The 57671-nt window shown below is 38.1% G+C and carries 55 protein-coding genes, 4 tRNA genes and 1 pseudogene (1 of these 60 cut by a window edge); 45 read left to right on the plus strand and 15 right to left on the minus strand.

Annotation, left to right across the window (positions count from 1 at the left end):
- Positions 1–284: 284 nt before the first annotated feature.
- The 21 genes from tpiA (at position 285) to M2R48_RS01565 (ending at position 18471) form a co-directional block, all read left to right on the plus strand.
- Positions 285–1079, plus strand: coding sequence for a triose-phosphate isomerase (gene tpiA / locus M2R48_RS01465; RefSeq protein WP_262084867.1), 795 nt, complete (start codon positions 285–287; stop codon positions 1077–1079).
- 9 nt (positions 1080–1088) lie between these two features.
- Positions 1089–1430 carry a preprotein translocase subunit SecG gene (gene secG / locus M2R48_RS01470; protein ID WP_034613616.1) on the plus strand — a complete coding sequence of 114 codons (342 nt, stop codon included), beginning with the start codon at positions 1089–1091 and terminating at the stop codon, positions 1428–1430.
- Between the two features lie 53 nt (positions 1431–1483).
- Positions 1484–1568, plus strand: a tRNA-Leu gene (locus tag M2R48_RS01475).
- A gap of 45 nt (positions 1569–1613) precedes the next feature.
- A tRNA-Met gene (locus M2R48_RS01480) sits at positions 1614–1690 on the plus strand.
- A gap of 76 nt (positions 1691–1766) precedes the next feature.
- A tRNA-Met gene (locus tag M2R48_RS01485) sits at positions 1767–1843 on the plus strand.
- Positions 1844–1943: 100 nt separating this feature from the next.
- Positions 1944–2020: transfer RNA gene (locus tag M2R48_RS01490), tRNA-Met, on the plus strand.
- Positions 2021–2222: 202 nt separating this feature from the next.
- Positions 2223–2747: a ribosome maturation factor RimP gene (gene rimP, locus M2R48_RS01495; RefSeq protein WP_004818614.1), complete on the plus strand. Its 525-nt coding sequence runs from the start codon at positions 2223–2225 to the stop codon at positions 2745–2747.
- A 34-nt stretch (positions 2748–2781) separates the two neighbouring features.
- Positions 2782–4266, plus strand: coding sequence for a transcription termination factor NusA (gene nusA / locus M2R48_RS01500; protein WP_004718337.1), 1485 nt, complete (start codon positions 2782–2784; stop codon positions 4264–4266).
- A gap of 10 nt (positions 4267–4276) precedes the next feature.
- Positions 4277–6985, plus strand: a complete 2709-nt coding sequence (gene infB / locus M2R48_RS01505) for a translation initiation factor IF-2 (protein ID WP_004718332.1) — start codon at positions 4277–4279, stop codon at positions 6983–6985.
- Positions 6985–7380 carry a ribosome-binding factor A gene (locus M2R48_RS01510; protein ID WP_004718330.1) on the plus strand — a complete coding sequence of 132 codons (396 nt, stop codon included), beginning with the start codon at positions 6985–6987 and terminating at the stop codon, positions 7378–7380. Before infB ends, M2R48_RS01510 begins: the two co-directional genes overlap by 1 nt.
- A gap of 106 nt (positions 7381–7486) precedes the next feature.
- Complete coding sequence (locus M2R48_RS01515; RefSeq protein WP_262084868.1) at positions 7487–8311, plus strand: tetratricopeptide repeat protein; 825 nt, start codon at positions 7487–7489, stop codon at positions 8309–8311.
- 100 nt (positions 8312–8411) lie between these two features.
- The gene (locus M2R48_RS01520; protein ID WP_004718326.1) at positions 8412–9002 is read left to right on the plus strand and encodes a LemA family protein; all 591 of its coding nucleotides are present in this window, start codon (positions 8412–8414) and stop codon (positions 9000–9002) included.
- Between the two features lie 81 nt (positions 9003–9083).
- Positions 9084–10202, plus strand: coding sequence for a TPM domain-containing protein (locus tag M2R48_RS01525; protein ID WP_262084869.1), 1119 nt, complete (start codon positions 9084–9086; stop codon positions 10200–10202).
- Positions 10196–10762 carry a TPM domain-containing protein gene (locus M2R48_RS01530; protein ID WP_262084870.1) on the plus strand — a complete coding sequence of 189 codons (567 nt, stop codon included), beginning with the start codon at positions 10196–10198 and terminating at the stop codon, positions 10760–10762. The genes M2R48_RS01525 and M2R48_RS01530 overlap by 7 nt, the downstream gene beginning before the upstream one ends.
- Positions 10763–10963: 201 nt before the next feature.
- Entirely contained in the window at positions 10964–11449 is a 486-nt protein-coding gene (locus M2R48_RS01535) for a pilin (protein ID WP_262084871.1), read from the plus strand.
- A 144-nt stretch (positions 11450–11593) separates the two neighbouring features.
- A complete protein-coding gene (locus tag M2R48_RS01540; RefSeq protein ID WP_262084872.1) occupies positions 11594–13249 on the plus strand; it encodes a phosphoethanolamine transferase in 1656 nt (551 codons plus the stop codon).
- A complete protein-coding gene (locus tag M2R48_RS01545) occupies positions 13246–13860 on the plus strand; it encodes a fused MFS/spermidine synthase (protein WP_262084873.1) in 615 nt (204 codons plus the stop codon). Before M2R48_RS01540 ends, M2R48_RS01545 begins: the two co-directional genes overlap by 4 nt.
- The gene (locus M2R48_RS01550) at positions 13850–15358 is read left to right on the plus strand and encodes a spermidine synthase (protein ID WP_262084874.1); all 1509 of its coding nucleotides are present in this window, start codon (positions 13850–13852) and stop codon (positions 15356–15358) included. Before M2R48_RS01545 ends, M2R48_RS01550 begins: the two co-directional genes overlap by 11 nt.
- Positions 15359–15545: 187 nt before the next feature.
- Positions 15546–15974, plus strand: a complete 429-nt coding sequence (locus M2R48_RS01555) for a pilin (protein WP_262084875.1) — start codon at positions 15546–15548, stop codon at positions 15972–15974.
- Positions 15975–16023: 49 nt separating this feature from the next.
- Positions 16024–16761, plus strand: coding sequence for a TfpX/TfpZ family type IV pilin accessory protein (tfpZ, locus tag M2R48_RS01560; RefSeq protein WP_262084876.1), 738 nt, complete (start codon positions 16024–16026; stop codon positions 16759–16761).
- Between the two features lie 60 nt (positions 16762–16821).
- Entirely contained in the window at positions 16822–18471 is a 1650-nt protein-coding gene (locus M2R48_RS01565; RefSeq protein WP_262084877.1) for an O-antigen ligase family protein, read from the plus strand.
- Positions 18472–18983: 512 nt separating this feature from the next.
- On the opposite strand, the gene bfr is transcribed toward M2R48_RS01565, so the two are convergent.
- From bfr to gmk, 6 genes are all read right to left on the minus strand, one after another.
- A complete protein-coding gene (gene bfr / locus M2R48_RS01570) occupies positions 18984–19448 on the minus strand; it encodes a bacterioferritin (RefSeq protein ID WP_262084878.1) in 465 nt (154 codons plus the stop codon).
- Positions 19449–19766: 318 nt separating this feature from the next.
- The gene (locus M2R48_RS01575) at positions 19767–19961 is read right to left on the minus strand and encodes a bacterioferritin-associated ferredoxin (RefSeq protein WP_004718308.1); all 195 of its coding nucleotides are present in this window, start codon (positions 19959–19961) and stop codon (positions 19767–19769) included.
- A gap of 187 nt (positions 19962–20148) precedes the next feature.
- Positions 20149–20532 (minus strand): RidA family protein, encoded by a 384-nt coding sequence (locus tag M2R48_RS01580; protein ID WP_004718306.1) that lies wholly within the window; start codon positions 20530–20532, stop codon positions 20149–20151.
- A 93-nt stretch (positions 20533–20625) separates the two neighbouring features.
- Positions 20626–22737 (minus strand): RelA/SpoT family protein, encoded by a 2112-nt coding sequence (locus tag M2R48_RS01585; RefSeq protein ID WP_004718304.1) that lies wholly within the window; start codon positions 22735–22737, stop codon positions 20626–20628.
- Between the two features lie 212 nt (positions 22738–22949).
- Entirely contained in the window at positions 22950–23231 is a 282-nt protein-coding gene (gene rpoZ, locus M2R48_RS01590) for a DNA-directed RNA polymerase subunit omega (protein WP_004718302.1), read from the minus strand.
- A 121-nt stretch (positions 23232–23352) separates the two neighbouring features.
- Positions 23353–23973: a guanylate kinase gene (gmk, locus tag M2R48_RS01595; protein WP_034617459.1), complete on the minus strand. Its 621-nt coding sequence runs from the start codon at positions 23971–23973 to the stop codon at positions 23353–23355.
- Between the two features lie 134 nt (positions 23974–24107).
- Here gmk and ispH point away from each other — a divergent pair, with 134 nt between their 5' ends.
- The 12 genes from ispH to rplS all read left to right on the plus strand — a co-directional run bounded on the left by ispH (position 24108) and on the right by rplS (position 34897).
- The gene (gene ispH / locus M2R48_RS01600; protein ID WP_096732771.1) at positions 24108–25058 is read left to right on the plus strand and encodes a 4-hydroxy-3-methylbut-2-enyl diphosphate reductase; all 951 of its coding nucleotides are present in this window, start codon (positions 24108–24110) and stop codon (positions 25056–25058) included.
- Between the two features lie 140 nt (positions 25059–25198).
- Entirely contained in the window at positions 25199–25687 is a 489-nt protein-coding gene (locus M2R48_RS01605; RefSeq protein ID WP_262084879.1) for a prepilin-type N-terminal cleavage/methylation domain-containing protein, read from the plus strand.
- The gene (gene pilV, locus M2R48_RS01610) at positions 25681–26178 is read left to right on the plus strand and encodes a type IV pilus modification protein PilV (protein WP_262084880.1); all 498 of its coding nucleotides are present in this window, start codon (positions 25681–25683) and stop codon (positions 26176–26178) included. Before M2R48_RS01605 ends, pilV begins: the two co-directional genes overlap by 7 nt.
- A gap of 1 nt (position 26179) precedes the next feature.
- Positions 26180–27220, plus strand: coding sequence for a PilW family protein (locus tag M2R48_RS01615; protein WP_262084881.1), 1041 nt, complete (start codon positions 26180–26182; stop codon positions 27218–27220).
- On the plus strand, positions 27217–27990 hold the full coding sequence (locus M2R48_RS01620; RefSeq protein ID WP_262084882.1) for a pilus assembly PilX N-terminal domain-containing protein: 774 nt from the start codon (positions 27217–27219) through the stop codon (positions 27988–27990). Before M2R48_RS01615 ends, M2R48_RS01620 begins: the two co-directional genes overlap by 4 nt.
- 15 nt (positions 27991–28005) lie before the next feature.
- Complete coding sequence (locus M2R48_RS01625) at positions 28006–31554, plus strand: pilus assembly protein (protein ID WP_410004172.1); 3549 nt, start codon at positions 28006–28008, stop codon at positions 31552–31554.
- An 11-nt stretch (positions 31555–31565) separates the two neighbouring features.
- The gene (locus tag M2R48_RS01630) at positions 31566–32030 is read left to right on the plus strand and encodes a type IV pilin protein (protein WP_262084884.1); all 465 of its coding nucleotides are present in this window, start codon (positions 31566–31568) and stop codon (positions 32028–32030) included.
- Positions 32024–32491 (plus strand): type IV pilin protein, encoded by a 468-nt coding sequence (locus M2R48_RS01635; RefSeq protein WP_262084885.1) that lies wholly within the window; start codon positions 32024–32026, stop codon positions 32489–32491. Before M2R48_RS01630 ends, M2R48_RS01635 begins: the two co-directional genes overlap by 7 nt.
- A 145-nt stretch (positions 32492–32636) precedes the next feature.
- The gene (rpsP, locus tag M2R48_RS01640; RefSeq protein WP_004718284.1) at positions 32637–32894 is read left to right on the plus strand and encodes a 30S ribosomal protein S16; all 258 of its coding nucleotides are present in this window, start codon (positions 32637–32639) and stop codon (positions 32892–32894) included.
- Between the two features lie 27 nt (positions 32895–32921).
- Entirely contained in the window at positions 32922–33470 is a 549-nt protein-coding gene (gene rimM / locus M2R48_RS01645; RefSeq protein WP_004718282.1) for a ribosome maturation factor RimM, read from the plus strand.
- Between the two features lie 42 nt (positions 33471–33512).
- Positions 33513–34253, plus strand: a complete 741-nt coding sequence (gene trmD, locus M2R48_RS01650; protein WP_004818651.1) for a tRNA (guanosine(37)-N1)-methyltransferase TrmD — start codon at positions 33513–33515, stop codon at positions 34251–34253.
- A 272-nt stretch (positions 34254–34525) separates the two neighbouring features.
- The gene (gene rplS, locus M2R48_RS01655) at positions 34526–34897 is read left to right on the plus strand and encodes a 50S ribosomal protein L19 (RefSeq protein WP_004718278.1); all 372 of its coding nucleotides are present in this window, start codon (positions 34526–34528) and stop codon (positions 34895–34897) included.
- A 57-nt stretch (positions 34898–34954) separates the two neighbouring features.
- Here the strand turns inward: rplS and M2R48_RS01660 are convergent, their stop codons facing one another.
- The 3 genes from M2R48_RS01660 to M2R48_RS01670 form a co-directional block, all read right to left on the minus strand.
- A complete protein-coding gene (locus M2R48_RS01660) occupies positions 34955–35923 on the minus strand; it encodes a lipase family alpha/beta hydrolase (RefSeq protein ID WP_262084886.1) in 969 nt (322 codons plus the stop codon).
- A 262-nt stretch (positions 35924–36185) separates the two neighbouring features.
- Positions 36186–37160: an esterase/lipase family protein gene (locus tag M2R48_RS01665; RefSeq protein WP_262084887.1), complete on the minus strand. Its 975-nt coding sequence runs from the start codon at positions 37158–37160 to the stop codon at positions 36186–36188.
- A 389-nt stretch (positions 37161–37549) separates the two neighbouring features.
- Positions 37550–38584 (minus strand): lipase secretion chaperone, encoded by a 1035-nt coding sequence (locus M2R48_RS01670; RefSeq protein ID WP_262084888.1) that lies wholly within the window; start codon positions 38582–38584, stop codon positions 37550–37552.
- Between the two features lie 138 nt (positions 38585–38722).
- On the opposite strand from M2R48_RS01670, the gene truB reads away from it, so the two are divergent.
- From truB to M2R48_RS01685, 3 genes are all read left to right on the plus strand, one after another.
- Positions 38723–39628: a tRNA pseudouridine(55) synthase TruB gene (gene truB, locus M2R48_RS01675; protein WP_262084889.1), complete on the plus strand. Its 906-nt coding sequence runs from the start codon at positions 38723–38725 to the stop codon at positions 39626–39628.
- Positions 39629–39754: 126 nt separating this feature from the next.
- Complete coding sequence (locus tag M2R48_RS01680) at positions 39755–40522, plus strand: sulfite exporter TauE/SafE family protein (protein WP_004718268.1); 768 nt, start codon at positions 39755–39757, stop codon at positions 40520–40522.
- A gap of 154 nt (positions 40523–40676) precedes the next feature.
- Positions 40677–41138: a hemerythrin domain-containing protein gene (locus M2R48_RS01685; protein WP_004818663.1), complete on the plus strand. Its 462-nt coding sequence runs from the start codon at positions 40677–40679 to the stop codon at positions 41136–41138.
- Positions 41139–41374: 236 nt separating this feature from the next.
- Here M2R48_RS01685 and M2R48_RS01690 read toward each other — a convergent pair whose 3' ends face one another.
- On the minus strand, positions 41375–42244 hold the full coding sequence (locus M2R48_RS01690) for an EamA family transporter (protein ID WP_056516700.1): 870 nt from the start codon (positions 42242–42244) through the stop codon (positions 41375–41377).
- A 169-nt stretch (positions 42245–42413) separates the two neighbouring features.
- On the opposite strand from M2R48_RS01690, the gene M2R48_RS01695 reads away from it, so the two are divergent.
- The 3 genes from M2R48_RS01695 (at position 42414) to M2R48_RS01705 (ending at position 47020) form a co-directional block, all read left to right on the plus strand.
- Complete coding sequence (locus tag M2R48_RS01695; RefSeq protein WP_262084890.1) at positions 42414–43850, plus strand: tetratricopeptide repeat protein; 1437 nt, start codon at positions 42414–42416, stop codon at positions 43848–43850.
- Between the two features lie 14 nt (positions 43851–43864).
- Positions 43865–44584 (plus strand): metallophosphoesterase, encoded by a 720-nt coding sequence (locus M2R48_RS01700; protein WP_262084891.1) that lies wholly within the window; start codon positions 43865–43867, stop codon positions 44582–44584.
- Positions 44585–44983: 399 nt separating this feature from the next.
- Entirely contained in the window at positions 44984–47020 is a 2037-nt protein-coding gene (locus M2R48_RS01705) for a PKD domain-containing protein (RefSeq protein ID WP_262084892.1), read from the plus strand.
- Between the two features lie 40 nt (positions 47021–47060).
- Here the strand turns inward: M2R48_RS01705 and M2R48_RS01710 are convergent, their stop codons facing one another.
- Both M2R48_RS01710 and serA read right to left on the minus strand, forming a co-directional pair.
- A complete protein-coding gene (locus tag M2R48_RS01710; RefSeq protein WP_262084893.1) occupies positions 47061–47933 on the minus strand; it encodes an EamA family transporter in 873 nt (290 codons plus the stop codon).
- Positions 47934–48207: 274 nt separating this feature from the next.
- Entirely contained in the window at positions 48208–49440 is a 1233-nt protein-coding gene (gene serA / locus M2R48_RS01715; protein WP_004718250.1) for a phosphoglycerate dehydrogenase, read from the minus strand.
- A 371-nt stretch (positions 49441–49811) separates the two neighbouring features.
- On the opposite strand from serA, the gene M2R48_RS01720 reads away from it, so the two are divergent.
- The 5 genes and pseudogenes from M2R48_RS01720 (at position 49812) to M2R48_RS01740 (ending at position 54674) form a co-directional block, all read left to right on the plus strand.
- Positions 49812–51221: an FAD-binding oxidoreductase gene (locus M2R48_RS01720; RefSeq protein ID WP_034618040.1), complete on the plus strand. Its 1410-nt coding sequence runs from the start codon at positions 49812–49814 to the stop codon at positions 51219–51221.
- A 152-nt stretch (positions 51222–51373) separates the two neighbouring features.
- On the plus strand, positions 51374–52189 hold the full coding sequence (locus tag M2R48_RS01725; RefSeq protein ID WP_262084894.1) for a DMP19 family protein: 816 nt from the start codon (positions 51374–51376) through the stop codon (positions 52187–52189).
- A 77-nt stretch (positions 52190–52266) separates the two neighbouring features.
- The gene (locus M2R48_RS01730) at positions 52267–52638 is read left to right on the plus strand and encodes a hypothetical protein (RefSeq protein ID WP_004818679.1); all 372 of its coding nucleotides are present in this window, start codon (positions 52267–52269) and stop codon (positions 52636–52638) included.
- Between the two features lie 765 nt (positions 52639–53403).
- Complete coding sequence (locus M2R48_RS01735) at positions 53404–54168, plus strand: DNA polymerase beta superfamily protein (protein WP_262084895.1); 765 nt, start codon at positions 53404–53406, stop codon at positions 54166–54168.
- Positions 54169–54199: 31 nt separating this feature from the next.
- Positions 54200–54674 (plus strand): annotated as a pseudogene (locus M2R48_RS01740) (pirin family protein).
- A gap of 34 nt (positions 54675–54708) precedes the next feature.
- Here M2R48_RS01740 and M2R48_RS01745 read toward each other — a convergent pair.
- On the minus strand, positions 54709–55101 hold the full coding sequence (locus M2R48_RS01745) for a hypothetical protein (RefSeq protein ID WP_262084896.1): 393 nt from the start codon (positions 55099–55101) through the stop codon (positions 54709–54711).
- A 344-nt stretch (positions 55102–55445) separates the two neighbouring features.
- Between M2R48_RS01745 and M2R48_RS01750 the strand changes: the two genes are divergently transcribed.
- Positions 55446–56687, plus strand: a complete 1242-nt coding sequence (locus tag M2R48_RS01750) for an MFS transporter (protein ID WP_262084897.1) — start codon at positions 55446–55448, stop codon at positions 56685–56687.
- Positions 56688–56750: 63 nt separating this feature from the next.
- Here the strand turns inward: M2R48_RS01750 and M2R48_RS01755 are convergent, their stop codons facing one another.
- Together M2R48_RS01755 and M2R48_RS01760 are read right to left on the minus strand one after the other, a co-directional pair.
- Positions 56751–57038 (minus strand): DUF3817 domain-containing protein, encoded by a 288-nt coding sequence (locus M2R48_RS01755; protein WP_262084898.1) that lies wholly within the window; start codon positions 57036–57038, stop codon positions 56751–56753.
- 162 nt (positions 57039–57200) lie between these two features.
- On the minus strand, positions 57201–57671 hold the 3' portion of the coding sequence (locus M2R48_RS01760) for a hypothetical protein (protein WP_262084899.1). It continues 84 nt past the right edge of the window; the window shows 471 of its 555 coding nt (coding positions 85–555); its start codon lies off the right edge, out of view — the gene reads right to left on this strand; its stop codon occupies positions 57201–57203.

Here is a 57671-nt window from a genome sequence, read left to right on the forward strand (position 1 = left end):
CCCCGCTGCGCCTTGCGCTGCAAACAAAGCAGTGCTTTGTTCTTGCTCAGGGTTGTGGCTAAAATTATCTCAGCCTACGTTATGAAACTCGAAAATAGTCTCGCTATTCTCTTCGTTTCATGCCTTGCCTGCTCAATTTTAACCTACAACGCAAGCCATTTATGAAATGTCTACAGCCCCTAAAGTATAACTTTAAATGAGATGACTGAATTGATAAAGAAAAAATACTTTAAAAATATAAATTCCGTGTAGAATGTGCACATTTTCGATAAAAGGTTAGATGTATGTCGGGTTCGACTATTACTCCTTGGGTTGTCGGCAATTGGAAAATGAACCCAATGCAAGCGAATTCGCAACAGCTCATTCAAGATTTAAATCAGTATTTACAACAATCACCGATTACAGAACAACAATGTCATATTGGTGTTGCGCCTATTTCTATTGCATTACTGTCTGTGCAAAAATTATTTAAAGATGCACATTCACCAGTCAAAGTTGTCGCACAAGATCTTTCTCAAATGGCAGGCACAGGCGCTTATACCGGCGAAGTGAGTGCAGAACTACTCAAAGACAGTCAGATTGATTATGTGTTGATTGGGCACTCAGAACGTCGAGAAATTTTTGGCGATGATGTTGCAAAAATTAAAGCGAAATTATCAAATGCTTTAAATGCTGGGCTTCAAGTGATTTATTGTGTAGGTGAAAGCTTAGAACAACGTGAAGCAGGGCAGGCAGAGCAAGTGGTCTTACAACAAATTTGTGATCTCGCAGCAGTTGTAAAAGCAGAGCAATGGCACAATATTGTGATTGCCTATGAGCCAATTTGGGCAATTGGAACAGGTAAAACAGCCTCTCCACAAGATGCTCAGGCAATGCATGCAAAAATTCGCGAAGGTTTAACTCAAATTACGGCCCAAGCTCAACATACAGCGATTTTGTATGGCGGTAGTGTCAAACCTGAAAATGCAGTAGAGTTAGCTGCTTGTCCAGATATCAACGGTGCGCTGGTTGGTGGTGCATCACTTAATGCTGAGTCATTTTATAAAATTGCTCAAGCATTTGCTAAAACAGAAGAATAGGAGTTCAGCATGCATACATTTGTGCTGGTTGTACATATCATCTTGGCCGTTTTGATGATCGGGCTTATCCTCGTTCAACATGGTAAGGGTGCAGATGCAGGTGCATCATTTGGTGGCGGTGGTGCTGCAACAGTATTTGGTGCTTCAGGTTCTGCAAGCTTTTTAACTCGTTTAACTGCGATTCTCACGGCTTTGTTTTTTATCACCAGTTTAAGTTTGGCGGTGTTTGCTAAAAAACAAACTTCGGATGCGTATGGTTTAAAATCTGTACAGACCAGCTCTCAAACGGCACCAGCTGCACCAGCCAATACGGGTGAAACTTCACCAACTGCACCAAAAACTGGCGAATAATGCCATTTAGTTCTTTCTTTTTCTGAATGATGCGACTAGAATGCGTCACAGCTGCGGTGGTGGTGGAATTGGTAGACACGCTACCTTGAGGTGGTAGTGCTTTCGGGCGTGGGGGTTCAAGTCCCCCCTTCCGCACCAACAATGAACCAGATTGTTGGTGTTAGCAGCTGAAAAAAACATTGATGCGGGATGGAGCAGTCTGGTAGCTCGTCGGGCTCATAACCCGAAGGTCGTTGGTTCAAATCCAGCTCCCGCTACCAATTTAATTAAGATGCAACTTAATTAAAGGTCATTTAAGTTGAAAAATTTAGCTGATGTGTGAATTTGCAGTGTTGTTGCGGGATGGAGCAGTCTGGTAGCTCGTCGGGCTCATAACCCGAAGGTCGTTGGTTCAAATCCAGCTCCCGCTACCATTTTGATTAAGGTGCAACTTAATCAAGCAAGAAATTCAATGTATCAGTTAATGATAGATTGAAAAAAATAAATTTCTTGTGTATAATTTTGCAACGCTGATGCGGGATGGAGCAGTCTGGTAGCTCGTCGGGCTCATAACCCGAAGGTCGTTGGTTCAAATCCAGCTCCCGCTACCAAGTTTCTAAAAGGGCTCACAGATAGGTGGGTCTTTTTTGCATAGTGAACTTCGGTTTACTGTGCGATAATAGGGGCGATTACGCCCTTTTTTATTGGCTATCGTGTAGTGTGGACATCAATTGGTCAAAAAGACATGCTTCACTATAGTAAGTTTGAATTAGTCCGATGAGCGATTGAATCGCACAAATATGACGAGAGTAAATGAAGCTATCAAATAAAACTCAAGCACTTCAAGATTTAATCACTCCTGCAGTGCAAGCTTGTGATGTAGAACTTTGGGGAATCGAATTTATTCCTCAAGGTAAGCGTTCTTTATTGCGTATTTATATCGACAAAGACGTTGTGGAAAATGCTGAACCAACAATCAATGAAGATGGTGAAGCAGAATTGGGTCGTGGTATTGGCGTACAAGATTGTGTACGTGTGACTCAGCAAGTCGGTGCAATATTAGATGTACATGATCCAATTTCAGGTGAATATGCTTTAGAAGTATCATCACCAGGTTGGGATCGGCCATTCTTCCAGTTGGCACAGTTAGAAAAATACATCGGACAACAAGTTGCATTGCGTTTGATTGCTGCAGTTGAAAATCGCCGTAAATTCCAAGCAAAATTAATTGCTGTAGATTTAGAAAATGAATTCATTCAAGTCGAAGTTGAAAACCAGCAAGTACTTGAGATCGATAGCAACAATATAGACAAAGCGAATTTGATCTTTCAGGATTAATCCAGAAATAGAAATCTGAATAAATAGGTGACTTATGGCTCGTGAAATTCTCACCGTCGTTGAAACGGTTAGTAATGAGAAAGGTGTAAGTCGTGAAGCAATTTTTGAAGCGCTTGAACAGGCTTTAGTTGCAGCGACGAAAAAGAAATTCTACGAAGGAACGAATTCGGAAGAAGCTCAGTTACGTGTAGAAATTGACCGTAAAACAGGTGATTACAGCACTTTCCGTCAATGGGAAGTTGTTGCTGATGAAGATCATGAAATGCCAGCATGTCAAGATGCGATTTCTGATGTTGATCCTGCTCAATGGTCAATTGGTGATATCCGTGAGTTAGAAGTACCATCAATTGATTTTGGTCGTATTGCAGCGCAGATTGCTAAACAAGTCATTGTGCAAAAAATTCGCGAAGCTGAACGTGCTTTAGTGGCGGATGCTTATGAAGCTAAAGTCGGTGAATTGATCTATGGTGAAGTGAAAAAACAAACCAAAGATGGCTTCATCATTGACTTGGGTGATAATGCAGAAGCGTATTTAGCGCGTGAAGAAATGATTCCTAAAGAAATTCTTCGCCCTAAACAGCGTATGAATGCAATTCTTTATAATGTGAACCGTGAAGGTCGTGGTGCGCAACTCTTGTTGTCACGTGCTAAACCTGAAATGCTGATTGCATTAATGAAAAAAGAAATTCCTGAAATTTCTGAAGAAATCATTGAAATTAAAGCAGCAGCGCGTCAACCGGGTGTACGTGCAAAAATTGCAGTTAAAACCAACGATCATCGTATTGACCCAGTCGGTGCATGTATTGGTATGCGTGGTACACGTATCCAAGCGGTACAGTCTGAGTTAAATGGTGAACGTATCGATGTTGTGGTGTGGTCTGATGATCCTGCTCAATATATCGCTAGTGCTTTAGAGCCTGCGGATGTATCTGGGATTGTGATTGATGAAGATGCACGTACAGCAGACATTATTTTTGCAACCAGCGATCAACTTGCGCGAGCAATTGGTTCACAAGGTCAAAACGTCCGTTTAGCATCAGAGCTTACGGGCTATAAATTAGATATGATGCTTGAAGATGAGTACCGTGCTCGTCAACAAAATGAAGCTCAACAGTATTTAGACATGTTTGTAACACGTCTTGATATTGAAGAAGATCTTGCAATGGCTTTAGTAGAAATGGGCTTTACCTCACTTGAGGAAATCGCTTATGTACCTGCGGAAACTTTCGATGAAATCGAATTAGATGCAGATACAGTTGAATTGCTACAAAGTCGTGCAAAAGAAGCAGCTTTAGCTGATGCGTTAAAGCAACAAGAAGATATTCAGGACCCAAGTCCAGAACTTGTTGCGATGGAAGGAATGACTTCTGAAATTGCGCATGCTTTAGCAGCACGTGGTGTGGTAACAATCGATGACTTAGCTGACCAAGCAACGGATGATATCTCTGATATCGACGGTTTAGGCGCTGAGAAAGCAGGTCAATTGATTATGAAAGCACGTGAATCATGGTTTAACTAGGAGGTAATACATGACGGATAAGTCAATTCAAGAGTTAGCGGTCAGCGTAGGACTTCCTGTTGCAAAGCTCCTTGATCAGGTGCGTGAAGCTGGATTGCCACAAAAACAGGCTGAAGATAAAATTTCTACTGAACAGCAAGATGTTCTCGTGAACCATTTGAAAAAAGCGCATGGTCAAGATACGGGACAAGCAGGACAAATCACGTTGAAACGTAAAACGACAAGTACAGCTAAAGTTGCGAGTACTTCAGGTAAAGCGAAGACAATTAACGTAGAAGTTCGTAAGAAACATACGTTTACTAAGCCAGACCCTGAACAAATCAAAGCAGAAGCTTTGGCGAAAGCTCAAGCAAATGCTCAAGTGACATCAACTCAAAAAGTACAGCAAAATACTGTAGTGAGTGGAGTTGAAAAAACTGAAAGTTCAGCGAAAGCGAATTTAGAAAAAATGCGTGCTGCTGCAAAACAGCAAACTGCTGCGAAAGAAACACCAAAAGCAGCTGTTGTTGTAAAGCGTAAATCGACCAATAAGCCGATTACCAAAGCAACCGTAAAAACCATTGAAACCCCTGAGCAGAAACGTGCCCGTGAAGCTCAAGCAGCACAACTGAAAGCGACTGAAGAAGCAGCTCGTCGTAAGTCAGCAGAAGAAGCTCAACAACGTACCCTTGAGCAAATGCGTCAAATGGCGTCTAAGTATTCTTCTGATGAAACAACGACAACGATTCGTGTCGTTGATGATTCACCGTTGGCTGCTGGTTTGGTTGGTCAAGCATATGAAGATTCATTTGCAAAAGAAGACCGTGAAATCAAACGTGGTACCAATACTGCAAATACACGTTCTCCTAAAAAAGGTGGTCGTCGTGGTCAGGAAGAGCAATCTTTCAGCCATAACCCGCATAAACGTGGTTTAAAAACCAGTCAAGCCAATAAACATGGTTTTGAAAAACCAGTCAAAAAGCAAGTTTATGACGTTGAAATTGGTGAAACCATTGTTGTTGCAGATCTTGCAGCAAAAATGGCAGTTAAAGTTCGTGAAGTGATTAAATCACTCATGAAAATGGGTGAGCTTGTTACTCAGAACCAAGCCATTGAGCAAGAAATTGCAGCATTGATTGTTGAAGAAATGGGTCACAACCCAGTACGTGTATCTGATACACAAGCTGAAGATAACTTACTTGAAGCAGCAGAAGAAGCGCGTGGTGCACAAACAACACGTGCGCCAGTTGTAACGATCATGGGTCACGTTGACCATGGTAAGACATCGTTACTTGATCGTATTCGTCGTGCCAAAGTTGCACAAGGCGAAGCGGGCGGGATTACACAGCATATTGGTGCTTATCACGTTAAAACGGATAAAGGAATTATTACTTTCCTTGATACGCCTGGACATGCTGCATTTACTGCAATGCGTTCACGTGGTGCTAAAGCGACTGATATCGTGGTACTTGTTGTTGCAGCGGATGATGGTGTAATGCCACAAACTGCGGAAGCAATTGACCATGCGCGTGCTGCAGGTACTCCAATTATTGTTGCAATCAATAAAATGGATAAAGAATCAGCTGATCCAGATCGCGTATTGAATGAATTGACAACCAAAGAAATCGTGCCTGAACAATGGGGTGGTGATGTACCAGTTGCAATGGTTTCAGCACATTCTGGTCAAGGTATCGACGAACTTCTAGATTTGATTTCAATTCAAGCTGAAATGTTAGAGTTGAAAGCGTCTGAAGAAGGTGCTGCTCAAGGTGTTGTTATTGAAGCACGTGTAGACAATAGCCGTGGTGCGGTAACGTCTATTCTTGTTCAAAACGGTACACTGAAAGTAGGTGACTTGGTTCTTGCGGGTGCATCTTACGGTCGTGTTCGTGCGATGACCGATGAGAATGGTCAACGTATTCAATCTGCAGGTCCTTCAATTCCAGTTGAAATTTTAGGTCTTCCAGAAGCGCCAATGGCGGGTGATGAAGTTCTTGTTGTTAATGACGAGAAAAAAGCACGTGAAGTTGCCGATGCGCGTATGGATCGTGAGCGTCAAAAACGTCTTGAACGTCAAAGCGCAATGCGTCTTGAGAACATTATGGCATCAATGGGCAAAAAAGATGTGCCAATTGTAAATGTTGTTCTTAAAACTGATGTACGTGGTACCTTGGAAGCGTTACATGTTGCACTTGCTGATCTTGCAACTGACGAAGTTAAAGTACGTGTCATTGGTTCAGGCGTGGGTGCAATCACTGAGTCTGATGTGACGCTTGCTGAATCTTCAGAAGCGGTACTTCTTGGCTTTAACGTGCGTGCAGACAATACCGCACGTCAAAAAGCAGATGCAGATGGTATCGACATTCGTTACTACTCAATCATCTATCAACTTATTGATGATGTGAAAGCAGCAATGAGCGGAAAACTTGCTCCTGAACACCGTGAAACAATTCTGGGTGTTGCAGAAGTTCGTGAAGTATTCCACTCAAGTAAGTTTGGTGCTGCTGCGGGTTGTATGGTACTCGAAGGTGTATTACATCGTAATAAACCAATCCGTGTACTACGTGATGATGTTGTGGTATTCCAAGGCGAGCTTGAATCTCTTCGTCGCTATAAAGAAGTGGTTGAAGAAGTTCGCGCTGGTATGGAATGTGGTCTTGCAGTAAAAGGTTATAAAGACATCAAAGCACTTGATAAAATCGAAGTGTATGATGTTCAGTTGATTAAACGGAGTCTTTAATGGCGGGTAGTCAACGTCTTAAGCGTATGGCAGATACAGTGCAACGTGAGTTGTCAGAACTGATTCGCCAAGAGCTGAAAGATCCACGCTTAGGTGGTCTGGTGACCATCTCTGCAGTGAAAGTTAGTCCAGATCTAGGTTATGCGGAAGTTTACGTTACCGTGATGGGGCGTGAACTTGGCGATGAGCAAAGTGAAGCGGCAAATAAAGAAACGTTAGATGTTTTAAATAAAGCATCTGGTTTTTTACGCCACGAATTAGGTCGTCGTATTAAAACTCGTGTAACTCCGCGTTTGCGCTTTCATTATGATAAAACCAATGCCTATGGTAACTATATGTTTGGTCTAATCGCAGAAGCTGTGAAAGATTTACCTGAGCAAAAAGATGAAGAATAAAAGTAATTGAAATAAGAAGCCACCTTAGGGTGGCTTTTTTATGCATTTAAAATATGCTTAAATCCTTAGTTAAAATTTTTTAAATAATCAAAATGAGAATAACAAGATGAAGCTAAAACTTTATATCCCTGTGATTGGGCTGTCCGTGATCTCTGTTACAGCCCATGCCTGTATCAATACTTATGCTTTTGAGTTGGGTTATGGCGGATTAGATCAAAAAACTGCTCAAAAGCAACTGGCGCAAGGTCATTTACCTAAAACTAAATCTGTTGAGGATTTAAATGATTATGGTGTTTTGCTGATTTATGCACATCAATACGATCAAGCGATTCAAATATTTAAACACATTGAAAAATCCCATCCAAATCTTGCTAAAACCGCTGCGAACTTAGGGACAGCATATGAACTGGCTGGGCAGTCTGAAAAAGCAAAATATTGGATTGAACAGGGTATGCAACGTGATCCAAATCTTCATCAGGGCAGTGAATGGATTCATGTTAAAATTTTAGATGCGAAAATCCAACAACAAAAAGATTCTACATGGATTCAACATCACGATGTTTTAGGGTTGGATTTTGGTCAAGCAGCCGAACCAAAGGCAAAGGTTAAAACTGTACAATTTCAAAAACAACATTATGATTTAAATAGAATCTTATTTGATAGCCAAATTCAAATGGATCAACGGTTAAGGTTTGTAGATCGTGATCCAATCACTGCGCAAATTATATTTAATATGGCCAATATTGAAATGCTGAATTATAACTTGGCGGATAAAACAGTAGATTTGCTTTATCGGCGCGCTCAAGATATCGGCTATCTCAACCCGAAATTAATTGAGACACGTTTAGATTATTTTCAACATTCTAAATGGTTTCGCTTTAAGGCATTTTTTGTCAATATCTATCAAACATTTAAAAATTTAATTGTATGATCATTGGCTAGGTAGCAGAAATTAAACAAAACTTTGCCTTAAACTGTATAGAATGCAGAGATATCAACAAATACAAATAAATATCTCTGAGGAATTGGCAATGAATTCAATGAAAAAAGGTTTAGTTGCACTTACATTGGCAAGTACTTTGGCTTTTTCAGGTTGTGGCTATAACACTTTGCAAGCCAAAGATGAGTCAGTAAATGCGGCATGGTCAGAAGTTGAAAACCAATATCAACGTCGAGCAGATTTAGTGCCTAACCTGGTCAATGTCGTCAAAGGTTATGCAACGCATGAAGAAAAAGTTTTAACTGAAGTGACTGAGGCGCGTGCCAATGTTGCAGGTTTAAAAGTAGATAAAGAAGTATTGAACGATCCTGAATTGTTTAAAAAATACCAAGAAGCACAATCACAAATGACGGGTGCATTATCTCGTCTTTTAGCAGTGACAGAAAATTATCCAGATTTAAAAGCCAATGAACAATTCCGTGATCTACAGGTTCAACTAGAAGGTACGGAAAACCGTATCAGTACTGCACGTACACGTTATGTAGAATCTGTCCAAGATTACAACACTTATGTACGTCAATTCCCTCAAGCAATGACTGCTAAAGTGATTGGTATGAAAGCCAAACCAAACTTTAGTGCAGAAGCGGGTGCATCTAAAGCGCCAACAGTTAATTTTAATTAATGATGTGATTTCATTTCACTGTCTTTAAAGCATGCTGAAAAGATAGGCTAAGAATATTCATTATTAAATAAAAGGTGACCTATGATTGAATGGCGAGAAAAATCAGTAATGAAAAACATGAGTACAATATTATTTGTATTTCTAGGACTGATGCTTTCTGTTCAATCAAGTGTCTGGGCTGAAACTGCGACAGCCACAGATGAGCAAGAGGCACAAGATGCGATTGTTTTGGGCAAAGTGGTACCCAATGCCAATTTACCCAATGTGATTGGTTCAAAACCATTAGATACTCAAAAACAAACGCCAACTACACAACAAGCCCCTCAAAGTCCCGTACAAAACGTACCCCCAGTCGCCAATGATATGGCAGAGGGTGAAACTACTCGAAATATTCCCACACTGAATCAGCCTGTCGTTGATCAAGCTAAAGTTTTATCTGCAGCTGAAAAGCAAAATTTAGAACAACAAATTCGTGATATATATCGCCAAGGCAAGGCGCAAATTGGCATTATTATTGTCCCAACCACGGGGCAAGAAGATATTTTTGATTTCGCAATGCGTGTTGCTGAGCAATGGAAGTTAGGTTCAGCAAAACAAGACAATGGTTTATTGATTGCAGTCGCAGTTAATGATCAAAAAATCCATATTGCAACAGGCTATGGTTTAGAAGGTGTACTTCCTGACATTATGGTCAGTCGAATTATACGCAATCAAATTACACCCGATTTTAAACAAGGGCAATATGCTCAGGGCTTACAGGCAGGTGTCAATGAGATTGAGCGTATTTTAAATCTTGACCCTGAAATTGCCAAACAAGCCGCAGATGAGCTAAAAGCGCGGCAAACCCAAGCACTGCAAGAACAAGAGGCCAAGGATCGAACCTTAACCACTGCAATGGTGATTTTGGTGATAGGTATCTTTGCATCATTTATTGTCGGTAATCGTTTAAGTGCAGCAGTTGCGGGTGTGACAGCGACCGCTGCAGGTCTTATTTATGGCTCAGGGATTGTGATGAGTCTGGTTTTGGGTTTTGGTATATTCTTCTTGTTGATTACATCATTGGCACAACTCATTTTCCAAATGTTTCTATCTGGTGGTGGGCGTGGTGGAAGTAGTGGAGGGGGCGGTTTCGGTGGTGGAGGGGGCTATAGTGGTGGCGGTGGTGGTTTCGGCGGTGGAGGAGCATCAGGCTCATGGTAACAAAAACAGATACAACAGCAATTGTAACTGAACCGAAGTTACAAGAACAGGTACAACCCAGCTTAAAACGTTGGTTAAAACACGTTTTATATATGCCTGCGTCGAAACGCTATTTTTCAAAGCAAGATCAACACGCCATTGCAAAAACTGTAAAGCAAGCTGAAGAAGGTCATGTCGGCGAAATACAAGTGGTGATTGAGGGACATATTCCAAGTCATCAGGCGTATCACCAAAATACTCGTCTTAGAGCACAACAATTATTTGCTGAATTGGGCGTGTGGGATACCGAATATAATAGCGGTGTTTTGCTGTATTTAAACTTATGTGAAAAAACAGTCGAAATTGTGATAGATCGTGGTATTTATCAAGCAACAACGCAACAAATATGGCAACAGATTTGCGATGTGATGATTTCAGAGTTAAAAAACAAAAATTATCGAACTGCGGTCACTAATGGTGTCTTAGAGATTGGTCAAATTTTAAATTTATTTTATGGTAACCAATATGCTCAGGTTGCCAATGTTAATGAGTTAACAAATAATCCAATCATTGTGAATTAGTCTGGTTTCTGGTGACAATAAATGTCACTTTTTTACGTATAATTACGTAAAAATATAAGCGGCAAAAAAAAACTTGTAAAGCGTTACATTCTCTCTAAAATCAAAGAGTCTCGATTGGTTGTTGATTTTTTCCACAAAAAAAACAGCCACATAAATTGCTCTATAAAGCTATAAAAATTTTTAAAACATTGGAGAAATGTTATGAATGCTCAAAAAGGTTTTACCCTGATTGAATTAATGATCGTTGTTGCGATTATCGGTATTCTTGCTGCGATTGCGATTCCACAGTATCAAAACTATATTGCTCGTTCACAAGTTGCACGTGTAATGAGTGAAGCTGGTGCAATCAAAACAGCTGTAGATAATTGTTTATTAAATGGTAAAACGACACTTGGAGCCGCTGCAACTGAATGTCAATTAGATGCAACAGGTTCTAATCTTTTAACTGGTGATAAACAAGACGGTTCAACAGCTGTTGCTACTGGTACTGGCGTGCCACAAGTAACCATTACTCCAGCAACTGGTGCTGCAATAATTCTTGCTACATTTGGTAACTCTGCAGCTGCTGACGTAAAAAAAGCAGGTTCGAATACATTGACATGGACTCGTGCAGTAGATGGTACATGGGCTTGTTCTACAACTACGGAAGCGAAATATCGCCCAGCTGGTTGTCAAGCTTCTTCTTAATTCATATAGATAGATTAAGCTGAGTAAAATTTTAAGAAAACCACAATGCACATGTATTGTGGTTTTTCTTTATCCTTTACTTGGGTATAGTTCAAAAAAGAGATTGGTTTTCAAAAATCTAAAATATAATTGCTGTAATTGAAAATGATTTTACTTATAATATTATTGCCAAATATTTTTCTTTATTTAAAAGATGGTGATTTAAGTTCACTTCTACTTAGCTTTTTTATTGTAATATACTTTTACTCTATTATTAAAACCACAAAATACTCTTTTATTTTTACTCTACTGTTGTTGTTACTTCCTTTTTATTTATTTTATATATTTTTTTATGGCAATTTTCCATCAGAACAAGTTTGGAGTATAATTTATGAAACAAACTATCGAGAAGCTGAAAGCTTTTTAGGTGATCATTTTATATTTTATATTTTATTATATACGTTTTGGTTTTTTCTTAGTATTTTTTTTACATGGATGGATTATAAAAAACCATTAATTTGGAGTAGTAGAAGTAGATATGTAGTTTTAATAATTGGAACAATATATTTTTTAGTAATGTATTTTTTGAATGAAAACATTGCTAATAAAATTGATGGGAATTTTGAAAAAGATCAAAATGGTTTTTTAGTGAGCGAGAGTAATCAATTTATTAATCAGGTTAAAAATACTTATCCAATAGGAATTATACCTATACTGAAAAATTGGTATAGTGAACAAGAAAAAATTAATCAAGCTTTTCAAAAAAATATAAAATTTAAGTTTCATGCTGTAAATGACAATGAAAATAAGAAAATTATTGTACTGGTTATCGGTGAAACAAGTAGAGCTAATAATTGGAAAATGAATGGTTATTCTCGAAATACAACACCCCTTTTAAGTAGGCAATCGAATCTTGTAAATTTTTCTAATTTTTTATCTATTTCTGCAGAAACTCGCACTTCAATACCAATGATCCTTACAAGGAAGCCAGCAGAACAAGTTTATCAATTTATTTTTCCAGAAAAATCAATTATTTCAGCATTTAAAGAAGCAGGGTTTTTAACCTACTGGATTTCTACACAACAAAAATTTGGTGCATTTGATACGAGTACATCTGTATATGCCAAAGAAGCAGATCATATGCTTTTCTTAAATAAAACAAGTTATACAAATAAAGGAGAGACTGATGAAGTAATACTTCCAGAACTAAAAAAAGCATTAGAATCTAGGGGGGATAAAAAATTCATTGTTATTCATACATTAGGAAGCCATTATAACTATAGTCATCGCTATACTAAAGACTTTGATGTTTTTAGACCATCATTGAATGATATTGATCATTATAGTTTACAAGATAAAAAAAATAAAACTCAATTAATAAATAGTTATGATAACTCAATTTTGTATACAGATTATGTCGTAAATCAGATTATCGAAACTCTTAAATTTAAAAAAAATACTGAATCTTTTTTGTTTTACTCATCAGATCATGGAGAGGATTTATTTGACAATGATTGTGATAAAAGTGGTCATGGCAATAAAACTACTTACAATTATGAAATCGCTGCATTTGCATGGTATTCTGATTTATATAATCAAAAAAACCCTGAGAAGTTAAGTTGGCTAAATAGAAATAAACAACGTAAAATTAACCAAACATCCATTTTCCCAACATTAATAGATGCCGCAAATATAAAAATACTTAATGATTCATTGGGTAAAAGCATATTAAAAGATTTCAAAGACTATCCGCGATTAGTTAGCGGTGGGGTTGATTTTGATAAAATACAGCCTATAGGCATATGCAAGGAAATTCAATGAATCAAACACATCAGAAAATGCTTTCTAATATTGCTGGTATTTTTTTTATTTCTGGATTTAGTGCCCTGATTTATCAAGTTTGTTGGCAACGCTTATTATTCACAGGCTTTGGAGTTGATTTAACCTCAATCACAGTGATTGTTTCTGTATTTATGGCAGGTTTAGGTATAGGTGCTTTTTTTGGTGGTCGAATTGCAGATAAATTTCCGCAAAAAATGCTTATTATTTTCTGCTTAATTGAATTTGGCATCGGTTTTTTTGGACTATTTAGCTATGGATTCATACAAACTTTACAAGACATACTCATCAATGCCAATTTAGTAGTTACAGCACTAGGAAGCTTTGTACTTCTTTTATTTCCGACATTTTTAATGGGGGCGACTTTACCACTACTTACAAGTTTCTTTAATCAATATATTAAAAATATTGGTGATTCTATAGGAAGGTTATATTTTTATAATACATTGGGCGCAGCATTTGGAGCTTTAGTAGCAGGTTTTATATTATTTAATTATCTTACAATTTCGGAAGCTATTTACATTGCAGTGGCATTAAATTTGGCAATTTCACTTCTAGTATTTATGGTATATGGTAAAAAAAATGAAGAATAATTATCTTATTTATTTAGTTTCTTTTTTTAGCGGTTTTTTAAGCCTTTCACTAGAAATTATATGGATGCGTATTATTTCATTTGCAGGCATGTCTGTCCCGCAAGCATTTTCATATACTTTGGCTTTATTTTTAGTGGGTATTGCAATAGGGGCAAGTATTGGAAAAAAAATATGTAGAAAAAATAAAAAAATTGATTCAGTCACTATTGGTTATGTATTTTTTATTGCTTCAATAGTAGATATTTGTTTAATAATAATGGCATTTCTAGTAGCTAAAACTTCCATTTTTATATTGATTTCAGGTTTTTTTATCATAATTTGTGCAACAACTCGAGGAGTTATATTTCCTTTAGTACATCATCTTGGTACTCAAGATAAAAAAACTGGATCACAAATATCAAATGTATATTTTTCTAATGTTTTTGGTAGTGCTTTAGCTCCATTACTCATTAGTTTTATTGCTTTGGATTATATTAATACGCAGCAAGTATATTTACTTATTTGTTTTATAAGCTTAATAGTTTCAATGATATGTTTAAATTCAAAAAAAATAAAAATATCTGTTTTTGTTGTCTGTTTCCTATTATTTTTTACGATGATGCTACCTGAACGTATATTTTATGAGTTATCAAGAAACAGCTATCAAGTAGATAAATATCCTGTACAGATCATAGAAAATAAACATGGATTTATTCAAATATATAAAGATAAAGTTGATAAAATTGTTTTTGGTGCAAATGTATATGATGGAAAATTAAATACAAATATATTTCATAATTCAAATGGCATTGATCGAGCCTATCTATTACCTATACTTAAACCTGACGCTGAAAATATTTTAGTTATTGGTTTGAGTACAGGTTCATGGGTGAAAGTTCTTAGCATGATGCCAAATATTAAAAAAATTACTGTTATCGAAATTAACCCTGCATATCTTGAACTTATTAAATCTGACCCAATCGTATCTGACATATTAAAAGACAAGAGAATTGAAATTATTTTTGACGATGGAAGAAAATGGGTTAAAAAGAACAATAATAATAAATATGATATTATTCTTATTAATACAACATGGCACTGGCGTGCTTATGCTTCAAACTTACTTAGCAAGGATTTTTTGAGTATTCTGAAAAACGTTATGCATCAAGATAGTATTTTATTTTATAATACGACTCAATCAGCTGATGCTTACTTTACTGCATCGAAGACTTATCCTTATGTTTATAAATATAAGTTTATGCTATTGAGCTCAATGAGGCCGATTAAATTAGAAAAAAAGGATCGTATTCAAGAAAGTTTATGTAAATTGGTTAGGTACTCTAATCAAACTCCTATATTTAGTACTCGTGAAGAATGTTCTATTGCAGCAAATATTATTTTAAGTACACCTCTTATTTCTTATGAAGATATTATTTTTTCTGAATTCTCTAATCATGAACCTGAAATTATTACGGATGATAATATGATTACTGAATATAAGTATGGTAAAGGTCTGTAATTATAAATTTATCTTAAATGCAATAGCTCGCATTTTTCATTTAAGGTTAATGATTAAAAATGGGAGATTACCAAAAAATGCTTACAAGTAAAATTATTGTCACATATTAACAATTTTATTTACATAGGTAAAAAAAAATTTTTTTTAATTGATAAGAAAATATAATAAAAAAAAGTGAGCTTTTATTATGAAGAAAGTTACAGGTTTTACTCTTATTGAATTGACCATTGTTGTGGCAATTATAGGTATTCTGGCAGCAATTGCATTACTGCAATACCAAAGTTTTGTTGTGAAGTCTCAACTTACCAGTGCAGTTGCGGAGTTAAATGGTGCAAGACCACAATATGAGCTAATTATGAATGATGGGTCTGCTTCAAATAGTACTGCTTTTACTGTAGCAAATATGTTTTTTTCAACATCTTCACAATTTTGCACTTATGCTGTTTCAGCCCCTGTAGAAGGTGTAGCGAATCCAGCATTAGAATGTAAATTAACTCAGGTTGCTTCTGTTATAAAAGGCAAGTCTGTATTCTTTAATAGAGATAAAAGTGGAGTTTGGAGCTGTAGCACCTCTGTTGGAATTCCGAATAAATTTAAACCAGTTGATTGTATTTAGGTTTTTAGAATACTAAAATTCAGTTGCATAATTTTGGTCGCATATAAAAATGTCAAAACGTATAACGTTCTTTTTAGGTCATTTAGCCATTTCTATCGCGATTGCGCTACTTTTTATCGCTATCGTATTTTTTGTGTGGTATCCAGCACCGCTTGCCAAAGCAGTGGGTGTGACTCAAATATTTCTAATGCTGATTGCAATTGATGTGATTATTGGGCCATTTTTGACATTGTTTGTCTATAAAGAGGGTAAAAAAACCTTAAAAATGGACTTAACAATCATCATTGTTATCCAAGTTGCAGCACTAAGCTATGGGCTTTTTAATATTGCTCAAGGGCGACCTGCATGGATTGTATATGACAATGCAGGTCGTTTTGATCTGGTTAGAAATAATGAGATCGAAACAGGAAAAATTGAGCAAGCTCAACCAGCGTACCAAAAAGCGAGTTGGTTAAAACCTCAAATTGTTGCATTGGAAAAAGAAAAGACTGTGGCCGCTCAAAATAAAAGATTATTTGACGACTTTAGTCATGGTGTAGAGCCGACAATGCATCCTGAGCGTTATACACAATTGAGTCATGCTAAATTTGATTTACAGCAAAACTCTGAAAAAATTGATGTTTTAGAAAATTATAATTCTAAAGACGATGTGGAAAAGATTCTACATCAATATCCGACAGTAAATGCATGGCTTCCACTAAAAACAACGGCTGTTGATATGGTTGTGCTGATCAATAAAGAAAAAGGTGAGGTTGTTAAAATTGTCGATTTAAGACCTTGGAAATAAATACTTAGATTTTTTAAAACTGAGCTTATAATAGGCTCAGTTTTTCTGTTCACTTTTCCTATGAAAGTCATTCCTTATCTTCTTTCTGCCGTATTGCTTTTACTTGCGTGGCTTTTACCTATTCATAAAATGCCATGGACAACCTTTGGTAGTGAAGCACTTACTTTTCTATCGGCTTTGGTGCTACTCAGTGCTTTTCTAAATAAAGATTTAAAAATTCCAAAACCGCAAGTGCTTATATTGCCTGTATTAGCAATTCCATTGATACAATGGGGCTTTGGCGAGATTTTGTATTTAAGCAATGCATTGCTTTGTACCGCCTATATTGCGATGTTTTGGTTGATGCTAATTGTTGGTTATAACTTGGCAGTAGGTGAAAAGGGACAAAGAGAACAAGTCTTTAAAGTATTTAGCCTTGTGGTTTTTACGGGTGCGATACTTTCAAGTTTTATTGCAATGACCCAGTGGTTAGGCGTAAACGAATATTTTAGACCATTGGTCAATCTGCTAAATGGAAATCGTCCCTATGCAAACTTTGCCCAGCCGAATAATCTGGCGACGTTTATGTGTATGGGGGTATTTGCATGTTTATACTTTTATGAAAAGAAGATACTGCCAAATTACATACTCGGACCCTCAACTTTTATTTTTCTATTGACCATTGCATTGACCCAATCTCGTACAGCTTGGGTGGTGTGTTTGTTTACATTGATTTATTTGACGATCAAGCAATTCGGTCAAACTAAACGCTTTGGTTTTGTAAAATTGCTCGCATGGTGTGGTGTATTTATTGCGTTGATTACATGCTTGCCAGTGTTTAATCAATGGATTGCATCTGTATCAACTCAAGATGTAGCACAAGCAGATTCAGTGGTCGAGCGAGCAACATCAGGTTATCTCCGTTTAGATATGTGGAATCAAGCCCTAGTCGCGATTTCAGAAAAGCCGTGGTTTGGGTACGGTTGGAATCAAACAGGAATGGCGCAAATCGCCGCTTTTGATTTATATCCATCACATGAATGGTATAAAACGGCACATAACGTGATTTTGGATTTACTGATTTGGAATGGTATCCCAGTTGGTGGATTGATTATTGTTTATATGGCATGTTGGTTGTATTGGTTAAATAAAGGCATTAAAGATACGGTTTCAATTGCAGCAGGATTAATGGTCTGTGCCATTTTGATTCATGCTCTATTGGAATATCCAATTCATTATGCATATTTCTTGCTCCCTTTAGGTTTCTTATTGGGGATCATACAAGCTCAGTATCCTCGTTTGCCTACAGTGAACTTAAAGTCTTCGGTTACAGTAAGTATTATTGTGATTGGTTTGGTCTTGGTGGGAGTGATTTATCGAGACTATATTTTATACCGTCAACAAAGTGTATTTGTAAATAAGAAAACAGCATTAAGTGCTTCACAGCAAGCAGTGATGAATCAGGATATTTTGTTGCTAACGCAATTTAAAGAACGTGTATGGTGGATTGGCTTTAATCCATATAGCAAAATGTCGGATCAGCAGTTGCAATATATGGGACGTATGGTGGCGAACTTAGCATCAGCCTATGATATTCAGAAATATGCACAGGTTTTGGCTTTTAATGGTAAAAAAGTTGAAGCTGAACATCAGTTATGGATTCTGAAGACACTACATGGGCAAGAGAAATCATATCAGGATCTATTACCTGTATCTGCTGAAGGGAAATAATATAATCAACCTGTCAAAAAATTCAGACATGCGAGTATAATTTCTCTTAATTAATATTTTTAATTAAATCAATTGTCTGGGGGAATAAATTGTTTGATTGTAAAAATCTTGCAATGCCGCATCTTACATTCAAAGTTTAAATACCTTTGCGTAGGCGATGCCTCACTTTTCAGAGATGACAAGATGACAAAAATCTTCTATTGGGCGAGGGGTACATCCTATACCCCCGCCCAACGGCGACATCCATGTCGCCACACGATAGAACAACTATCTATGATTCAAAAGTACAAAAATGAATTGATACTAACAGTTTATAAAAGTTATTAAAAAACATAATCTTAATTGACGATCAATGACTTGATAGAAATCACTTTTATGAGTAATTAGGTGGTTTGACTGTACTATTTCACAAAAGTGAATTTTGATGACTTTACATTTTTCATCGCTACATTTTGAAATGCAATAAAAAATCCCCCAATCAATTGGGGGATTTTTTTAATGATATTTAAAAATTATAGTTGGATTTGAATATAATTTTCGATACCGACACTTTCACTTAGATCCAATTGGGTGGTTGTCCAATCCCAAAACTCTTCTTCTTTCTCAAGAATTTCTTGAACAAGATCACGAGTCACATAATCTAAGTTGCTTTCAGCGAGTGCAACAGCTGTTTTTAATGCATCAATATTTTCTTTTACTTTACGTACATCACAGTTTAAAACTTCAACTGTATGTTGACCAATGTATAGCTTGCCTAAATGTTGAAGATTCGGTAGACCTTCCAAGAAAAGAATACGTTCAATGATCTTATCCGCGTGCTTCATTTGGCGAATAGATTCTTTGTATTCAGCCGAACCAAGTTTCTCGATTCCCCAATCATTAAACATACGCGAGTGTAAAAAGTATTGGTTAATCGCAGTCAAATGATGATAAAGCACTTGATTGAGCTGATTAATTACGTCTCGATTGCCTTGCATATGGTTAAAACTCCATTCTAATTTTTTACCTTAACGTGAATTTAAACTGAGTCATTGAAATTTAATAATTAAGGTAATTTGATATGGCTCTATATTAATCAACTTTTTGCAGGGTTACGAGTAGTTTATGGAACGGCAAATGAAAATCGCAATCAAAAACAATAGGGATGTCGTTTTGGCTAAAAGAGATTGATTGAAAAAAACGAACCCGCTTTGAGTCGAAGCGGGGGAGGAGAATGATCTGGGGATCATTGAAAAACTTATTTATTGTCGTTATAAATCTGAACTTATTTTTATGTTTGAATTTCTAAATCAAAACTACGCGGCAACAGAAATACGTGCTGCAATCAGCGATAGCTCTTCATTGATAATGCTTTTTGCTTCAGGGGCACAGCGACCACAGCACGTGCCTAAGTCTAATAATTCACGTACTTCACGGTAGCTCTCTGCACCATTTGCCATTGCATCTTTGATATCTTGATCTGTAATACCACGACATAAACAAACGTACATGAAACTCAACCCTAAGGTTAAATGCGATATCTAATATTATTGATAATTGTTATCATTTGTCAATGAAATTCATTTGAAATCTCATTAATCTTTATTGGCTTTTTGAATAAAAAAATACCACCTGATCGGTAGTATTTTATTTTATTTTTTAAATTATTTAAAATCAAACAATTAGTTTGGGCTGCTATTATTGAGGAATAATCACAATACCATCCATTTCAACCAATGCATTTTTAGGTAAAGAGGCAACACCTAATGCTGCACGTGCAGGATAAGGTTGAGCAAAGTATTCACCCATGATCTGGTTGACCAATTGAAAATTGGATAAATCGGTAAGAAAAATATTGAGCTTTGCAATATCTGCTAAAGAACCGCCTGCAGCTTCACAGACTGCTTTTAAATTATCAAAAACACGTCGAATTTGTGCTTCAATGCCTTCAACCAATTCCATGCTATATGGATCTAAGCCAATTTGCCCTGAAAGATATAATGTGTTGTCTACTAAAATGGCTTGTGAATAAGTACCAATTGCAGCAGGGGCATTTTCAGTATGGATCACTTGGCGGGACATTGATTTCTCCTTGATTTCAAATCATTTCATCATAAAGCATGAATGGCATGCAAAGTGCATCGAAGATTATCGATAAACATTACAGGTCTTAATTTAGCACGCTTTTGCTTTTAGCGTCTCATTAATTGAAACTGGCATAGACATTCGACTAATTCGAGGGAAACCAAATTGCATACGTAATTCACGAATGATTTGCGCAATTTGTTTACGATTATTCACCACGATATTCACATAGGTTTTATCTTCATGAGAGCGTACTGATTCAACCCCAGTTTTTGCTTTACGACATAAGTAAATCAATTCTGAAATTTGTTCATCGGTTAAAATAAGATCAATACTCAAATAAGCATTAAAGTTTACATCGTCTTCTTCTTCCGATGTCCATTGTAAGGACATGATATTTTCAGGATGTAAATGTTGTTCATGTAATAAGTTATGACAGCGGGCACGATGCACAATTAAGCCACGACGGGATAAATGTCCTTGAATAGGATCTCCCAAGACTGGGTTACAACAGTGTGCATATTTTACATCGACACCATCTGTACCTTGGATGAGGCGATTTGAAGCATGTTCTTCAGTGGCTTTAGATTGGGCAAATAAATGGTTAGCGACCAGTTGTGGTAGTAGGTCTCCCACTGCAATTTGTTCAAATAAAGTGTCTTTATCGGGCACATGACGCCACTCTAATAGATCTTTCCAATCCGCTTCGGATAAGTCTTTGGTCGAGCGATTAAACAGTTTTAAAGCACGATTGAGCGCTTGTTGCCCCACTAGGCGTTGTTCATCAGGATCTTGATCTCGCAAGATATTTTGAATCGCACGACGCGCTTTTTGGGTATTAATAAAGCTTAACCAGTCTGGGTTTGGCGTTGCCAATACATCGGTAATGACTTCAACCACCTGACCACTGACCAAAGGGGTTGAAAGCGGTTTAATTTCACCATTAATTTTGGCACCCACCGCATGGTTGCCTAAAAATAAACTCGCTGAATACGCAAAATCTACTGCTGTGGCGCCTTGTGGTAATTCATGTAGCTGTCCATGTGGGGTGTAGACCCAGATCTTTTCTTGATGTAAATAATCAAGTAGATCGCTAAATGTGGTTTTTGCACATTCACCACCGACAAGAAGATCTAAATTCTTCATCGATGCTTGGATCGCAGAACGACAAGCTTGTGGCGCATTTTCACCGAGGACCACACCAAAGCGTGCAGCTTTACGCATCAACTCGGTTTGAATGGTTAAGGACAACGTGGTACGTTCACCTTTGAGTTTGATCATTAAAGACTGATTTCCGCCTGGTAATGGGCGACGGATATGGTCTTCATAATCGATGACTTGAAAATTTTCACGTAAGGCATCGACCAAACGGTCACAATCCGCAATGCTTTGTAAAACGATTTCAAAAGCATGGCTATGGGTGAGCTCTTGTAAGTCGATTTCATTTTTTACAAAGTGGCGTAAGAGTTCGATATTGTTGTTTTTCTTTTTGATACGCCCTTGAATATTATAATTATTGAGCAACTCAGCTAAATTTTGTTCCCAAACCGATTGATATTTACAGCGCTCTGGTTTGGTTTTGAGTAAATTTTCTTGTACATCATTGTACATATCGAGATCTAGATTTTGATAGCACAGATGTTCTAAGTTATCTGCCATCTCGTTCATACCGACAAGCCGTGCCATAGGAACAAAGATATCAAAAGTTTCTTGTGCGATACGTGCACGTTTATCGGGCCGTAAAGCACCTAGAGTCGTCATATTATGATAACGATCGGCGAGTTTGATAATAATGACACGCGGGTCTTGTAAAGTGGCTTGAAGAATTTTACGGAAAGACGCAGCTTTATTATATTCTTTATCGCTGGAATGACTGAGTTTAGTGACCCCATCGACCAATTCAGCCACGGTTTTACCAAATTTTTCAGTGATATCTTCTTTGGTAAAATCTGTATCTTCAATCACATCGTGTAATAAGGCTGCCATGAGCGTTTCGGCATCCATACGCATATGTGCCAAGATACAACTCACCGCAATCGGGTGTAAAATATAGGGTTCACCACTTTTACGTGTAATACCATCATGCGCAATATCAGCATAATCACAAGCCACAAGTACTCGCTCGACATCACTTGGTTTTAAGTACGCGTCGATAATTACATTCAACTGTTGCTTGGATTGGCTGACCTGTTGGCCTGGCATAGAACACCTATCTTAAATTACAAATTTGAAATATTTTTCCTAATGCTTTAATGAAAAGCATATTGAGCCGCTTGTCAATTTCTAGACATCAAATATATCTATTTTTTTTAACAAATATTTTGAATTTTGTCGATTGATTGGCAAAACTTTTTGCAAAATAATTGAAATAAAAAAGCCTAGTTGAAAAACTAGGCTTTTTATAGAGGCTTTGCCTATTGGAAAGAAAAACCTTCAAGATTAAGATTGTTTGCTGATAAAGCAAGGTCAAGACTAGACGTTTGGTAATCTTGATCACGTTGCTTCAAGATATCTTTAGTCACATGACCAATCGCAATTTCACGTAATGCAACAACAGTCGGCTTATCATTGTCCCACTCAACAGTCGGTTCAATGCCTTGACGTGCCAATTGACGCGCGCGTTTGCTTGCCACTAGTACAAGCTCAAAGCGGTTGTCTACATGGTCTAAACAATCTTCAACGGTTACGCGTGCCATAAGAATTCTCGTTTGAATACAAATTTTTTAAATAGACTGTGCAGTATAAAATGCTTTCATCATAGACTCAAGTTTTAATCGAAGCTTATTTAGAAAGCATTTAGATCATAAGTATTTAGATCTAAGATTGTGGTGTAATCAGTTTGGTAATTAAAGCCTGATGACGATTTGCCTGTTGATCTATTTTTAAGCGATTGGCATTAATAACAGATTCCAAATCATGCAATGCTTTATTGAAATCATCATTGATGATGATGTATTCAAAGTTGACATATTGTTGCATGTCTTCTACAGCACAACTTAAACGATGTTCAATGACTTCAACAGAGTCAGTGCCACGATTTGAGAGACGTTGACGTAAGTCAAACTGCGTTGGAGGAAGAATGAAAATTTGTTTAGATTCAGGAAAAAGTTTACGAACTTGCTCAGCACCTTGCCAATCGATCTCAAGTAGCACATCATGGCCTTTCGCCAATTGGTCTTTTACAGTTGCTTGCGCAGTACCATAATAATTACCAAAAACTTCTGCATACTCAATAAAACCACCTTGATTGACTTGATCGAGAAAGTTTTCTTTAGAGGTAAAATGATAATGAACACCGTCGAGTTCGCCAGGTCGCTGACCACGAGTCGTATGTGAAACAGAAACGTGTAAATTGCTCACACGCTCAAGTAGCGCTTTAACGAGAGATGTTTTGCCTGTTCCTGATGCCGCAGAAACGACAAACAATAGACCCGACATGATATTTTTCCTGATATGATAAAATATCTTCTCTATTTTAGAGTAGAGCGAAGACAAACAAAACTGTTTTTACACATTGTTTGTGTTTAATCGATAAAATATATCCAACCATTGAAGTGAGCATTGAGGGTTTTATGGAAATTGTATTGGCTAATCCGCGTGGATTTTGTGCAGGTGTAGATCGTGCAATTGCCATCGTCAATCGTGCGCTTGAATGTTTTAATCCACCTATTTATGTCCGTCATGAAGTGGTTCATAACAAATTTGTGGTTGACGATTTACGTCAGCGCGGTGCGATTTTTGTGGATGAATTAGATGAAGTGCCTGACGATAATATTGTTATTTTTAGTGCACATGGCGTATCAAAGGCTGTTCAACAAGAAGCAGAACGTCGTGGTTTAAAAGTATTTGATGCAACCTGCCCATTGGTCACCAAAGTACATATTGAGGTCACGAAATATGCACGTGAAGGAACCGAAGCAATTTTGATTGGTCATGAGGGTCACCCTGAGGTTGAAGGGACTATGGGGCAGTATGACAAAAAGAATGGCGGTGAAATTTATCTGGTTGAAGATGAAGAAGATGTCGCTTCATTAACAGTACATCATCCTGAAAAAATAGCATTTGTGACCCAAACAACTTTATCTATAGATGATACGGCCAAAGTAATTGATGCTTTACGAAATAAATTCCCTCAAATTCAAGGGCCTCGTAAAGATGATATTTGTTACGCCACGCAAAACCGCCAAGATGCTGTACGTGATTTAGCAACACAATGTGATGTGGTGTTGGTGGTTGGCTCTCCAAACTCATCGAATTCGAATCGGTTACGTGAGTTGGCTGAACGGATGGGGAAACATGCTTATCTGATCGACAACGCAGATGAGTTAAAGCAGGAGTGGTTTAACGTCAATCATAAGATCGGCGTTACAGCAGGGGCATCTGCACCTGAGATTTTAATTAAGCAAGTGATTCAACGCTTACAGGACTGGGGTGCAACAGCACCACAAGAATTAAATGGTCGTGAGGAAAACATCACATTTAGCCTGCCAAAAGAGCTACGGATTCATGTAACGCAAGCTTAAATTTAAACTTTATTTTTTAAGCAGATAGCTGAGATTTCAGTTATCTGCTTTTTTATGCCTTTTATCCAACTTGTATTGGTTTTGTAAGTATTTAAGTTATGATTTTTAATAGGGTAGCATTTTGTTGCAATGGGGGCGCAATGCAAAAAAATCGAGGATTCACCTTAATTGAATTGATGGTGACGATTGCTGTTTTGGCGGTTATTGCAATGATGGCAGCACCTTCTTTTGGAGATATGTTTCAGCGACAGAATTTGAATAAAAGTACGCAAGAGTTAATTCTAACTTTAAATAAAGCAAGATCTGTCGCTGTTCTTGAGCGTAGAGTGATTGAAGTGAAACTTGCAACCACTTCGACAGCTGATCAAGTGGTGGATACAGTGAAGAAGCTTAACTGGTCTCCTTCTGGGAAATCCATATTAAAGACAGGCTCAGTCGATTCTATTTTCTTTGGTATCTCAGGTGGTGTTTTCGTAACAGATCCAAATGATGCAACGCTTATGATTCCTGCAACAGCAGATACAGTTTTTACTGTATGCAATACTTATATTAATAATGACAAAAATGCAAAAAAGATAACAGTTTCTAGAATGGGAACCATTCAGCCAATTATAGAAGGGGCATGCTAATGAAATATCAAAAAGGTATTGGCATGATGGAGATATTGGTTGCTTTATTAATTTTAGCAATCGGTGTTTTAGGCTTTATTGCTTTGCAATATAGAGCCTTGGAAGCAACATCTGAAAGTACTTATCGTGTACAAGCGGTCACTATTGCAAGAGACTTAGCTGAACGTATACGGGTAAATCGTAATGCTTTTTCTGTTTATAAAACTGAATTAAGCACGGCTGCTAATCAGAAAACCTACAAAACTAATTGCCTAACAACAAGTTGTTCAGATACCGATTTGGCCGATTTTGATGTTTCTCAAATTACCACGAGAGCTGCGGTATTTGGTATGACGATGAATATTATGAATTGTCAAAATACCAATAATAGAAGTTGTATTTATGTGGCGTGGGGTGATTCCAGTGCAACAGATGGTAGTAATTCGGGGGATTGTACAAATGGCAATGCCTATAACCCGAATTCTACCTGTATAATTATGGAGACCTATTAAAATGATAAATCAAAAGGGTTTCACATTAATCGAGTTAATGATTTCAATAACATTGGGTTTGATTATTTCAGCTGCGGCGGTTCTCTTGTTTATGACAGGACAAAAAAGTTTGTCTATGCAACAAAGTGTGTCTGATCTTCAAGATAATGCAAATTTTGGCTTAAATTATATTACCAAAGATCTTCGCTTAATGAATCTAAATAGTACCAAAGCGATTATGGATGATCAGACAGTTTTTGGGGGTATTGTTCTCACATCTTCTGTTAACCCTGTGAATATTGGAACTAAAACAGTACCTATCAATGTCAGTAATTTAAGTTCGTCGATTAAGGGGACAACAGCTGGATTAAATTTTTTATCACGGAGTGCTGGGTTTACTACAGGAACATCCCCAGAGTGGTCTGGTGCTTCCAACGTACAAGTGAGTGGTAGTGACCAACCGAGTGATCAATTGACAATCCAGTATATGCCTCAGTATAGAATAGAAGAGCGTGGAACCGGAAAAGTTCAAACTTATGTTGGGGGTTTTGATTGTGAAGGGAATGAATTGGCTTTTCCTGTAACAGCAGGCCGTTACATGGTCGTGCAGCGCTACTTTTTAAGAGCAGATGTAAATAAAAGCGCCAATGAACCCAATCAAACTCTTGCTTTAGCCTGTGATGCTGGAACTTACCCAGAAACAGGAACTCCTGCTGCAATTACTGGTTTTGGTGGTGCGGGTGAAATTGTAATGAAACGAGTTGATCATTTAAGAATTCTTCTGGGCGTTCAAAATGATAGTGGGCGTCGTTATATGTCTATTAAAGAATATATGGATGCTACAGCTCCACATCCCAGAATTGTGTCTATTCAATTTGGAATATTAGCACGTTCATTGCAGTCAGTAAGTGATGCGAAATCGATTAAAGATGATCAAACATTTGTTGTATTAGATCAGACCGTAACAGTTAAGACGCCAAAAACGTCTTCGCCAAAATACGTAAGGCAGGTCATCTCACAGACCATCGCATTACGTAATGCAATAGGGGAGCGTGGTGAATGAAAAAGTATCAAACTGGTGCGACATTAATTCTGGTTTTAATCTTCCTTGTTGCGATGACGATTATTGGTACTTTGGCAATTCGTCAGAGTATGGTTTCTTTAAGCATTGCAACAAATAGTCAAGTACAACAGCTATTAACGCAAAACTCAGATGCGGCACTTTACAAAGCTGAGAATCCAAGCGATTTAGCATATAGCTTAAGCCCAGCGGGATTATTTGGTTATATCAATAATGCTAAAGACAAAAATAAAGAATTAGTTTTTTGTTTCCGTGGAGACCAAACTCAGTTTTTTAGTATTAGCCAAGCGAGTTTAATGCAGTGGAAAGAAGGCTCAAACGGACTAACGAATAATAGTTTGGGGACAAGAGGGTATTGTGATACATCGGCGAATAGTACTACCAACTGGTTTACCAGTGGTCGTAGAGCGGTTTTAACACAGGTTTCTGTAAAGTTTCCAACAGACACTAGTTTGGATAATCCTTTTTATGATCGTGCAAGGGGCAGTGACTCGCAAAAGGGGCAGATCGAAGAAGCCAAGCGGGTGAAAATTTTTGCAGTGTCTATTATGCCATCACTATCCAAAGCTTCTCGTGCAGATATCAATAACTGTTTATCGGGTCGAATGAATCAAGTTACTGTTCCAGAAGATAAAGACCCATCTACTTTAACTGCAGATCAAAAAATAGATATAACAGCTTGTTTAGCTGGATTAAATGTGCCTTTCACCACGCAAGTGAGTGAGTATACGATTACCCAAGATTTCACTTAAGTGGGAGAACAGATGATGAAAATTAAAAAAATGAAATTTGATTTATTTCAGCGTTTTCAAGCCAAATTTCTCACGCTATGTGTATCGGCAATCAGTACTGGTTTAGTTCTCAGTAGTGTTGCTCAAGCAAGTGATATTGACGTTTATCAGGAAGCAAAATCTGGAGATATCACACTGGTTTTGATGTTGGATATATCTGGGAGTATGGATAGTCGTTCCATCAGAGATGATTATGGAATTAACTCGAATTGTACAACTGATCAAGCGCCTGGTGGTTATAGTCGAACTTATTGTTCTGTTAATCAGATCTATGCTTCTGCAACTGTAAAAGATCCAAAAACAGGTTGTACATTGGTCGGGACGACATATCGTTGTTATGACCGAATTTCTCGCTTAAAAGACGGTGTGTTTGATTTATTGCAAGGCAATGCGGCTAAAGGTGTAACTCGTCTTGATGATGATAAAATCATTGGTTTATCAACATTAGGAGTGTATCTGACTCGCTATTATGATACAGGGCGAGTTGTTGTACCCGCTAGGGCTTTGGGGGCAGATGTAGGACTTCAAAAGCATAGAGATGTTATTCTTAATGCCGTGAGAGGATTATCTGCGTCTACAAATACGCCAACTGCACGGTCATTTGCTGAAACAGTCGCTTATTTGATGGGGACGACTACAGCAGGAGTGAGCAACAGTGGATTTGGCTACTCAGACTTAAGCACCAAAAATTTAGCACAAACTTTGTATAGTTCTCCTACATCCTTAAGTCAGGATGATGGGATAAAAAAATGTAGTGGACAAGGTGTTTATGTACTTACAGATGGTGAACCAACGCAAGATTCTAGTTCCTTATCTTTAATGCGAAAAGCTTTAGGAAGTGAGGGATCTTATTTTGCTTGTGATAATAGTAGTTGGGGATGTATCCATGCGATGACCAGAACACTTTTAAATCCAGCGAATAATCCTAAAGGTTTAAAGTTTAAATCGGCTGTAGTGGGCTTTGGCTCAGGTTTTAACAATGTTCCATCATATGATAAGACTAAAACCCAACAAGAGAATATTGATGCATTGGGAGTAATAAATACCAATGTTAAAAATGCTGCATATTGGGGAATTATCGGTGAAGGTGGTTGGTATTCTGGCACTAGTTCTCAAGACGTTGTAAATAGTGTAAATGAATTTATTAATAGTTTATCTACAGAGATCCCTGCGGTGACCACTGGCTCTCCTACAATTGCGAGAGATGCTTTAAATCCATCAGTATTACAAAAAGAAGCTTATTATCCCCAATTTCAACCAACACCAGATAAATCTTATCAACTTTGGTCTGGTAACTTAAAAAAATACAATGTTGTTTTAGGTGTCTTGAAGGATAAAAGTGGGAATTCTATTACAGATTCACAAGGCCGTATTATTGACAACTATGATCTTTGGGCTCGCGCTGTAAATGATGCTGTAAAAGATGCAGATGAAGATACTGTTGGCAGTATAAAGTTTGCATTAGTTGGCGGAGCAAAATCACAACTTGAATTACGTACGACAGCAAATACTGATAATCGTAAGTTATTAACCAATCGGATTATAAATGGTACAGGTAGTTCAGCGACTTTTGTAAACAGTACAACCTTAAGGCAAGTTAAATCGACAGATTTAACGGATACTAATTATAAAAATGATATGAATCGAGGTTATCTAATTTCGTTATTAGGCTATAACGTTGATGCATCAAATCCTAATGGAATTAATTTAACGACAGCAGCTGAATTGCGTCAGGTGGGTGCAGTCATGCATTCATCTCCTCTTCTTTTAACAAATAAAGGAACAATCACATATACAGACAATGTATTGGGATCAAAGGATCGAGAAGACTATGTGCTATTTGGGACCACACAAGGGTTATTGCATGTAGTTGATGCAAAAACTGGTAAAGAAAAATTTGCTTTTGTTCCAAATGAAATGGTGGAAAGTCAGAAGCAGGCTTTTTTAGATTATGAAACGACTTCTGGTGGAACCGGAAATCTTTTTTATGGTGTAGATGGGCCTTGGACAACATATACCGAATATGTTGTAGATAGTAGTGGTGCATTGACTGTAGGTACAGGAGTTGACTCGCAGCAAGGTACTCAATTGGCCTATGGTGGTTTACGTATGGGAGGGCGTAGTTATTATGCGCTTGACTTAACAAATGTGAATGATCCTAAGTTAAAGTTTCAGATTTCACCAGCAGATAGAAAAGTTTTTTACAACGGCTCAAGTCGTTCATTTGATCAATTACAATATATGGGGCAAAGTTGGTCTAAGCCTACGATTGCTTGGGTGAAGTGGGGGAAATCTCGTAAACGTGTGATGTTTGTGGGTGGCGGTTATGATGCTGGTGGTGACGATGGTGATGCACGTACCGGTGGTGTAAAAGGTGCATATGCTGGCTATGAAAGTGACTCATATAACCAAACCAATAAAAAGGGTGGTGGGGTATATATGTTTGATGCTGATAATGGCGACTTACTGTGGTGGGCGAGTGCAAATGCATCAGCGACCTCTTCTGCAACAGCGGATAGTGGTGTAATGAGCATAAAAGATGATAATTTAAAATATAGTGTTGTTAGCGAAATTCGCGCAGAAGATCGTAATAGTGATGGCCTTGTCGATCACTTGTATTTTGGTGATTTAGGTGGGCAACTTTTCCGTATTGATTTAGATAATACGGCAACCACATTAGGTAGCTTTGCTAAGGCACCTAAAATGCTCCTAAATTTACACGGGACAAATGGCACTAGCGCTAGATTTTATGAAATGCCAGCTTTTTCTGTATATGATCATGCGGGGAGTACTTTTGCTGTCGTTTCTATAGGCAGTGGAAATAGAAGTGCGCCATTGGTTGATTATACTGTTGGTACAACTGGGCGTGACTATGATGCCGTTTATAATATTTATGACAAGGATGTAACCGCTCGCGACTTATTTAAAACGACATATACACCAAAACTTACTACAGCACTGACTCTGTCAAGTTTGGGTGAGGTGACTCAAGTGAATAGGAATGATAATACAACACTCGTTGCACCTTATACAGGGAATGGTTGGTACTTTAAATTCAGGTCGCAAAAGCCTCAGAGTGCCAAAGTATTTGCTACACCCGTTGTATTGAATAGCAGGATGTTTGTCACAACGTTTGATGGTAGTAAAGATGGTCTTTCTGGTGATTGTGGTGCTGGTATTAAAGGTGAAAGCTTTATGAATCAGTTCTGTATGCCATTTGGTCAATGTGTGAAAGCTGCTGGTGGTTCAGGCTCTGGTGATCCTGAATGCTCTTCTGGTGATGGTTGTAGTGTAGGACCTGGTATTCAAGTACCACCTATTGTCGATGATAAAAAAAAATGTGACCCAGCAACTGACCCAAATCAATGTAAAGAGATTCCAAAACCTGGTGATGGTACGAATAATAAAAATTATTGTATTACAACAGGTAACCGTGGCGCGGCTGTGAAAAATGGTATTGTTTCGACAGGTTCTAGCCATATTTGTTTAGTACCACAGCGTTGGTTTGAATATAGCAGCCGCTAAGAGAAGCAAATATGAATGGAAATTTAAAAAGTTCTTTGGGCTTTACATTAATTGAACTTATGGTTGTGGTGATAATTGTTGCAATATTTGCAGCAGTTGCCATTCCAAGCTATCAAAGTTTTGTTCGTAGATCTACAGCAGCACAGGCACAACAAGAAATTCAGCGAATTGCTACGCTTTTAGAGCGAAATAAAAGCCGCAATTTTAATTATCTAGGTTTTACTATTACTCCAGATCCTTTTGTTATACCTACAGGATCAACAGGAAGCGCCGTAAAATATTCGATCACAGTCATGGATGGAACCGATTCTTCTAGGGCATTAACAAATGCTGCGGCAGCTGGTCAAGATTACATCATTCGAGCATTATCAACGGACGCTAAAAACTTTAGTTATGTGTTGAGTAGTACAGGGTTGCGTTGTAAAAAACTAGGGATAACAATGGATTATAGTTGTGAAGGGGCTGAAGCATGGTAAATAAGCGAAGTGGCTTTACACTAATTGAACTGATGATCATTGTTGCGATAATCGCAATCTTGGTTGCTTTTGCTTATCCTTCGTATCAGGAGTCTATACGCCGTACCAAACGGGTAGATATGCAAGCCTCCATGCAACAAATCGCTTCTCAAATTCAACGATATAAAATCGCAAATTTTACCCTGATAGGTGCAACCAAAACTGATTTAGGTATTGAAGCTAATTATCCTATTCAAGGAGCAGCGTTATACACAGTGAGTATTTCACCAGTAGATAGTGCAGGAAAGGTTACATCTAATTCATGGTCTATAGTAGCCACGCCAGTCACAACTGGAGGGCAAAAAGGGTATGGTGATATTGTATTAAACTCACGTGGAGAACGTTGTTGGACAAAAGGTACAGATCTAAATGGCGGAACGCCATGCACCCCATCAGCAACCACAAATTGGGATGGTAAATAAAAATTAAATTCAAAATTGTGGATAAATAAAATTTGATCTTTCTTTCATGACAAAGATAACGTAAAATATTGCCCTCTATGAAAGGGGTTTGAAATGTATCGATGGTCGGTACAAGGATAATCCGTAAAAACTATAAGGTTCTATCATGGTTGTAATTCGTCTAGCACGCGGTGGTGCTAAAAAACGTCCGTTCTATCAAGTAATCGTAACTGATAGCCGCAATGCGCGTGACGGTCGTTTCATCGAACGTATTGGTTTCTTTAACCCTACAGCTCAAGGTAAAGCAGAAAAACTTCGTTTAGATGCTGACCGTTTTGCTCACTGGGTTGCTCAAGGCGCTCAACCGTCTGAACGTGTTGCTTCTTTAGCTGCTCAAGCTAAGAAAGCTGCAGCTACTGCATAATTAAATCTTTAATTAGGCAGTAAGCCCATGACACCAGCACAGAATGTGCCCGAAGATCGTATTCAGATTGGACAGCTACGTTCAGCATATGGATTAAATGGGTGGCTCTGGGTCTATTCCAATACAGAACCTATGAGCAACATATTTGACTACCTTCCTTGGTACATTGAGACCAAAGCAGGTTGGCAAATTGTAGACGTAAAACGTTGGAAACCACATGGTAAAGGCTTGGTTGTTTCGTTGAAAAGTGTGAGTGATCGCACCGCAGCAGACAGCTTAGTTGGCGCAAATGTTTGGATTTCAAAATCGCAACTGCCTCAAGCAGGCGTGGACGAGTATTACTGGTCTGATTTAAAAGGTCTAATTGTATTAGGTCTGAATGAAGAAGAACAGGAAGTAAATCTTGGTCAAATCCACGAATTGTTTGAAACAGGTGCCAATGATGTCATGGTTGTTCGTGCAACAGCAGATAGCATCGATGGCGAAGAGCGAATGATTCCATGGCATAAAGATGTGGTACAACGCGTTGATCTCGAAGCTGGTCGTATCTATGTCAATTGGGGCGTAGATTTCTAATCCGATAAGGATTGGCGCAGCAGGAAAATAGAGGAGTCTGCGATGTTTTTTGCAGTCATTACGCTTTTTCCTGAAATGTTTGAAGCGATTACAGCGTACGGAATTAGCGGGCGAGCGGCAAAGCGTGACATTGTACAAGTTCATTGTATCAATCCGCGAGAATTTGCTGAGGGTAACTACAAACGAGTGGATGAACGTCCATTTGGTGGTGGTCCTGGTATGGTGATGATGGCTGAGCCTTTGGCAAAAGCAATCCACCATGCAAAAGAGCTTGCAAAGCAAGCAGGTGCAGTTCATGTTCCTGTGGTGTATATGTCTCCACAAGGGCAGACCTTAAATGAACCTGCAGTACAACAATTTGTTGAATATGACGGATTAATTGTGCTGTGTGGACGTTATGAGGGAGTTGATGAGCGTTTGATCCAAAAATATGTTGATCAGGAATGGTCGATTGGAGATTACGTATTATCAGGCGGTGAACTCCCTGCGATGGTTTTATTGGACAGTATTATTCGACGTTTGCCGAATACCATGTCAGATGAACAATCAGCAGTGCAGGACTCATTTGTGGATGGTCTTTTAGATTGCCCACAATATACCAAGCCAGATCATTTTGAAGGTTTGGATGTTCCTGAAGTACTTAAGTCAGGGCACCATGCCAATATTGAGAAATGGCGGTTTTTGCAACGCTATCAACGCACTTTAGAACGCCGACCTGAGTTGGTGGAAAAAGTTGAGTTGACCAAGCAGCAAAAAAAATGGCTAAAAGATGAGCGAGGGTAGGCAAGCATTGATCATGTTTGTTTCAACGCACGTCAGAAGCTGTACTTCTTATCAGGAAGACAACAATTCATCATTGTTGTCCTGCGGAATGTGAGTTCCATAAGAAGTCGGCTTCGAGAAAATACTTATGATTAAGTACTTATATTAGGCTCTTTATTGATCTGAATAACATCAGCAATAAAGGGAAAGATAAACGGGTTGATACGCGATTTAGCCTCTATCCCCAGCGGTTGTGCAGACCTCTTCTGTCCCGCAAAACGGAGATTCCCACAATGAGTGGTAAACATCCTTTAGTTCAAGCAATTGAAAACCAACAGTTAAAAACTGACCTCCCAACTTTTGCTCCTGGTGACACAGTTATCGTTCAAGTAAAAGTAAAAGAAGGTGATCGTGAGCGTCTTCAGGCTTTTGAAGGCGTAGTTATTGCGAAGAAAAACCGTGGCTTGAACTCTGCGTTCACAGTACGTAAAATTTCTAGTGGTGTTGGTGTTGAGCGTGTATTCCAAACTCACTCTCCAATCGTTGCTAAAATCGAAGTGAAACGTCGTGGTGACGTTCGTCGTGCTAAGCTTTATTACCTACGTGAATTGTCTGGTAAAGCTGCGCGTATTCGTGAAAAATTACCAGCGCGTAAACAAGGTTAATTTTAACTTTGCTTTACAGCTAAAAAATGCGCCATTTGGCGCATTTTTTGTTTCTTGCTAAAGTCCTTGTAGTTTTAGGCGATTAGTATGTTCACGATAGACTTGTACTGGGTCTGGTGAAAAAATTGCACGCAATCCTAAAATTTGATTGACCTCATCTAAGTGATTCCATCGATAATCATCACGAATCGTTTTACCGAATTTGGCACTACATCGTGGAACTAAACCATCATTATCACGACCAGCGTTAATCAATAGGCTTGTGCCAAGTAGGGCAGAATCTAAGTCGAGAAGATTTGTAACGGCGGTATTGCCCGTAAATGAATAGAATTGAATCCCTTTTTCTTGATAAGCCCCTTCACCACAAGCTGTGGTGCCAACGCCCATCGGGAATTTACTGTTAAATAGCGCAGAACCTTCAATGGTGAGGCTTTTCCCACCTGCCAACGCATCATGGGGAAGTTCTTTCGGGTCAAGACCTTGTGCCCAGACAATTGCTTTTGAAAATAAATTGACCACACTCACCAATGGGCCTTGAAGTGGCGAGCCTTCTATACTTAAGATAATGTTTGCAACAGGGCTGCCTTTTTGTGGTGAACCAACAGCGGTTACAGATGCAATTTGGTTAGGCATGATGCCTGCGACATAACGGCTGGTTGGGCCACCATGGGAATGTCCAATCAGGTTGACTTTTTGATTGCCGGTAATTGCCAGAATCTCTTCTACTTGCTGAGCCAATTGCTCACCACGGACTTCAGTAGAATTAAAGGGTGATACTCGCGTAGCCCATGTATTGGCGCCGTTGCGAGCCAAATCTGGTAAAATTTGATACCAGTAGTCTAATCCTAAAACATCACCAGCACGAATAAACCCAGCCATACCGTGCACAAATACCACAGGATATTTGGTTTTTGCATAGTCCGAGTTTACTTTACTGACAGTTACTTTTTGCGCATTATTAGATGCATATGCGGTTGATAATGTACTCGCCAGCAGCAGACTCGCGATAATACGTCCATATTTCATGTTAAAACTCCATCTATTTTATTATTGGGCGATTTACATACCTCAATTTTAAATGTATTGAGTGTAAAGCCTCGATTCTGATCATGTTTGCAGGAACGCAAACTTTAACTTCTTTGTTTTTTTAATCTCATATCAAATCAGATTCTGGAATTCGAAATTCAATACGATGTTCAATATAAAATTTGAATCCAGAATCAATTACTATTCAACTATAAAATATACTGAATGAACAGTACATTTTATCGCCTCTCATCGGCAATATTTACAAGCCTTGTAATTTCAGACGATTGGCATGCTGACGATATTGAGCAAGTGGATTCGGCGCAAAAAATAGCCCACGTAGCCCTAAAACATGATTGATTTCATCCATGTGTGTTTGACGGTAATTGTCTCGAATCACTTGCCCATAATGGGTATTGCAACGATTCATCATGCCATCATTGTCTAGATTTTTATAAGACAAAGGCGCGAGTGTAGAAATGACGCCATCCATAACATCAAAAATGTTGGTGAATTGAGCTGTACCCGTCCAAGAATAATGATAAACACCATTGGCTGTTAGTTTTTGACCATTACCACAGTCTTTGGGAATCGCAGCGCTTGGAAATTTTGCATTAAATTCAGCAGCCCCTTGTTCGCTCACACTTTGTAAAGAGTTATTCAGACTGAGGGGGAGGGATGGATTACCTTCGAGAAGTGTAATCACAGGTGCTAAGATATATTGACTAAAAACTGTCAGAAGCGTATTTGCGCCTCGATTACTTAAAATATCATCCGCGATCTTAGAACCTTTAATTGCCCCTGCAACAGCAGTTAAAGAAGCAACTTTTGTGGGTGCAACAATTTCAATATAACGAATTGTTGGACCACCATGACTATGTCCAATCAGATTGACTTTGGGTGAGCCAGTCAGTGCGATGACTTCATCAACTTGCTGTAAGAGCTGTTCACCACGAAGCTGTGTCGATTCCAATGGGGAGACTTGTGTCGCATAAACTTTTGCGCCATTGCGAGCTAAATCAGGGAGGATCTGATAGAAATAATCTATGCCAAAGGAGGAAGGCCCTAGACGTGTGAAACCGAACATCCCATGATTAAATACAATCGGATATTTGGTTTTTGCATAGTTTGAACTGACATAACGTGGATTTACAGTTTGTAAGCCAGATGCAGATGCAGTCATCGAACTTAATCCAATGATTAAACTCAGGGCGAAAATATTGATCTTAAATTTCATATTAAAATACTCTTGTTGTTTTTAAGTGAATTGTTGATTGACATGAAGTCTATGTTATAAGCTAAAAGTTGCTTACAACCCTTATGGTCTCAAGCGATTGGCATACCATCATTATCGTTATTGCTCTAAATCAAAGGTGCAAGTTGCATTGAAATCGTGTCAATCCCGAGCAAGTTTTTAGTTTGTGTGCGTCCTCCTTATAGGTGGTTGTTAATATTATTTTCCACTTTGTATCCGCAGACTTGTAGGTATCCCTGAGTCATAAATGTACAGAGATACTTGAGTGTGGCTTGCAAACTCAAGCCATAAAACGTGCTATAAACGCATAATCTAAATATTTTTGTTTTCGCTTTTTTCATCATTTTAGCGATGCGCTATGTATTTCATGGCTAATTTGCAAAGGGTAATTTGCCTCCCTGATCATGCACATTTTCAAAAGTTTGTAATCTGAGTTGCTCTTGTTGATTTGCAAATTGTTGTGATTTCAATTGTTCTACAGCACGCTGTTTGGCTGAATCACTCAGATTGCTTTTGAGGATATTGTCACGCTCAGCAAGGTATTGATTAACTTTGCCTTTCCAATCATTTCGTTGTACATCAAGCGTTTCTAAGCGTTGTGTCGCCTCAGGTCCCACCAGATTGGTACGCATTTGACGGATCTCTTGTGCAGAACCACCACGTGCCTTAATCTCCGCTGTCAGCTTTCTTAAGTCTTCAAGTTGATTGAGTTGTTGTAAATTCTCTTTCCAGTCTTCAGGGAGTTGCTCAAAAAGTTCTTTGAGTTTTTGCGCTTTTTCAGCCGCAGATAATTTTTGATTATCCATAATTTCTAAGCGGTCTACCGTATATCGGTCATAGGTATCTTGTGTGCCAAATAAGCCTTGAATTTCATAATCCGAGAAGAATTTTTTTCTTAAGTTTTGAGTATTGACTAAGATCTGCTGATAATACTTTGCGCTTTCTTTATCTGCGGTGGGTGCTTGTAAATCGCCTAATTTACTTCTGTAATCAATATAACGTGTCCAGAGATCATCTAACTGCGATAGTAGAGGCTCTTTATAGCTGATTTTGGTATAGCTGAGAAAATCGGTTTTGATTTGCTCAATGCTTTTTTCACCATATTGGGTGATGAAATATTCAAAGCAATCTTTGGTTTGTTCATTGACAATTAAGCGATTGGAGGCATCTGCACGGATTTGGCAATTAATTTGCGTGTCTTGTTGGCTTTTGCTAGCAAAACTCAGTGCTTCAGACGCAGGAAGATGAGCTGAAGCCAGTTGTCCCATCTGTTGTTCATGTGCTTTTTCTGAAGCTGGTGGTGTTTCAGTCGATTCTGTATTGGGTTTCAGCCAAAAAATTACGGCTAAAAGAATGATCAAGAGACTACCAATGATGATCCCAATCATTTTTTTAGATAGATCCATCTAATATTCCTACTATTTTTAGATTTTTTATTGAAAAAATAATTTGCCATAGAATTCGAAATTTCAAACAGAAAATTTGTAAAAATAGACGAATGGTTTTTGCTAAAATAGCGCATTATTCTCCGTATCCAGACCAATATGTCTTCAAAAGCTCAGAAAATACCGCGTCGCCATATCAGTGGTGTTTTTTTATTGAATAAGCCTTTAGGCATAAGTTCAAATGCGGCGCTACAAAAAGTGCGATGGTTGTATCGCGCTCAAAAGGCAGGGCATACAGGGGCGCTTGATCCTTTGGCATCTGGACTTTTACCAATCTGTTTAGGTGAAGCGACTAAATTTTCACACTATCTGTTAGATTCGACCAAGCGTTACCAAACGACTGTTCAGCTCGGGCATAGTACGACCACGGGTGATGTCGAAGGCGAAGTCTTACTTGAAAAGGCCGTACCTGAATTAAGTGAAGACAGTATTCAACAGGTTTTGGCGCAATTTACTGGTGATATTCAACAAGTTCCGCCAATGTATTCAGCCTTAAAAAAACAAGGCCGTCCTTTATATGAGTTGGCGCGTCAGGGAATTGAGATTGAACGTGATGCACGCCCAATTCATATTTTTGCCATTGAGCTAATTGCGTTTAATCAGCACAGCCTGACCTTGGATATTACTTGTTCTAAAGGAACGTATATTCGAGTTTTGGGTGAAGACATTGCCAAAGCATTGGGAACTTACGGGCATTTAACGTATTTAAATCGAACTCAAACAGGTCATTTTGATTTGATACCAGAATATACCATTGAACATTTGGAAAGCTTGACTGAACAAGCGCGTGAAGCCTTGTTGCTGCCTGTCTATGCACCAATTGATCATTTTTCTAAAGTTCAGGTGCCTGAAGGACGTGCGGAATATTTTAGTCGTGGTATGGAAAGCAATATTGAGCATGCCGCCGAAGCTGAAGTCTTGGTTTTTGATGGCGACAAATGTTTAGGCTTGGCTGAAATTACCGATAAAAAGCGTTTAGTGCCTAAACGCGTGCTAAATCTTTAATTTCGTTTCATTGTTAGAAAATAACTCAGTTTAAATCTAAGCCTGATTAAGCTAAAGCAGGATTAAGCCAGAGCACGGTTAAGTCTCCCAGCGTTAATAGACGCCTTTAAAAGATAAGTGAATGTTATGGAATTTGATATCATCCTCAGTTTAGTATTCTTTGCCTTTTGTGCAGGGGCAATTGATGCCGCTGTTGGAGGTGGGGGACTGATTCAAATTCCTGCATTAATGGGTGCTTTACCGCATTATCCTACCGCCACAGTTTTTGGAACCAATAAACTGGCTTCGATTTGTGGAACGGCTTCGGCTGCTTTTTCATACTTAAAACAAGTCAAAATTCAGTGGAAGCTGTTGGCAGTGATTGGAATCACTGCATTTATTAGCTCATTTGGTGGTGCTGCTTGTGTCTCACTGATCCCCCAGGAAATTTTGCGGCCATTTGTATTGTTTATGTTGATTGTGATCGCAATCTATACATTTTTTAAGAAGCAATTTGGACAAGTCCATTTTCAACAAGAAATCACGCGTAAAATGTTATTGATTGCGGGTGTTGGTGGTTTATTAATCGGCTTTTATGATGGGATATTTGGGCCAGGTACGGGTAGTTTTTTCATCTTCTATTTTATTCGTTATCTGAAAGTTGACTTCTTGCATGCATCGGCGCTTTCCAAAATTGGCAATTTCATGACCAACTTTGCCGCACTGAGTTTCTTTATTCCCACTGGACATGTGTTATTTCAATTGGGCCTACTGATGGCTGTTGCCAATGTGTGTGGTTCATTGGTTGGTGTGAAAATGGCACTAAAATATGGCAGTGGTTTTATTCGTATTCTATTTTTGATTTTGGTCAGCATTTTGATTTGTCGCTTGGCCTATCAAATGTTTGTTGCGTAATTTGCTAGATTCCCTCGTTAATTTTTTTTGATACAAAAAAGCTTAAACTTTGTAAGGCTTTTTTTTGATTTGTCTTCTAAGATTGTTGGTTTCTTGATCGAAAAATCACAAACCGAAGCAATGGAAGGTAAATATCATAAAAAGAGGGATTTAGATGAATATATTTGAGGCTTTGAGAGAAAGCCATATCATTCAGAAGGATTTATCAGAACAATTAACGCATACCTCAGGCGATAGTCCTGAACGAAGGAAAATTTTTAATTTATTAAAAAATGAATTATTTGCTCATGCGATTGCGGAAGATCGCTATTTTTATATTCCGTTAATGATGACGGATTCTGGTTTAAATATTACCCGTTTGGCACTGGCTGAACATCATGAGATGGATGAAATATTACAATCACTAGAACAAACAGATTTTAGCCACTCTCGCTGGTTGGTTTTGGCGAAACGATTAGCTGAAATCATCGCGCATCATATTCAACAAGAAGAGCATTCTTTTTTTCAAAAAGCGCTAAAGATTTTAGATGAAAATCAAAAATTAATCCTAGCAAAGAAGTACCTATCCGAATATAAAAAGTATAAAGCAAAAGACCTTATCCGCTTGGTTGGCTAAGTCTGTTGGCTTGTATTTCGTTGACTTGTCTACAAAGGCAAACTAAATAAAATTGAAGCTATAAAGTACCCAGAGAATGATGAGCAGATTGCTGAACGATATTTACAATTTTTTTTAAGTTAATGAGACGCCTCCCATCCATCATATATTTACGCTGATCTTCTTCACTTCCTTAAGATCGCGTAAATATGGTCGGGATTCTGTATGACTGGCAGTGGGTCAGTATTGAGAATGTTTTAGTGAGCATTTGAGCTTTTCGCCGCTCTAAACGTTACCCCTACCGAGGCAATCATAATGCAGATTAAAGCAACGGTTTGCCAAGCAGTAATATGTTCATTCAGTAAAACCATACCTGAAATTGCGGCAAGTGCAGGAGATAGACTCGATAAAGTGCCATAGCTCATTTTGCTTAATTGTTTTAAAGCAAGCAGATCTAAGGCATACGGAATCGCTGTTGCTAAAAGGGCAATCAGCAAAGCTTTGCCCCAGTACTGTGTTTGCAGTAAGGCATCTGGGTTATGTACAGCACTGATTGGCAGCATAACCAAGGCCGACAAGACGATTGCAATACTCAGCGCATGCATACCAATATTTTGTCGTACAACTTTTTGCCCAAAATAAATATAACTTGCCCAACAAACACCTGCACCCAAAGCAAAAGCAGCACCAAGATAGGAAAAATTATGTGCGGTCGCATCTTGCCAAGGCACCATCAAAGCAATACCAATGATGGCAAGAAACACCCAAATATAGTCAGTTTTTTGTTTAATCGAGAGCAGTGCCAAAGTCAGAGGCCCTAAAAACTCTAGTCCAACAGCAATGCCTTGAGGTAGTTTGCCTAAAGAGGCATAGAACAGCACGTTCATCAAACAGACTGAACCGCTATAATAAAGTAGCTCATTCCATCTTAGATAAGGTAAACGCTTGATAATTTTCCATGAACGGAACATTAAAATAATTAAAATAGACGCAAAACATAATCTTAAGGTCACGACGGTAATCGGATCTAAAACCTCAAATAACTGTTTCGCAAATGAGGCACTGATCTGATAAGCCACCATAGATAAAACCATGAAGAGCACAGCAGTGAGTTGAGAATTTGGCATATCTAAGGTGAAGAAAAATATTGCACAGATTTTAGCACTTTCTCGGATTTATTTGAGTATTTCGCGAATAGATGAATATTGATTCAACATTTCCCTTTGAGATTCAGCTGAGTCCTCTGTAAGATGGGAATGATTATACTTGCAATGGCACATGTGTTAGGAATAAAAGATGTCAGGAAACACCAATAAAACTGAAAATTTAGGCTTAAATGCGACAGAACTTTCACAAGCAGAAACTTGGTATATCGATGTACTTAAATTAGAACAACAAGGTCTTGCTCAAAATGAGCAAGACGCTCAAGCGCGTGTTGATTTGTTGGTCAATGCCTCTAATCAGAATTTTGCACCTGCAAGTACTTTGTTAGGACAGTGGCATGTTTTAGGCCGTTATGTAAATCAAAGTGTGCAGTCAGCTCTTCTTTTTTTTCAACATGCAGCAAAGCTTAATCATGCATTGGCTCATTTAGAACTTGCTTATCTTGGATTGAACAATGCAACAGATCAATTGACAAAAGCACAAGCCCTAATGCATTTGCAACAGGCAGTTCAACTGAATCATCCAGAAGCAATTTTTGTTTATGCACAACAACAATTGTCACAAGATCCACAGTCTGCGTACTTATTACTTTTAAATAATTATTTAAAAAACCAGCATCAAAACAGCCTGAAGTTTTTTGTAGAGTTTTCAGGATTTGATTCGATCAAAGTACAAAATGAATTGTTAAAAATTGCTGAAAAAGACCATTTTTCCTGTGCTTTATTGGCGTTTAGTTATTTAAAACAGAACAATCTTGATGCTGCTTTAAAATATGCCGATATCGCGCAAGAACATAATGATCCATTTGGCTGCTATGTTCGCGCACTTATTGAACAACAAAGTGCTAAAGCGGATGCAGCAGTTGTGCAAGAGTTTTTACTTAAAGCTGCAAAAAATGGACATATCGAATCTGCTTATTTAGCTGCAGTAACACTGTTAAAAAATTCGGAAAATGCCAAAACTGAGCAAAAGCAGAAAGAATATGCAGCACTTGCTTTTGATTTATTATCGCATGCTGCTGTTTCAGGCAATGTTCCAGCTCAATATTCTTTAGCACAGTGTTTACGCTATGGTATGGGAACTGAGAAAAATCTTGATCAAGGCATTTCTTGGTTAGAACGCGCCGCAATGCAAAACCATCCAGATGCACAGTTTGAATTGTCGATGTTACTGCCTTTAGAACATGAACATCACCTCCCATTATTAAATTCAGCCGCAGAGAAAGGCCATGTTCAGGCCATGCTGTGTATGTCGATTTTTGAGCAACGTCAAAACAATGCGGATGGGGCATTATTCTGGTTAAACAAAGCCAAAGAGTTGAAAGTTCCACGTGCTTTTTTCTTATTGGCACAAATGTATCAGGAAGGTAAGTGTGTAGAGGCTGATCTGACCCAAAGTGCAGATTTGTTTAAACAAGCTGCCGATCATGGCGATATCGACTCTTATTTTGAATTATTTAAAATTTATAAAGATGGAATCGGGGTGCGTAAAAATAAAAAAACTGCTGGCAAATATTTGGATTTAGCCAAAGAAAACCAGCATATTGAAGCAGCTTCAATTGAGTTTTAATCAAAGATCAGTCTATGTCTGAATTATCGCAACACAAGCTCGCGCATGTAGCGACCTATACTCATGAGGCAGGTCGCTTGTTTGTGGTAGGCGATATACATGGTTGTTATGATTTGTTGATGCAACAGCTTGAACGGGTTCAATTTAACTTTGAAAAGGATCTATTGATAGCTGTAGGGGATCTTGTTGATCGTGGTCCTGACAGTTTGAAATGTTTGCATCTGCTTGCAGAGCCTTGGTTTAAAGCTGTTTTAGGCAATCATGAAGAAATGTGCTTATTGTCGCAGATCGATCCGATGATGAAAGATATGCATGCGCATCATGGTGGAGAATGGTTTTATGCATTAAGTTCGGATCAGCAGCAACAAGTCATCGATCAATTAAACACTTTACCCATACTATTAGAAGTCATTTATCAAAATAAGAAGTATGGCTTTGTGCATGCCGATATAGATCTAAATGATTGGGATGCGTTTAAAGTTGCCACACGTTCTAAAAGTCGCGAATTGGCGTTATGGGGTAGAGGGCGAATTAAAAATAAACGTTTTATGCGTTATTCAACGGTTGTTGGTGTAGAACAGGTTTTTCTAGGTCATACCGTGGTTGATTTTGTCACCAAGAAGCATAATTGCTATTTTCTAGATACGGGCGCTTGTTTTGGAAGTGAACTAAGCCTTGTTGAAATAGATCAAAACCGCCCGATAGAAAAACAAGTGTTTGTGCTGAAGTCATAACTTGATTTTTCTATTGTTTAAAAAATTTTAAGCGTTCAGGCTATTTATTGTAGTGAATTTTATATGGCTATTACTTAAATTTGATCTGTGTTGTGGAAAAATAACTCTTTAATTAAATAATACATAGATATAAAAGCATCAATTATAAAACGCATAAATATAAGATATTGAATTATAAGTTAAAATATAAATTTCCAATCAAAATCATGCTTTCATTTATCAATATTCAATCAAATTTTTTGTCATCACTTGCTTTGATACAGCAAGTATCAACGGTGTTTGATTGAGAAAGATATTAAAATATTTTTAAAATAAAACAGCTATTATTAATAATTAATTCACAGTAATATAGGTTATCGTGATGGATATCGCGAATTAAATAACAATAAGGTGACGACAATGATGAGATCGAAAAATTATATAAAATGGTTTCTTTTTGCATGGCTAAGCTTACTTTTGTTGGCTTGTAACTCTTCAACTCAATTTGAACAGGGGCTTACAGCCAAATTTGAATATAGTCCAACAGCGCCAAGTATCGGTGAAGTTGTCAAATTTGATGGAACGAAAAGTACGGTTGATCAAAAAAAAGAAGCCAGTGCAATTGCTAGTTATGCTTGGAACTTTGGAGATGGTTCAAGCGGAACAGGTGCTACAGTTGAACATACTTATACGAAAGTTGGTCAATATACCGTGAGCCTGACGATAACAGACCTAGCAGGTCGGACTGATTCAACTACACAGAAAATAGAAGTAAAACAGGGAGCAACAACGATAAACCGCGAGGTTTTAGTCTCAGCTCAAACGGTTGATGGTGCTTCGATTCCAAATACAAATATTACAATACAGGGGCAAAGTGTTAAAACAGATCAAAATGGTCATGCGACTTTGAATCTGATACTTCCTCAAAACACACAAAAAGTGGTGGCTAAATTTGAAAAACAAGGCTTTATCACGCAGTCGATTGTTTATGATGTTGCCAATTTAAAAGCAATCTCAGCAAATTTATTGGCCATTAAACAAGTTGTGCCTGTGCCTGATATCTCTGCCGCTCAAGTGATTCAATCCTTAAATTTAGGTGCAAGCATTAGTATCCCTGCCAATGCTTTTGTAAAAGCAGACGGCAGTCTTGCTACTGGCGCTGTGACTGTTGAATTTACCCCATGGGATATCACCAATCGTGATTTAAATGCAATGCCTGCCAATGGTGTAGCACGCGATGTGCAAGGCAATATTGTGGATTTGATCAGTGCGGGAATGATTACAGCCACATTTAAAGATGCAGGTGGTCAGGAATTACAACTTGCAGCTGGTAAAACAGCAGATCTTCAAATGAACCTGCCGATAAAGAGTATCAATAATCAACAGATGAAAGCAGGTACACAAATTCCAATGTGGTATTTTGATGAAGCGAGTGGTTTGTGGATTGAAGAGGGTATTGGGCAGGTGATGACGTCAAATCAATCACCTACAGGCCTTGCTGTACATGCAACAGTGAAGCATTTTTCAACATGGAATTGGGATTTTAAATTTGTAAATGCAGGTTCAGTCTTTGTGCAGTGTCAATCCAATGGTGAGGGGATTCCATGCAATGTGACTGCAAAAATCAGCTTAAATGATGGTTCATCTTTAACCAAATCCAACAGTATTCCTAAAGAAGGATTGACGGTGGTGAATATGCCTTCGAGTGGTTCAATTCATTGGACTGCAAAAGATTTAACAGGCACGATGCTGGGTGAAAAAACTTCGACAACCTCAGGTAATGTGATTATTGATCTTGGAAAATCAGCCACAGATCATTTTGTAAAATGTACACTACCCAATGGGACGTCCGTAGCATGTTTTGGCAAAATAAACGACCAGTTGGATTTTTCAATATCGCAAGATGGCGGTCGGTTCCTCACAGGTATAAAAGACCCTGACGGGCAGTTGGATTGGTCTGCACAAACAGCTTTAATTTTTGAGAGTAACCAGTGGGTACGTTATAAAGGTCAGCAAACTTCAGGTTTAACAGGCAATGTTAATATTATCTTGGCAGATCGTGAAGTTGTTTATGTCAGCAATCAAGGCTTGAGTTTCCCGATTGTCTGTACCAGTATGATTGAGGATCCTTTAAATGGGACCACTGAGCCCAATGGGAATTGGGAAGTTGTTCCAGAATTAATTGGAAAGTCATGCAATATAGAAATCACGGTATATAACATAAATGGTAGCAATGAGATCTTAACCTATAATGCAATCTATGGAAAACCGATGCAAATTCAATTACCAAATCAATATTCAGGTTTTGATTCAGCAGGAAAAGGTCCTATTACTTATTTAAGTATTTATGCAAATATAGAAGGCAGTAGTGGTGACTTGGTTGAACGAATTGGTTTTGAACTAGAACCAGATCCGAATAGCATGATAAAACTAATTATGGGGGCACCTGATTGGTAGGTTTTAGATGAGTGAATTGAAACCACCTTTCGAGGTGGTTTTATCCTTTATGCCGTGCTTTTTGTGTGGTTACGGTGCAACCAATTGACGCACTAATGATCGTGGCTAATGCCAACCATTGAGTCCATAACAATTGTTCATTTAAGAAAATAAATCCTGAAAATGCTGCAATTGCAGGTTCTAGGCTCATTAACGTGCCAAAGCTTAAAGCAGATAAATTTCTTAATGCAATCATTTCCAATGAAAACGGCAAGGCACTTGCCAAGATCGCCAACGCAATAAAATAAATTAAATTTGAAGGTTCAAAAACCTGTAAAGGCATCCCAGAAAATAAGGCAATTGGCATTAAGCACAACATGCCTACAAACATCCCCAAGCATACAGTATGGTTTCCAGAAACCTCTGAAGGTCGTTGACCTGCAATAATATACAGCGCCCAGCAAGCGCCAGCAGCTAAGGCAAATGCAATACCAATAGGATCGAGGCTTTGCTTTGCCTGATCAAATGGAAACAGTAAAACCAGTCCAAGTACTGCAAGCCCAACCCAAATAAAATCGAATTTTTGTCGTGCATGAAACAGGGCCACACTGAGCGGTCCAATAAATTCAAACGCTACGGCAATGCCGAGCGGAATACGATGAATCGATAAGTAAAATAAAGCATTCATTCCTGCAAGGGCAATACCATAACTGATGATGGATGACCATTTCACCTGTTTAAAATTGACCTGCCAAATTTTAAAAATCACGGCCAAAATCAATGAGCCGAGCAATAAACGCATAGCGGATATGGTAAGGACTGGAAATTGATCAAATAATGTTTTTGCTAATGCGCCACTGCTTTGCATACTGATCATGGCAATGAACAATAGAACTAAAGCTTGCAGGTGTGGTGCATTTTTTAAATTTGGCATTGTTTCTGAAATTTAGAGTAAGGGGCTTGGAGGAAAATCTCCGCAACAGGCTTCTTATATAAAACAATTTAGATGAAATGCTCATGTAATTTGCAAAGCTTATTGTGCCTTAGATAGTACACTGTCTTTGTAGTGTAGGGTGAGAGAAGATGCCAAATAGTTTATTAAACAAATAATTTAACTTAAAAATATGTTATCGGAAAGAAGTGACAGATTTATAAATCCCATAAAAAAACCACAGGCAAATACCTGTGGTTTTTTAATTTAAATCGTCTTAGAACAATACGCGAACGCGGATTGTGCCTTCAACTTCATGAAGGGTATCAAGCGCTTCTTGAGATGCAGTTGCGTCTACATCCATCACCAAGTAACCGACATCACCTTTAGTCATTAAAGACTGACCAGAAATGTTGATGCCATGCTCAGCGAACAGGTTGTTAATTTTAGATAACACGCCTGGCACGTTTTTATGAATGTGTAGTAAACGGTGTTTACCTTCAGTCAATGGAAGTGCGATTTCAGGGAAGTTTACTGCAGATAAAGTCATACCTTTATCTGAATAAGCAACAAATTTTTCAGCAACTTCTAAACCGATATTGGCTTGCGCTTCCATGGTTGAACCACCAACGTGAGGTGTTAAAATCACATTGTCTAGGCCACGAAGTGGAGAAACAAATTCTTCACCATTGGCTTTAGGTTCTTTCGGGAATACGTCAACAGCTGCACCAGCAATATGACCAGATTTAATCGCATCTGCCAAATCTTCAATAACAACACATGTACCACGTGCAGCATTGATGAAGATTGAACCTTCTTTCATTTTCGCAAATTGAGCTTTTGCAAAGAAATTACGTGTTGAAGGAACATCGGGTACATGCAGTGTAACAACATCTGCATTTGCAAGTAGTTCGTCTAAAGAACCCACTTGACGTGCATTACCCATAGGAAGCTTAGTCACAGCATCATAATAAATGACGTGCATACCCATGCTTTCAGCTAAAACTGAAAGTTGAGAGCCAATAGAGCCATAGCCCACGATACCTAAAGTTTTACCACGCGTTTCAAATGAACCTACCGCAGACTTGTTCCAACCACCGCGGTGAGTTGAAGCAGATTTAGCAGGCACACCACGAAGTAAAAGAATTGATTCTGCAAGAACCAATTCAGCAACTGAACGAGTATTTGAGTATGGTGCGTTAAATACAGGAATACCACGAATCATGGCTGCATTTAAATTCACTTGGTTGGTTCCGATACAGAAACAACCCACTGCGATCAATTTATTCGCAGCTGCAAAGACTTCTTCAGTTAATTGTGTACGGGAACGAATACCAATGAAGTGTGCATCTTTAACCGCTTCTTTCAACGCTTCACCCTCAAGCGCAGTTTTACGGTAATCGATATTGGTATATCCGGCAGCATTTAACGTGTCGATTGCGTTTTGATGAACGCCCTCTAACAACAAGAAACGAATTTTATCTTTAGGTAGTGAAAGATGTTGGCTCATTACGGCTCCGCTACAAAGGCCAAATTTAGTCGCAATATGATACCATAGACCTTGTTCTATAGATATTTCGATTGTGACAGTACAGTGGATATTTTATCTACGATTTCTGATAAGCATTATTCAAAAATTAAATGAAATGCTAATGCATTGATTTTTATAATGCTTGAAGCACACTTTATACACAAAGTGTAGATAATGTGAATCAAATCTGTGCTTTATCCTCAGCAGTCATCTAGGTAAAATACTGCTAAAATCAGTAAAGCTGCCGATTTCAGCTATAAAAATGCTGAAAAATTTTCACAGACTGATTTAAAATCTCGAATGTTGTATAGCACAACCTCTTATTTACTTCTTGCTAGGTCCGCAAAACGATGAATGCTCCAGTAACGATAGCACCTGAATTATTGACCCAATTGACGCAAATCGTCGGTGAAAACCGAATTAAAACCGATGCTGACAGCTTAGAAAATTGGGGCAAAGACCATACTAAGCATTTTGAACCTCAGCCATCGGTTATCGTTTTCCCATCGAGCACAGAGCAAGTGCAAGCAATTGTTCAATTGGCCAATCAGTTTAATGTTGCGATTACCCCATCGGGTGGTCGTACAGGTTTATCAGCAGGTGCTGTTGCTGCCAATGGTGAAATTGTCGTGAGCTTCGACAAAATGAACCAAATTTTAGAATTTTATCCAGCTGACCGTATGGTACGTATTCAAGCGGGTGTAGTGACTGAACAGTTGCAGAACTATGCAGAAGAACAAGGGATGTATTATCCGGTTGATTTTGCTTCTGCGGGTTCATCACAATTGGGTGGCAACATTGGAACCAATGCAGGCGGAATTAAAGTGATCAAATACGGGATGACTCGTAATTGGGTACTTGGTCTGACCGTGGTGACGGGTAAAGGTGATGTATTGCGTTTAAACAAAGGCATGATTAAAAATGCTACAGGTTATGCAATGCAACATTTATTCATTGGTGGTGAAGGGACTTTAGGCTTAGTGACTGAAGCTGAAATTAAACTTGAACGCCAACCGCATGATCTACAAGTGATGGTATTGGGTGTTCCTGATTTTGATGCAATCATGCCTGTATTACATGCATTCCAAAGCAAAATTGATTTAACTGCCTTTGAGTTCTTTGGTGAACTGGCGATGCAAAAAGTTTTGGATCGTGGTCATGTACAACGTCCATTTGAAACAGAATGCCCATTCTACGTTTTACTTGAGTTTGAAGCGCCGTACGAACCAATTATGGATGCTGCAATGGAAATCTTCGAGCATTGTATGGAACAAGGCTGGGTGCTTGATGGGGTAATGAGCCAAAATCTTGAACAAGTTCAAAGCTTATGGCGTTTACGTGAAGACATTTCTGAAACGATTGCGCCATTTACTCCGTATAAAAATGATATTTCAGTATTGATTACACATGTTCCTGCTTTTATTAAGGAAATTGATACGATTGTTGCTGAAAATTATCCTGATTTCGAAATCTGCTGGTTCGGCCATATTGGTGATGGAAACTTACACTTAAATATTTTAAAACCTGTGAATTTATCTAAAGATGAATTCTTTGCTAAATGTCAGGTGGTAAATAAGTATGTGTTTGAAACTGTGAAGAAATATGACGGTTCAATTTCTGCAGAGCATGGCGTAGGCATGACCAAAAAGCCTTATCTGGATTACACACGGACTGCTGAAGAAATTGAATATATGAAAGCCTTGAAGAAAGTGTTCGATCCAAATGGCATCATGAACCCAGGTAAGTTATTTGATCTGTAATGATTTAAATAGCTCATTTGTACAAGCGCTTCGAGAGAAGCGCTTTTTTATTGCCGAACAAAAGATAAAATAAAGTTACATGCTGGTCGCCATTTATTGCTGAAAATTTGTTATGTTGGTTGCGCTTAAATATTGATAAGAAACTGAAAACTATGCTCATTGATAACATTTTAATTTCTAAACAAAGTTTAGACAGTGATGATCACTATGATGTGATTATGTCCAATATTGATAGCTTAAATGGCTTATTTGAACATTATGTCGAATATGATGAAGTATCCGCAGAGGCTTTATACAGTTATTTTGTCGATTACTATCTTGCTCAAGTCAATAATGGTGGTTTTTCACAATTCGTTTATAACACGGGTTGGGATGCGTTCATGGTGAAACATGTTCGTGAAGGATTAAAAGCCATGAATGCGACTGCGCATTCGGCTCTCTTTGAGCAAAGTGCGGATTTAATCGATCAGTTTTCGGATGAGCAATTAGAACAGTTCTTAGAGGGTGAATACTTTGGTGAAAATGAGCAACGAGATATTCTCAATGCTTTTGATGACCAGTTTTATGCATTGAATGATAGTGAAGATTTAATTGAAATAAATAGTCGATGGTTAAAGCAACATCCAAAGTTACAGGTTGTCGATGAAGATCAGATTTTGACGATTGTAGAGCAGGTTGCAGCCAAAATTCCAAATTTAGAACAACGTAAACAGCAAGCAGCTGAAAACAGCCCACGTTATTTTAAAATTATTCAAGCTTTATGCCTGCAAGCAGGTCAGGAGCTAGATCGTATTACCATTGGTGATCCATCACATGAGTATAATGGGCAAGAGATCGTTGCTTGGCATTTCCTAACCGATGCAGGGCATTTTTATATGCTGGACCTAGGTGATCAAGCCTTGATGTTTGATGAAAATGATCAACAAATCATAGCGCTCGATGTTAGCCATATTGTAGATGAGTCATAAAGACACAGTTTTTAAATAGTGTACGTTTAAAAAGCATAGCATCATTAGGCTATGCTTTTAGTTTTAGGGTGATCAGAATGAATCGTTTGAGTTTAATTTCAGTATTTTGTTTAGTGACTTTGTCTGGCTGTGCAACAACACAAAATTTAATGAATAAAGTAGGTGGTTCAGAGACACCATTAAGTCAGGTTTTAAATGAACGTCCTGATTTACGTAAGGATCTCGCGACTGTTGAGTTGCGTCAGTATTTTAATAGTGTGGAATCGCCCACTGTTGCCGAAGTGAAGTTGACTGAAACAGGCTTGATGGATGATTCAGTGCGCTCAATTCGTAGTGTGTATAGCTTTAAAAATATTGATGGTCAGTGGAAACGTATAGATATGCAAAAGGAATATCAGTGTTACCGTGGTAAGAACACCAAGACATTCCAAAAGGCAAAATGCCCTTAATGATTTTTTGATTTATGCTTGAAAAATAGATAGAAATGCTGGATAAAAACGTATCAGACTTGGTACGTTTTTTTATTTGGGAAATCACAATAAATGAATATTTTAATTGTAGGTAATGGTTTTGATCTTTCGCATTTTTTGTCTGCTACAAGAAGTTGAATATATAAAATATATAGTCAAACCACTTAATTATTCATACAAGTGATTTCCATCAAGTCATTGATCATAAATAAAGCTTATGTTTTTGTATGAACTTTTAGAAACTGTTGGTTATCAATTCATTTTTGGTACTTTTGAATCATAGATGGTTGTTCTATCGTGTGGCGACATGGATGTCGCCGTTGGGCGGGGGTATATGAGCAAAAATAAAGCACTGCTTTGTTTGCAGCGCAAGAGCCCTGTTAAACAAAAGATTTTTGTCATCTTGTATCTTTTAAAAGTGAGGCATCGCCTACGCAAAGCTATTTAAACTTTGAATGTAAGGTGCGGCATTGCAAGCTTTTTATAATCAAACAATTTATTTTTTACATGTAATTGATTTAATTAAAAGTATTAATTACTAGAAATTCTATTCTTATGTCTGAGCTTTTGATAGGTTGGCTATAAAGCAAATTATGCTGGTAAGTATCATGATGAATTAAAGCGAATATTGATAAAGGTTTTGAATTAAAAACAAAAGGAAGAAAACCTTGGATTCAAAGAAAATTTAAAAAGCACTGAAATTGATGATATAAAACTTATAGATTTACCCAAAATGTGAACACAATGAACATCCAACAAGAAATTCAACACTTATTCCAAAATCGAGATGAACACCCACTGTTTTATATCGAAAGCGGTAGTCGCTTATGGGGTATGGCAAGTCCAGACAGCGATTACGATGTGCGTGGTTTTCATCTACCCTCCAAGGCACAATATTACGATTATCGCCAACACCGTGATTTAATCGAGATCATGGATGGCGACTTTGACTTTGTTTCATTCGACTTAAATAAAATGTTTGGGCTTTTGGCAAAAAGTAATCCGACTGTTTTAGAGTGGGTACGTGCACATATAGTCTATTTTAATCCATTTCCTGAATGGGAGAAATTTAGAGATGGCTTACTTGAACGAATAGACTATAAAGCTCTGTATTATCATTACTTGTCGCTGGCGAAAGGCGGTATGCATGTCATGCAAACCGCAGATAACTTTACCTATAAAAAAGTGTTTTATTCTATTCGTGGTCTAATGTCAGCAGAACTAGCAACACAGCAAATTATGCCTGAACTCCTGATTACGCAATTGTTTGATCAAATCGACGCCCATGATCCCTTACGGCATTGGGCAGAAGATTATTTAGAAATCAAAAAACAGCAGAAAGAAAAAGCGCAATTACCTGTAGAGGAACAAGCGCAAATCTTAAAACTGTTAGAAAATAAAATTGAGGCCTTAAATCTAAGAGCGATTGAACCGACCAATGATATTGAAAAATTAAAGCAATATCTCACCGAATATAGCTTTAATTTAAAACAACATTTTTATGGCTAATGCTTTTACTCAATCAGAGAATAGTGACACTATGAAAACCCTTGCCTTTATTCATCGTAATGACACTCGCTTTGCGATAGGGGATTTTTATCCTGTACTTTCTGTATTTTCACACTATGAATTAGGCAATACCGTCTCTCCCTTTCTGTTACTGGATCATTTAGGACCTGGTGTTTTAAAACCGACCAATCTACGCAAAGGGGTGAGTGAGCATCCTCACCGTGGTTTTGAAACGGTTACCCTGATTTTTGCTGGTGAATTAGAACACCGTGATTCATCGGGTGGTGGTGGTATTGTTTCAGCGGGTGATGTCGAGTTTGGAACAAGACTTTGAAATAACGGCATTGCAACAGTGTAAATTGTTACTGCTTACAGGCAAACCGCTTCAAGAGCCAATCAATGGGCATGGGCCATTCGTCATGAACAACTATACTGAAATTCTTGAAGCATATGACGATATTAAACGTGGCACATTTATCAAATCAACAGTGCGCGATGATGAATAAAGCAAACTGTGAGAATTGCAATTTGCTTTGATAATTAATTTATCGATTGAGGTTTGTTTTTGAGTGCAATCAAGCCTTTGATCAACAATGCAATCCCGATACCCACACATAATCCCATTAAGAACTTACTAAATATACCCAAGCCCAATTCTTTATGGTTGGCGGAGCTAATCGCTTTCGCCGTATCTTCAGCCGAGGCGGTCGCATTGGCTTGACTATCCATCAGTGCTACAAAGCCTGTATCTGTTTTACAGCTTCCTATGATAGTGCTTGAGTTTTCAGCATATTTATTTTGAACCAATTGTTCACATCGCGCCTGATCTTCAGCACTAATTTTAGGTGCAGAACTGATAAAATAAAATCCTCCACCCACCAACAATAAAATCACGCCAATAATGATCAGCGATATTGGGTTTTTATTTTTCATTTAAATTATTTATATCCGCTTATACAGCATTTAGAGTAGCTTAAGAATAATAAATGTTCAACTTTCACTGGAAATTTGTCTGTGTTAGACTAGTAAAACTTAACCCTGTGTGTACCTCTGTGAGCTTTCTCATAGATTGGGTTAAGTTATAAATCTCACAAATATAGTTTCAGCAATTACTTTACCTATTGAATTAGACACCTTGTGAATACGGTGTTGAACTGCCTTTATTCAACGTAAATTCCACAATTTAATATTTATATTTCAGTGCTTGTCATTGGGCGAACGCTTATCTTTAAAAAGTAGTGTGAGCGATGCAAGCCAATAAAGATATGTAGAAAATAATGCAAAATTTAGTGCAAAAAGAACAAACTGCAAGTTTGAGTCGCGCTACGCTTATGTTTCCGTTGGCGTTGGTGTTATTTGAATTTTCAGTTTATATCGGTAATGATTTGGTTCAGCCCGCGATGCTCGCAATCACCAAAGAATTTGGTGTGAGTAGTGCATGGGCACCATCATCTATGTCATTTTATCTTCTCGGCGGGGCATGCGTCGCAGGGATACTCGGACCTTTGTCTGACCGATTAGGACGTAAGAAAGTTTTATTGTCAGGTGTTGCATTCTTTGTCATCACCTGTTTATTAATTTTACTCACCCACAATATTGAAAGTTTTCTTGTTTTAAGATTCTTGCAAGGTTTTGGTTTATCTGTGATCGCAGCAGTAGGTTATGCCGCGATTCAAGAAACCTTTGAAGAGCGTGATGCGATTAAAGTCATGGCACTGATGGCAAATATTTCTTTGCTTGCCCCTTTGATTGGCCCTGTTGTCGGCGCATTCCTCATCGATCATGTGTCATGGCACTGGGGATTTATTGCGATTGCCTTTTTAGCTTTTCTGAGTTGGTTTGGTCTAAAAGCCAAGATGCCAGCACGTACAAGCAGTATTCCCAAAAAACCGTTGAGTTATATTTGGGATGATTATATGCAAGTCTTGAAAAATAAGACGTTTATGGGCATGACCCTCGGCTTGCCGATGGTGGCGATGCCTTTGATGCTATGGATCGCATTGTCTCCAGTGATGTTGGTTGAAGAACTGGGGCTCAGCAGTATGCAATATGGTCTGGCGCAATTCCCTGTATTGGGTGGATTGATTCTAGGTAATATTGTGTTGATTAAAGTGATTGATCGTTTGCCACTGGGTAAAACAGTTTTGATTGGTTTACCTTTGATGCTGTTAGGTACCACAATTGTGGTGGTTGGGATCATTTGGCGCGAATATTTTCTTCATTGTGTTATTTTAGGCATGACCTTGGTCAGCTTTGGTGAAGGAATTAGTTTTTCAGTGCTTTATCGTTTTGCGTTAATGTCATCTGAAGTTTCTAAAGGCACTGTCGCTGCTGCTGTTTCAGTGTTGATGATGTTCACGTTCTTCTTTGTGATTGAACTGATTCGAATTCTGTATGAGCATTTCCATCTCTGGGCTTATGCGTTGTCATGTTTTGCGTTAATTGCTTTGTGGTTCACTATTCCACGTGGACTATTAAAAACAATTATGCAGCAACGTAAAGTAAATGGTGAGTTTTAAGCTCACTTGAGTTTCCCTCTCCTTGTAAAAGGGGAGGGAGCTTTGCTTCTTAAATAAAACAGGTTAAGGCTGTTGCAATGCTTTTAATTTATGATCAAAAACAAAAGGCCCAAAAGGTAAAATTGAAGCAATTAAACCTAAAATAAACATATGAACGGCCCACTTCTGTTTTCCACAGACAATCAATAACACTGCAAGAAAAGCAAGAAATAACACGCCATGTCCCATGCCAATATATTTCACATAAATAGGCGTATCCCAAATATATTTCAAAGGCATCGCAATAAAGAGAAGAAGGAGAAAGGAAATGCCTTCAAGAAAACCAACAATACGTAAAGATTTGATATTCATGGTCACTTAGTCAAATGAGAATGAAGCTTGAGTCTAACCGAATTATCTAAACGATTTGAAAAAAATAGTAAATAAAATCGATTCATTTAAATAGATTGAAGATCGTTCTGGAGAATAAGCTTTTAGTCTCCAAACTAGATATAGCTCAATATTTAAGATCGATTATTGTAATGCTTTGATTGCTGCATCCTGCTGTTGCTGTTCAAACTCAGTGATATAAACACACCCGATATAGGTTTTATGTTCACCTTGATCTACAACGGGATTCGATTCAGCCAAAGTCAGTTTACGCACAGATTTTTCGGTTTCTTTGGTCTCAAGATCTGTTTTTACAACTTTCTCTCCTGAAAAATACGGCATATCTTTAAAGAAAGGGTTTTGCGTGATTTGAAACTTTTTAGCGAGGTCTTTGGTATTCGCATGTTTTAAAACAGCCAACATTCCACCAGAAACCAAACTGATTTGATCTGTAGTTTGACCGAATACCGTAATCGGGACTTTACTGACATAGCTATATTCTTCACCTTGTTTGATCCAGCCATTCTTTTTCAGATCATCCTCAAATTCAAAACCTAAATCATAATAATTTTTCAGTGTCTTTTTACACTCTAAAAATTGCTGTAAGTCTTGATT

This window comes from Acinetobacter sp. I-MWF (assembly GCF_025433935.1).
GTDB classification, from domain to species: domain Bacteria; phylum Pseudomonadota; class Gammaproteobacteria; order Pseudomonadales; family Moraxellaceae; genus Acinetobacter; species Acinetobacter guillouiae.

Bases quoted from the DNA above. Each gene is read 5' to 3' on its own strand.
- tpiA (WP_262084867.1), top strand. From the start codon at position 285: ATGTCGGGTTCGACTATTACTCCTTGGGTTGTCGGCAATTGGAAAATG.
- secG (WP_034613616.1), top strand. From the start codon at position 1,089: ATGCATACATTTGTGCTGGTTGTACATATCATCTTGGCCGTTTTGATG.
- rimP (WP_004818614.1), top strand. From the start codon at position 2,223: ATGAAGCTATCAAATAAAACTCAAGCACTTCAAGATTTAATCACTCCT.
- nusA (WP_004718337.1), top strand. From the start codon at position 2,782: ATGGCTCGTGAAATTCTCACCGTCGTTGAAACGGTTAGTAATGAGAAA.
- infB (WP_004718332.1), top strand. From the start codon at position 4,277: ATGACGGATAAGTCAATTCAAGAGTTAGCGGTCAGCGTAGGACTTCCT.
- M2R48_RS01510 (WP_004718330.1), top strand. From the start codon at position 6,985: ATGGCGGGTAGTCAACGTCTTAAGCGTATGGCAGATACAGTGCAACGT.
- M2R48_RS01515 (WP_262084868.1), top strand. From the start codon at position 7,487: ATGAAGCTAAAACTTTATATCCCTGTGATTGGGCTGTCCGTGATCTCT.
- M2R48_RS01520 (WP_004718326.1), top strand. From the start codon at position 8,412: ATGAATTCAATGAAAAAAGGTTTAGTTGCACTTACATTGGCAAGTACT.
- M2R48_RS01525 (WP_262084869.1), top strand. From the start codon at position 9,084: ATGATTGAATGGCGAGAAAAATCAGTAATGAAAAACATGAGTACAATA.
- M2R48_RS01530 (WP_262084870.1), top strand. From the start codon at position 10,196: ATGGTAACAAAAACAGATACAACAGCAATTGTAACTGAACCGAAGTTA.
- M2R48_RS01535 (WP_262084871.1), top strand. From the start codon at position 10,964: ATGAATGCTCAAAAAGGTTTTACCCTGATTGAATTAATGATCGTTGTT.
- M2R48_RS01540 (WP_262084872.1), top strand. From the start codon at position 11,594: ATGATTTTACTTATAATATTATTGCCAAATATTTTTCTTTATTTAAAA.
- M2R48_RS01545 (WP_262084873.1), top strand. From the start codon at position 13,246: ATGAATCAAACACATCAGAAAATGCTTTCTAATATTGCTGGTATTTTT.
- M2R48_RS01550 (WP_262084874.1), top strand. From the start codon at position 13,850: ATGAAGAATAATTATCTTATTTATTTAGTTTCTTTTTTTAGCGGTTTT.
- M2R48_RS01555 (WP_262084875.1), top strand. From the start codon at position 15,546: ATGAAGAAAGTTACAGGTTTTACTCTTATTGAATTGACCATTGTTGTG.
- tfpZ (WP_262084876.1), top strand. From the start codon at position 16,024: ATGTCAAAACGTATAACGTTCTTTTTAGGTCATTTAGCCATTTCTATC.
- M2R48_RS01565 (WP_262084877.1), top strand. From the start codon at position 16,822: ATGAAAGTCATTCCTTATCTTCTTTCTGCCGTATTGCTTTTACTTGCG.
- bfr (WP_262084878.1), bottom strand. From the start codon at position 19,448: ATGCAAGGCAATCGAGACGTAATTAATCAGCTCAATCAAGTGCTTTAT.
- M2R48_RS01575 (WP_004718308.1), bottom strand. From the start codon at position 19,961: ATGTACGTTTGTTTATGTCGTGGTATTACAGATCAAGATATCAAAGAT.
- M2R48_RS01580 (WP_004718306.1), bottom strand. From the start codon at position 20,532: ATGTCCCGCCAAGTGATCCATACTGAAAATGCCCCTGCTGCAATTGGT.
- M2R48_RS01585 (WP_004718304.1), bottom strand. From the start codon at position 22,737: ATGCCAGGCCAACAGGTCAGCCAATCCAAGCAACAGTTGAATGTAATT.
- rpoZ (WP_004718302.1), bottom strand. From the start codon at position 23,231: ATGGCACGCGTAACCGTTGAAGATTGTTTAGACCATGTAGACAACCGC.
- gmk (WP_034617459.1), bottom strand. From the start codon at position 23,973: ATGTCGGGTCTATTGTTTGTCGTTTCTGCGGCATCAGGAACAGGCAAA.
- ispH (WP_096732771.1), top strand. From the start codon at position 24,108: ATGGAAATTGTATTGGCTAATCCGCGTGGATTTTGTGCAGGTGTAGAT.
- M2R48_RS01605 (WP_262084879.1), top strand. From the start codon at position 25,199: ATGCAAAAAAATCGAGGATTCACCTTAATTGAATTGATGGTGACGATT.
- pilV (WP_262084880.1), top strand. From the start codon at position 25,681: ATGCTAATGAAATATCAAAAAGGTATTGGCATGATGGAGATATTGGTT.
- M2R48_RS01615 (WP_262084881.1), top strand. From the start codon at position 26,180: ATGATAAATCAAAAGGGTTTCACATTAATCGAGTTAATGATTTCAATA.
- M2R48_RS01620 (WP_262084882.1), top strand. From the start codon at position 27,217: ATGAAAAAGTATCAAACTGGTGCGACATTAATTCTGGTTTTAATCTTC.
- M2R48_RS01625 (WP_410004172.1), top strand. From the start codon at position 28,006: ATGAAAATTAAAAAAATGAAATTTGATTTATTTCAGCGTTTTCAAGCC.
- M2R48_RS01630 (WP_262084884.1), top strand. From the start codon at position 31,566: ATGAATGGAAATTTAAAAAGTTCTTTGGGCTTTACATTAATTGAACTT.
- M2R48_RS01635 (WP_262084885.1), top strand. From the start codon at position 32,024: ATGGTAAATAAGCGAAGTGGCTTTACACTAATTGAACTGATGATCATT.
- rpsP (WP_004718284.1), top strand. From the start codon at position 32,637: ATGGTTGTAATTCGTCTAGCACGCGGTGGTGCTAAAAAACGTCCGTTC.
- rimM (WP_004718282.1), top strand. From the start codon at position 32,922: ATGACACCAGCACAGAATGTGCCCGAAGATCGTATTCAGATTGGACAG.
- trmD (WP_004818651.1), top strand. From the start codon at position 33,513: ATGTTTTTTGCAGTCATTACGCTTTTTCCTGAAATGTTTGAAGCGATT.
- rplS (WP_004718278.1), top strand. From the start codon at position 34,526: ATGAGTGGTAAACATCCTTTAGTTCAAGCAATTGAAAACCAACAGTTA.
- M2R48_RS01660 (WP_262084886.1), bottom strand. From the start codon at position 35,923: ATGAAATATGGACGTATTATCGCGAGTCTGCTGCTGGCGAGTACATTA.
- M2R48_RS01665 (WP_262084887.1), bottom strand. From the start codon at position 37,160: ATGAAATTTAAGATCAATATTTTCGCCCTGAGTTTAATCATTGGATTA.
- M2R48_RS01670 (WP_262084888.1), bottom strand. From the start codon at position 38,584: ATGGATCTATCTAAAAAAATGATTGGGATCATCATTGGTAGTCTCTTG.
- truB (WP_262084889.1), top strand. From the start codon at position 38,723: ATGTCTTCAAAAGCTCAGAAAATACCGCGTCGCCATATCAGTGGTGTT.
- M2R48_RS01680 (WP_004718268.1), top strand. From the start codon at position 39,755: ATGGAATTTGATATCATCCTCAGTTTAGTATTCTTTGCCTTTTGTGCA.
- M2R48_RS01685 (WP_004818663.1), top strand. From the start codon at position 40,677: ATGAATATATTTGAGGCTTTGAGAGAAAGCCATATCATTCAGAAGGAT.
- M2R48_RS01690 (WP_056516700.1), bottom strand. From the start codon at position 42,244: ATGCCAAATTCTCAACTCACTGCTGTGCTCTTCATGGTTTTATCTATG.
- M2R48_RS01695 (WP_262084890.1), top strand. From the start codon at position 42,414: ATGTCAGGAAACACCAATAAAACTGAAAATTTAGGCTTAAATGCGACA.
- M2R48_RS01700 (WP_262084891.1), top strand. From the start codon at position 43,865: ATGTCTGAATTATCGCAACACAAGCTCGCGCATGTAGCGACCTATACT.
- M2R48_RS01705 (WP_262084892.1), top strand. From the start codon at position 44,984: ATGATGAGATCGAAAAATTATATAAAATGGTTTCTTTTTGCATGGCTA.
- M2R48_RS01710 (WP_262084893.1), bottom strand. From the start codon at position 47,933: ATGCCAAATTTAAAAAATGCACCACACCTGCAAGCTTTAGTTCTATTG.
- serA (WP_004718250.1), bottom strand. From the start codon at position 49,440: ATGAGCCAACATCTTTCACTACCTAAAGATAAAATTCGTTTCTTGTTG.
- M2R48_RS01720 (WP_034618040.1), top strand. From the start codon at position 49,812: ATGAATGCTCCAGTAACGATAGCACCTGAATTATTGACCCAATTGACG.
- M2R48_RS01725 (WP_262084894.1), top strand. From the start codon at position 51,374: ATGCTCATTGATAACATTTTAATTTCTAAACAAAGTTTAGACAGTGAT.
- M2R48_RS01730 (WP_004818679.1), top strand. From the start codon at position 52,267: ATGAATCGTTTGAGTTTAATTTCAGTATTTTGTTTAGTGACTTTGTCT.
- M2R48_RS01735 (WP_262084895.1), top strand. From the start codon at position 53,404: ATGAACATCCAACAAGAAATTCAACACTTATTCCAAAATCGAGATGAA.
- M2R48_RS01745 (WP_262084896.1), bottom strand. From the start codon at position 55,101: ATGAAAAATAAAAACCCAATATCGCTGATCATTATTGGCGTGATTTTA.
- M2R48_RS01750 (WP_262084897.1), top strand. From the start codon at position 55,446: ATGCAAAATTTAGTGCAAAAAGAACAAACTGCAAGTTTGAGTCGCGCT.
- M2R48_RS01755 (WP_262084898.1), bottom strand. From the start codon at position 57,038: ATGAATATCAAATCTTTACGTATTGTTGGTTTTCTTGAAGGCATTTCC.